At 67.8% G+C, this 57,671-nt stretch carries 47 protein-coding genes (2 of these 47 only partly in view); 14 read left to right on the forward strand and 33 right to left on the reverse strand.

Translation table 11 applies throughout. The features are described from left to right. From gcvP to HWW87_RS30090, 3 genes are all read left to right on the forward strand, one after another. Positions 1-2,208, forward strand: partial view of an aminomethyl-transferring glycine dehydrogenase gene (gene gcvP, locus HWW87_RS30080; protein WP_175823349.1) — the 3' portion only. It extends 720 nt beyond the left edge of the window; 2,208 of the gene's 2,928 nt are visible here — the last part of the coding sequence; its start codon lies off the left edge, out of view; it ends in the stop codon at positions 2,206-2,208. A 154-nt stretch (positions 2,209-2,362) separates the two neighbouring features. Continuing rightward, a complete protein-coding gene (locus HWW87_RS30085) occupies positions 2,363-3,499 on the forward strand; it encodes an alginate lyase family protein (RefSeq protein ID WP_175823350.1) in 1,137 nt (378 codons plus the stop codon). A gap of 30 nt (positions 3,500-3,529) precedes the next feature. Beyond that, on the forward strand, positions 3,530-4,918 hold the full coding sequence (locus tag HWW87_RS30090) for an L-serine ammonia-lyase (RefSeq protein WP_175823351.1): 1,389 nt from the start codon (positions 3,530-3,532) through the stop codon (positions 4,916-4,918). A gap of 67 nt (positions 4,919-4,985) precedes the next feature. Here the strand turns inward: HWW87_RS30090 and HWW87_RS30095 are convergent, their stop codons facing one another. The 4 genes from HWW87_RS30095 to HWW87_RS30110 all read right to left on the reverse strand — a co-directional run bounded on the left by HWW87_RS30095 (position 4,986) and on the right by HWW87_RS30110 (position 6,485). Further along, positions 4,986-5,387, reverse strand: a complete 402-nt coding sequence (locus HWW87_RS30095) for a type II toxin-antitoxin system VapC family toxin (protein WP_175823352.1) — start codon at positions 5,385-5,387, stop codon at positions 4,986-4,988. Next, positions 5,387-5,623, reverse strand: a complete 237-nt coding sequence (vapB, locus tag HWW87_RS30100; RefSeq protein WP_059638580.1) for a type II toxin-antitoxin system VapB family antitoxin — start codon at positions 5,621-5,623, stop codon at positions 5,387-5,389. Before vapB ends, HWW87_RS30095 begins: the two co-directional genes overlap by 1 nt. Before the next feature lie 119 nt (positions 5,624-5,742). Continuing rightward, positions 5,743-6,027, reverse strand: coding sequence for a type II toxin-antitoxin system RelE/ParE family toxin (locus HWW87_RS30105; protein ID WP_175823353.1), 285 nt, complete (start codon positions 6,025-6,027; stop codon positions 5,743-5,745). Further along, entirely contained in the window at positions 6,024-6,485 is a 462-nt protein-coding gene (locus HWW87_RS30110; RefSeq protein ID WP_175823354.1) for a hypothetical protein, read from the reverse strand. Before HWW87_RS30110 ends, HWW87_RS30105 begins: the two co-directional genes overlap by 4 nt. A 307-nt stretch (positions 6,486-6,792) precedes the next feature. Here HWW87_RS30110 and HWW87_RS30115 point away from each other — a divergent pair, with 307 nt between their 5' ends. Continuing rightward, the gene (locus tag HWW87_RS30115; RefSeq protein ID WP_175823355.1) at positions 6,793-8,496 is read left to right on the forward strand and encodes a thiamine pyrophosphate-binding protein; all 1,704 of its coding nucleotides are present in this window, start codon (positions 6,793-6,795) and stop codon (positions 8,494-8,496) included. Further along, positions 8,493-9,587: an ADP-heptose--LPS heptosyltransferase gene (locus HWW87_RS30120; protein ID WP_175823356.1), complete on the forward strand. Its 1,095-nt coding sequence runs from the start codon at positions 8,493-8,495 to the stop codon at positions 9,585-9,587. The genes HWW87_RS30115 and HWW87_RS30120 overlap by 4 nt, the downstream gene beginning before the upstream one ends. A gap of 233 nt (positions 9,588-9,820) precedes the next feature. Here HWW87_RS30120 and HWW87_RS30125 read toward each other — a convergent pair whose 3' ends face one another. The 3 genes from HWW87_RS30125 to HWW87_RS30135 form a co-directional block, all read right to left on the reverse strand. Then, positions 9,821-10,837 (reverse strand): helix-turn-helix domain-containing protein, encoded by a 1,017-nt coding sequence (locus HWW87_RS30125; RefSeq protein WP_175823357.1) that lies wholly within the window; start codon positions 10,835-10,837, stop codon positions 9,821-9,823. A 208-nt stretch (positions 10,838-11,045) separates the two neighbouring features. Continuing rightward, positions 11,046-11,594, reverse strand: a complete 549-nt coding sequence (locus HWW87_RS30130) for a hypothetical protein (protein ID WP_175823358.1) — start codon at positions 11,592-11,594, stop codon at positions 11,046-11,048. Between the two features lie 178 nt (positions 11,595-11,772). Beyond that, on the reverse strand, positions 11,773-13,299 hold the full coding sequence (locus HWW87_RS30135) for an aldehyde dehydrogenase family protein (RefSeq protein ID WP_175823359.1): 1,527 nt from the start codon (positions 13,297-13,299) through the stop codon (positions 11,773-11,775). Positions 13,300-13,488: 189 nt separating this feature from the next. On the opposite strand from HWW87_RS30135, the gene HWW87_RS30140 reads away from it, so the two are divergent. Further along, positions 13,489-14,049 (forward strand): pyridoxamine 5'-phosphate oxidase family protein, encoded by a 561-nt coding sequence (locus HWW87_RS30140; RefSeq protein WP_244107362.1) that lies wholly within the window; start codon positions 13,489-13,491, stop codon positions 14,047-14,049. 102 nt (positions 14,050-14,151) lie between these two features. Here the strand turns inward: HWW87_RS30140 and HWW87_RS30145 are convergent, their stop codons facing one another. After that, a complete protein-coding gene (locus HWW87_RS30145) occupies positions 14,152-15,765 on the reverse strand; it encodes an MFS transporter (RefSeq protein WP_175823361.1) in 1,614 nt (537 codons plus the stop codon). Positions 15,766-15,920: 155 nt separating this feature from the next. Between HWW87_RS30145 and HWW87_RS30150 the strand changes: the two genes are divergently transcribed. Next, a complete protein-coding gene (locus tag HWW87_RS30150) occupies positions 15,921-16,805 on the forward strand; it encodes a LysR family transcriptional regulator (RefSeq protein ID WP_175823362.1) in 885 nt (294 codons plus the stop codon). On the opposite strand, the gene eutC is transcribed toward HWW87_RS30150, so the two are convergent. The 4 genes from eutC to HWW87_RS30170 all read right to left on the reverse strand — a co-directional run bounded on the left by eutC (position 16,798) and on the right by HWW87_RS30170 (position 22,182). After that, positions 16,798-17,595: an ethanolamine ammonia-lyase subunit EutC gene (gene eutC / locus HWW87_RS30155; protein ID WP_175823363.1), complete on the reverse strand. Its 798-nt coding sequence runs from the start codon at positions 17,593-17,595 to the stop codon at positions 16,798-16,800. The two genes, HWW87_RS30150 and eutC, sit on opposite strands and share 8 nt — an antisense overlap. Further along, positions 17,592-18,989, reverse strand: a complete 1,398-nt coding sequence (locus HWW87_RS30160) for an ethanolamine ammonia-lyase subunit EutB (RefSeq protein WP_175823364.1) — start codon at positions 18,987-18,989, stop codon at positions 17,592-17,594. Before HWW87_RS30160 ends, eutC begins: the two co-directional genes overlap by 4 nt. A 106-nt stretch (positions 18,990-19,095) precedes the next feature. Then, positions 19,096-20,508, reverse strand: a complete 1,413-nt coding sequence (eat, locus tag HWW87_RS30165) for an ethanolamine permease (RefSeq protein WP_174432136.1) — start codon at positions 20,506-20,508, stop codon at positions 19,096-19,098. 210 nt (positions 20,509-20,718) lie between these two features. Further along, on the reverse strand, positions 20,719-22,182 hold the full coding sequence (locus tag HWW87_RS30170; protein ID WP_175823365.1) for a mechanosensitive ion channel: 1,464 nt from the start codon (positions 22,180-22,182) through the stop codon (positions 20,719-20,721). A gap of 274 nt (positions 22,183-22,456) precedes the next feature. Between HWW87_RS30170 and HWW87_RS30175 the strand changes: the two genes are divergently transcribed. Beyond that, complete coding sequence (locus tag HWW87_RS30175) at positions 22,457-23,338, forward strand: AraC family transcriptional regulator (RefSeq protein WP_175823366.1); 882 nt, start codon at positions 22,457-22,459, stop codon at positions 23,336-23,338. A gap of 159 nt (positions 23,339-23,497) precedes the next feature. Here HWW87_RS30175 and HWW87_RS30180 read toward each other — a convergent pair whose 3' ends face one another. Both HWW87_RS30180 and HWW87_RS30185 read right to left on the reverse strand, forming a co-directional pair. Further along, entirely contained in the window at positions 23,498-23,884 is a 387-nt protein-coding gene (locus HWW87_RS30180) for a zinc ribbon domain-containing protein (RefSeq protein ID WP_175823367.1), read from the reverse strand. 10 nt (positions 23,885-23,894) lie between these two features. After that, a complete protein-coding gene (locus tag HWW87_RS30185; protein WP_244107363.1) occupies positions 23,895-26,198 on the reverse strand; it encodes a heavy metal translocating P-type ATPase in 2,304 nt (767 codons plus the stop codon). Here HWW87_RS30185 and HWW87_RS37295 point away from each other — a divergent pair, their 5' ends adjacent. The 3 genes from HWW87_RS37295 (at position 26,199) to HWW87_RS30195 (ending at position 27,583) form a co-directional block, all read left to right on the forward strand. Continuing rightward, positions 26,199-26,357, forward strand: coding sequence for a hypothetical protein (locus tag HWW87_RS37295; protein ID WP_244107364.1), 159 nt, complete (start codon positions 26,199-26,201; stop codon positions 26,355-26,357). It abuts the gene before it with no gap. A 153-nt stretch (positions 26,358-26,510) separates the two neighbouring features. Beyond that, on the forward strand, positions 26,511-26,942 hold the full coding sequence (gene cadR / locus HWW87_RS30190; protein ID WP_175823369.1) for a Cd(II)/Pb(II)-responsive transcriptional regulator: 432 nt from the start codon (positions 26,511-26,513) through the stop codon (positions 26,940-26,942). Positions 26,943-27,010: 68 nt separating this feature from the next. After that, complete coding sequence (locus HWW87_RS30195) at positions 27,011-27,583, forward strand: PadR family transcriptional regulator (RefSeq protein WP_175823370.1); 573 nt, start codon at positions 27,011-27,013, stop codon at positions 27,581-27,583. 45 nt (positions 27,584-27,628) lie between these two features. On the opposite strand, the gene HWW87_RS30200 is transcribed toward HWW87_RS30195, so the two are convergent. The 4 genes from HWW87_RS30200 to HWW87_RS30215 form a co-directional block, all read right to left on the reverse strand. Next, positions 27,629-29,059 carry an FAD-binding oxidoreductase gene (locus HWW87_RS30200; protein WP_175823371.1) on the reverse strand — a complete coding sequence of 477 codons (1,431 nt, stop codon included), beginning with the start codon at positions 29,057-29,059 and terminating at the stop codon, positions 27,629-27,631. Between the two features lie 15 nt (positions 29,060-29,074). Further along, entirely contained in the window at positions 29,075-29,863 is a 789-nt protein-coding gene (locus HWW87_RS30205) for an ABC transporter substrate-binding protein (protein ID WP_034209634.1), read from the reverse strand. A 48-nt stretch (positions 29,864-29,911) separates the two neighbouring features. Next, positions 29,912-31,066 (reverse strand): pyridoxal phosphate-dependent aminotransferase, encoded by a 1,155-nt coding sequence (locus tag HWW87_RS30210; protein ID WP_175823372.1) that lies wholly within the window; start codon positions 31,064-31,066, stop codon positions 29,912-29,914. A 206-nt stretch (positions 31,067-31,272) separates the two neighbouring features. Beyond that, entirely contained in the window at positions 31,273-31,941 is a 669-nt protein-coding gene (locus HWW87_RS30215) for a TetR/AcrR family transcriptional regulator (RefSeq protein ID WP_175823373.1), read from the reverse strand. 119 nt (positions 31,942-32,060) lie between these two features. On the opposite strand from HWW87_RS30215, the gene HWW87_RS30220 reads away from it, so the two are divergent. After that, on the forward strand, positions 32,061-33,713 hold the full coding sequence (locus HWW87_RS30220; RefSeq protein WP_175823374.1) for an acyl-CoA dehydrogenase family protein: 1,653 nt from the start codon (positions 32,061-32,063) through the stop codon (positions 33,711-33,713). 52 nt (positions 33,714-33,765) lie between these two features. Further along, positions 33,766-35,274 carry an AMP-binding protein gene (locus HWW87_RS30225; RefSeq protein ID WP_175823375.1) on the forward strand — a complete coding sequence of 503 codons (1,509 nt, stop codon included), beginning with the start codon at positions 33,766-33,768 and terminating at the stop codon, positions 35,272-35,274. A 124-nt stretch (positions 35,275-35,398) separates the two neighbouring features. Here HWW87_RS30225 and HWW87_RS30230 read toward each other — a convergent pair whose 3' ends face one another. The 4 genes from HWW87_RS30230 to hemE form a co-directional block, all read right to left on the reverse strand. Continuing rightward, on the reverse strand, positions 35,399-36,538 hold the full coding sequence (locus HWW87_RS30230; protein WP_175823376.1) for a branched-chain amino acid ABC transporter substrate-binding protein: 1,140 nt from the start codon (positions 36,536-36,538) through the stop codon (positions 35,399-35,401). A gap of 84 nt (positions 36,539-36,622) precedes the next feature. Next, positions 36,623-40,555 carry a trifunctional transcriptional regulator/proline dehydrogenase/L-glutamate gamma-semialdehyde dehydrogenase gene (gene putA, locus HWW87_RS30235; protein ID WP_175823377.1) on the reverse strand — a complete coding sequence of 1,311 codons (3,933 nt, stop codon included), beginning with the start codon at positions 40,553-40,555 and terminating at the stop codon, positions 36,623-36,625. 484 nt (positions 40,556-41,039) lie between these two features. Further along, positions 41,040-43,301, reverse strand: coding sequence for a primosomal protein N' (locus HWW87_RS30240; RefSeq protein WP_175823378.1), 2,262 nt, complete (start codon positions 43,299-43,301; stop codon positions 41,040-41,042). 451 nt (positions 43,302-43,752) lie between these two features. Further along, positions 43,753-44,847: a uroporphyrinogen decarboxylase gene (gene hemE / locus HWW87_RS30245; protein ID WP_279608058.1), complete on the reverse strand. Its 1,095-nt coding sequence runs from the start codon at positions 44,845-44,847 to the stop codon at positions 43,753-43,755. Positions 44,848-44,996: 149 nt separating this feature from the next. Between hemE and HWW87_RS30250 the strand changes: the two genes are divergently transcribed. After that, positions 44,997-45,797 (forward strand): transporter substrate-binding domain-containing protein, encoded by an 801-nt coding sequence (locus HWW87_RS30250; protein ID WP_175823380.1) that lies wholly within the window; start codon positions 44,997-44,999, stop codon positions 45,795-45,797. 746 nt (positions 45,798-46,543) lie between these two features. On the opposite strand, the gene HWW87_RS30255 is transcribed toward HWW87_RS30250, so the two are convergent. From HWW87_RS30255 to HWW87_RS30305, 11 genes are all read right to left on the reverse strand, one after another. Continuing rightward, positions 46,544-48,271 carry an AMP-binding protein gene (locus tag HWW87_RS30255; RefSeq protein WP_175823381.1) on the reverse strand — a complete coding sequence of 576 codons (1,728 nt, stop codon included), beginning with the start codon at positions 48,269-48,271 and terminating at the stop codon, positions 46,544-46,546. A 257-nt stretch (positions 48,272-48,528) separates the two neighbouring features. Beyond that, positions 48,529-48,954, reverse strand: coding sequence for a F0F1 ATP synthase subunit epsilon (locus HWW87_RS30260; RefSeq protein ID WP_006477288.1), 426 nt, complete (start codon positions 48,952-48,954; stop codon positions 48,529-48,531). A gap of 113 nt (positions 48,955-49,067) precedes the next feature. Next, positions 49,068-50,462 (reverse strand): F0F1 ATP synthase subunit beta, encoded by a 1,395-nt coding sequence (atpD, locus tag HWW87_RS30265; RefSeq protein ID WP_006477287.1) that lies wholly within the window; start codon positions 50,460-50,462, stop codon positions 49,068-49,070. A gap of 66 nt (positions 50,463-50,528) precedes the next feature. Then, a complete protein-coding gene (gene atpG / locus HWW87_RS30270) occupies positions 50,529-51,404 on the reverse strand; it encodes a F0F1 ATP synthase subunit gamma (RefSeq protein WP_174432120.1) in 876 nt (291 codons plus the stop codon). Positions 51,405-51,515: 111 nt separating this feature from the next. Continuing rightward, on the reverse strand, positions 51,516-53,057 hold the full coding sequence (atpA, locus tag HWW87_RS30275; protein WP_174432119.1) for a F0F1 ATP synthase subunit alpha: 1,542 nt from the start codon (positions 53,055-53,057) through the stop codon (positions 51,516-51,518). Positions 53,058-53,101: 44 nt separating this feature from the next. Next, positions 53,102-53,641, reverse strand: coding sequence for a F0F1 ATP synthase subunit delta (locus tag HWW87_RS30280; protein WP_014895498.1), 540 nt, complete (start codon positions 53,639-53,641; stop codon positions 53,102-53,104). A gap of 2 nt (positions 53,642-53,643) precedes the next feature. Further along, entirely contained in the window at positions 53,644-54,114 is a 471-nt protein-coding gene (locus tag HWW87_RS30285; RefSeq protein WP_006751767.1) for a F0F1 ATP synthase subunit B, read from the reverse strand. Positions 54,115-54,243: 129 nt separating this feature from the next. Further along, positions 54,244-54,516 (reverse strand): F0F1 ATP synthase subunit C, encoded by a 273-nt coding sequence (gene atpE / locus HWW87_RS30290; RefSeq protein WP_021160442.1) that lies wholly within the window; start codon positions 54,514-54,516, stop codon positions 54,244-54,246. Positions 54,517-54,591: 75 nt separating this feature from the next. Further along, a complete protein-coding gene (atpB, locus tag HWW87_RS30295) occupies positions 54,592-55,443 on the reverse strand; it encodes a F0F1 ATP synthase subunit A (RefSeq protein ID WP_050015830.1) in 852 nt (283 codons plus the stop codon). Between the two features lie 110 nt (positions 55,444-55,553). Continuing rightward, positions 55,554-56,081 carry an ATP synthase subunit I gene (locus tag HWW87_RS30300; RefSeq protein WP_174432118.1) on the reverse strand — a complete coding sequence of 176 codons (528 nt, stop codon included), beginning with the start codon at positions 56,079-56,081 and terminating at the stop codon, positions 55,554-55,556. 567 nt (positions 56,082-56,648) lie between these two features. Continuing rightward, positions 56,649-57,671: the 3' portion of an SLC13 family permease gene (locus HWW87_RS30305; protein WP_175823382.1), read on the reverse strand. 108 nt of this gene lie beyond the right edge of the window; 1,023 of the gene's 1,131 nt are visible here — the last part of the coding sequence; its start codon lies beyond the right edge, outside the window — the gene reads right to left on this strand; its stop codon occupies positions 56,649-56,651.

The following is a 57,671-nucleotide window of genomic DNA, read 5'->3' on the forward strand; positions in this document are numbered from 1 at the left end:
GACTACCGCGCGCTCACCGAAGCGATCCACGCGGCCGGCGGCCACGTGGTCGTCGCGGCCGACCTGCTCGCGCTCACCGTGCTGACGCCGCCCGGCGAATGGGGTGCGGACGTCGCGATCGGCAACACGCAGCGCTTCGGCGTGCCGATGGGCTTCGGCGGCCCGCACGCCGCGTATCTCGCGGTGCGTGACGAATTCAAGCGCCAGATGCCGGGCCGCCTCGTCGGCGTGACGGTCGACGCGCAGGGCAAGCCCGCGCTGCGCCTCGCGCTGCAGACGCGCGAACAGCACATCCGCCGCGAGAAGGCGACGTCGAACGTGTGTACCGCGCAGGCGCTGCTCGCGATCATGGCCAGCATGTACGCGGTCTACCACGGCCCGCACGGCCTGAAGACGATCGCGCTACGCGTGAACCGCATCGCGGCGCTGTTGGCCGCCGGCGTGAAACAGCTCGGCTTCACGACCGTCAACGACACGTTCTTCGACACGCTGACGATCGACACCGGCGCGCGCACCGCGCAGGTCCACGCATTCGCGAAGGCGAAGCGCATCAACCTGCGCCGCGTGAGCGACACGCAAGTCGGCGTATCGGTCGACGAAACGACGACGCGCGACGACCTCGCCGATCTCCTCGACGTGTTCGCGCAGGCCGCGGGCGGCACCGCGCCGAGCGTCGACGCGCTGGACGCGGGCCTCGCAGGCGTCGCCGCGCTGCCGGCCGGCCTCGAGCGTACGAGCGCGTACCTGACGCACCACGTGTTCAACCGCCACCATTCCGAAACCGAAATGCTGCGCTACCTGCGCAGCCTGTCGGACAAGGATCTCGCGCTCGACCGCTCGATGATCCCGCTCGGCTCGTGCACGATGAAGCTGAACGCGACGTCGGAAATGCTGCCCGTCACGTGGCCCGAGTTCGGCGGCATCCACCCGTTCGCGCCGGCCGAGCAGACCGTCGGCTACCGCGAGATGATCGACCAGCTCGAGCAGATGCTCGTCGCGGCCACCGGCTACGCGGCCGTGTCGCTGCAGCCGAACGCGGGCTCGCAGGGTGAGTACGCGGGCCTGCTGATCATCCACGCGTACCACGCATCGCGCGGCGAAGCGCATCGCGACGTGTGCCTGATCCCGGCATCCGCGCACGGCACGAACCCGGCGTCCGCGCACATGGCCGGCATGAAGGTCGTGGTCGTCGCGTGCGACGCGCAGGGCAACGTCGACATCGCCGACCTGAAGGCGAAGGCCGAGCAGCATTCGGCGAACCTCGCGGCGATCATGATCACGTATCCGTCGACGCACGGCGTGTTCGAGCAGAACGTTCGCGAGATCTGCGAGATCGTCCACGCGCACGGCGGCCAGGTGTACGTCGACGGCGCGAACATGAACGCGATGGTCGGCCTGACCGCGCCGGGCCAGTTCGGCGGCGACGTGTCGCACCTGAACCTGCACAAGACCTTCTGCATCCCGCACGGCGGCGGCGGCCCGGGCGTCGGCCCGGTCGCGGTCGGCGCGCACCTCGCGAAGTTCCTGCCGAACCAGCGCTCGACCGGCTACGCCCGCGCGGAAGACGGCATCGGCGCGGTGTCGGCCGCGCCGTACGGCTCGGCGTCGATCCTGCCGATCTCGTGGATGTACATCGCGATGATGGGCGCGAAGAACCTGACCGCCGCCACCGAAACCGCGATCCTCAACGCGAACTACATCGCGAAGCGCCTCGCGCCGCACTATCCGGTGCTGTATTCGGGCCCGGGCGGGCTGGTCGCGCACGAGTGCATTCTCGACCTGCGTCCGATCAAGGAAACGAGCGGCATCAGCGTCGACGACGTCGCGAAGCGCCTGATGGACTACGGCTTCCACGCGCCGACGATGAGCTTCCCGGTGCCGGGCACGCTGATGGTCGAGCCGACCGAATCGGAATCGCAGGAAGAACTCGACCGCTTCATCGCCGCGATGATCGCGATCCGCGAGGAAATCCGCGCGGTCGAGGAAGGCCGCGCCGATCGCGAGGACAACCCGCTGCGTCACGCACCGCACACGGCGGCCGTCGTCACCGCGAACGAATGGCCGCATTCGTATTCGCGCGAGCAGGCCGCGTACCCGGTCGCGTCGCTCGGCACGAACAAGTACTGGCCGCCGGTCGGCCGTGCGGACAACGCTTACGGCGACCGCAACCTGTTCTGCTCGTGCGTGCCGATGTCGGACTACGCATAACGCCCGTCCCGCACCGGAGCGTCCGACCGTGACCACACCGCACGCAGCCACCGGTTGCGTGCGGTTTTTACGTTCGCCGCCCGGCCAACCGTTTCACGCTTGCCCGCCAATCCGGCTAACATCACACGCGATCCAGCCAATCAAGGAGTTCCGCATGGTGCGTCCGATGTTTCCGGGCCGTGGTGCAACGCAGATGCGGCTGCACACGCGCCGCTACGTGCCGATGCTCGTCGCATCGCTGTCGCTGGCCGCCGCCGGCCTCGGCGTGTCCGGCAGTGCGCGCGCGGCGATGAATTTCTGTGCGGCGCCGGCACTGCAGGCGAGCGAGACGACGCAGGCCGAGCCGGGCGTGCAGGCGCTGATCCGCAGCGTCGACGCGCGCATCGGCGAGCAGCCGAAGGCGATGCCGCGCGTGCACACCGAGGGCACGCTGCCGCACGAAGGCATCTACGACCAGAGTGCCGCCGCGCTCAAGGACATGGACCTGATGCGCGATGCGGCGCTCGCGTGGCGCGTGACGAACGCGCCGCGCTACCTGCAGCTCGTCGACCGCTTCCTGTCCGCGTGGGTCTCGACCTACCAGCCGAGCTTCAACCCGATCGACGAGACGCGCTTCGAGAGCCTGATCATCGCGTACGACATGACCGCGAGCGCGCTGCCGGTGAAAACGCGCAACGCGACGGCCGCGTTCATCGCGAAGCTCGGCGCCGGCTATGTCGCGCAGGTCGACGCGCAGAAGCGCCCGCTCACCGGGACCTGGCGCAACAACTGGCAGAGCCACCGGATCAAGCTGATCGCGCTGTCCGCGTTCACGCTCGGCGACCGCAAGATGATGAACGCCGCGCAGCGGCTGTTCGTCGAGCATCTCGCCGACAACATCGGCCCGGACGGCAAGACCTGGGATTTCGAGGAACGCGATGCGCTGCATTACGCGGTCTACGATTTGCAGCCGCTGGTGACGGCCGCGCTCGCCGCGCGCCGCTTCAACCGCAACTGGCTGCGCGAGCGCGGCGCGAACGGCGCGACGCTCGCGGCCGCGCTCGACTGGCTCGTGCCGTACGCGCTCGGCGAGAAAACGCACGAGGAATTCGTGAATTCGCCGGTGCCGTTCGACGCGAAGCGCCGCGAGGCCGGCCTGCCGGGCTACACGGGGCAGTGGGACCCGAAAAACGCCACCGAACTCTTTCATCTGGCCGCGCGGCTCGACGGGCGCTATGCCCGCGTCGCGCAGCAGCTTTCCCCAACGCCGCCCGCATGGCTCGCCGCGTGCCTGCCATTGCAGGCGCGCTAGCACTACTCTCATAGCAAGGCAGGTATCGAAATGGCAGTCAGCGTGTTTGACCTCTTCAAGATCGGCATCGGTCCGTCCAGTTCGCACACGGTCGGACCGATGCGCGCGGCGCTGATGTTCGTCCAGGGCCTCGAGCGCGACGGGCTGCTCGATGCGACGGCCCACGTGAAGGTCGAACTCTATGGCTCGCTCGGCGCCACCGGCAAGGGCCACGGCACCGACCGCGGCGTGATGCTCGGCCTGCTCGGCGACGCGCCCGACACCGTCGATCCCGAAACCATCGACGCGCGGCTGGAAGACGTCCGCCAGTCGAAGCAGCTCGCGCTGCTCGGCACGCATCCGGTGCCGTTCGTGCTGAAGGAGAACATCGCGTTCTACCGCCAGGCGCTGCCCGAACATCCGAACGGGATGAAGCTGCGCGCGAGCGACGCGAACGGCGCGGTGCTGGTCGAGCGCACCTATCTGTCGGTCGGCGGCGGCTTCGTCGTGACGGCCGGCGCGCCGAACACCAAGGTGCTGAGCGCGGCCGAACAGATGACACACCCGTTCCGCACCGGCGCGGAGTTGCTCGCGCTGACCGCGTCGACCGGCAAGTCGATCGCGCAGCTGATGTGGGACAACGAGCGCGCGTGGCACACCGAGGAAGAAACGCGAGACGGGCTGCTGAAGATCTGGGCCGTGATGCAGTCGTGCGTGTCGCGCGGCTGCGGAATCGGCAATCCCGACGCCGACGGCAACCTGCCCGGCCCGTTCCAGGTCAAGCGCCGCGCGCCGCAGCTGTACCGCACGCTGACCGGCAGCCCGGAGCGCGCGCTGCAGGACCCGCTGTCGATGATCGACTGGATCAACCTGTACGCGATCGCGGTCAACGAGGAAAACGCGGCCGGCGGCCGCGTCGTCACCGCGCCGACCAACGGCGCGGCCGGCATCATCCCGGCCGTGCTGCACTACTACACGCGCTTCACGCCCGGCGCGAACGAACAGGGCGTGATCGACTTCCTGCTGACGGCTGCCGCGATCGGCATCCTTTACAAGCTCAACGCGTCGATCTCGGGCGCGGAAGTCGGCTGCCAGGGCGAAGTCGGCGTCGCGTGCTCGATGGCGGCCGGCGCGCTCGCGGCCGTGCTCGGCGGCACGCCGCAGCAGGTCGAGAACGCGGCCGAGATCGGGATGGAACACAACCTCGGCCTGACCTGCGACCCGGTGGGCGGGATGGTGCAGATCCCGTGCATCGAGCGCAACGCGATGGCGTCGGTGAAGGCCGTCAACGCGGCGCGCATGGCGCTGCGCGGCGACGGCTCGCATTACGTGTCGCTCGACTCGGTGATCAAGACGATGCGCGAGACCGGCGCCGACATGAAGACGAAGTACAAGGAAACGTCGCGCGGCGGGCTGGCGGTGAATATCGTCGAGTGCTGATACCGGATCCGGCGGTGGCGCGGGGTGGATCGATACCCTGCATTGCCGCCGGGCATGGCACCCGACGCTAGTCGTTCAGCCAGTTCTCCAGTCGCAACCCCGGATAGCTGACGAAATCCCGCTCGTTGTTGGTCACCAGGACGACATCGAGCGACACCGCATGAGCGGCGATCAATTTGTCGAGGTGATCCTTCCTCCGCTCGCGGGTTGCGTCGCGGACCGGACCATACGCTTGCGCGGCCGCAGCGTCGAAAGGCGCGACGGGAATATCCTCGATCAATGCGGCGAGATTGCGGCGCTCCCGGGCCGGGCTCGCGCATGCGGTCACGCCGTACTCGAGCTCCGCATAGGTGATCGCCGACATGACGACGTCGCCCGTGTAGCACTGCGCAAACCGTCTCGCGACCTGCTCCGGCTGATTCTTCATCAGATAGATGCACATGTTGGTGTCGAGCATGAAGCGCGGCATCACAAGCCCTCGCGCTCGGCCTGCTCGTGGTCGCCGCGCCCTTCGGTCATGAAGTCCGGCCCGAATTTCGCGAATTTCTCCAGTACGTGGGTCAAAGGCCGCCGCATCGGCCGAATGCGGATTTCGTCACCGACGCGCTCGATTTCCAGTTCGATATCGCTGCGTTCATAGGCCAGGTCCGCAGGAATTCGCACGGCCTGCGAGTTGCCGTTCCGGAATACCCTCGTGGTATGCATGTCGATCTCCGCTCGGATGTACGCCGTATGTACATTAGTCGATGCGGGTCGAGATGTAAATCCATGTGTGTACATAACAGGTCTTCCCTTGGCTGACGAGCCGGCAGTGAATACGCGCATCACGGCCATTGCCGTCGCGCATGCAGCACGCAGAGAATCTCCCCGATGCGCTCGGCCGGCCGGATGCGATACACGAGCACGTAGTTCGGCGCGATCACCAGTTCGCGCGTGCCGGCCACCCGCCCTTGCCGATACAGCTCGGCACGGGCCGGTAACGCCGCCGCCCTTTCTTCCAGCAGTTCGTCGAGTTCGAGCGCGGCGAGAGGGTCGTCCTCGGCGATGGTGTCCATGATCGCGGCGCGATCCTCGAGCGCCTTCGGATTCCAGTGCAGCGCGAGGGTCAAGAAGCATCCCCGCCCCTGCCCGCGAGCCGCTCACGCAGCGCCGCACGACGCGACGCGAAGTCGGCGCTGACTTCGGCGTCCGGAATCGACGCACGCGGGTCGTCCAGCGCCTGCTGCACCTCCTCGCGAAACCAGCGATCGTGGGCCGCTGCCTCGTGGGCCGCCTTCAATGCCGCCGCGCGATCGGGCCGGGCGGCCCGGCCGGCCGCATCCGGATCGAACGCCGACGCGTCCACATCGAACCGGCTGATGCCGATATCGCGCAGAAAGCCGACCAGCGTTTCAAAACGGCGAAACACCCGCACGTCGCCACGCTTGGCCGACAGGAAACGTTCGTGCGCGCCGCAACGGGCGCAGAGCGCCCAGCCGTTCCCGCAACCGACCACGCGGGCCGCGCGCACCGCGCCGGCTTCGACCAGCTCCGTCAGCGTCTTTTGATCGATCGTTTCGGTCGTCATGGCGATTCTCACTCCCTTCGTCCATCCATTCGCTGAAATTTTACTATTGAATGGCATCCCATTTTATTGTTATTTGGGAAGCCCGCTTTCCGGCTCGAAACAAGCGTCCGGGTCGCCCATCCGTAGCGTTTACTTTTCACCGTCGCGCAAGCGGGCACAAGCTGGCCATTCGGCCAGCCAAAGCCGACACGCGAAACACGCACGTCCCGCTTCACCCCGCGTTCCGACACTTTTCAGCGGCCGGCGTACCGGCGCCCGGCCAACCGGCGTAAGCTGTACGTCCCGCTACCCAGGGAGACGGCAGCCCATGTCGCATTCCAAGGATCTCGAGCCGCGCGCCACCACCGGTGCGCGACTGCTCGTCGATGCGTTGCTCGCCAATCACGTCGAACGCGTGTTCTGCGTGCCGGGCGAGAGCTTCCTCGCCGTGCTCGACGCGCTGGCGGACGACACCGCCCGCATCCAGACGGTCGTCTGCCGCCACGAGGCGGCCGCCGCGAACATGGCCGAAGCGGTCGGCAAGCTGACCGGCCGCCCCGGCATCGCGTTCGTCACGCGCGGGCCCGGCGCGACCCATGCGTCGATCGGCGTGCACACCGCGTTCCAGGATTCGACGCCGATGATCCTGTTCGTCGGCCAGTGCGCACGCGAGCACCTCGACCGCGAAGCCTTCCAGGAAATCGACTACCGCCGCATGTTCGGCCAGATGGCGAAATGGGTCGCGCAGATCGACGATCCGCGCCGCATTCCCGAATACCTGAGCCATGCGTTCCACGTCGCGACGTCCGGCCGGCCCGGCCCGGTCGTGCTCGCGCTGCCGGAGGACGTGCTGTCCGACGCGTGCGCGCCGCAGCCCGTCGTGCCGGCCGCGAAACGCATCGCGGCCGCGCCGTCGGCCGCGCAGATCGACGAGCTGCGCGAGCGGCTCGCGCGCGCGGAGCGGCCGTTCGCGATCGTCGGCGGCAGCGGCTGGACGCCGGACGCCTGCGCGAACCTGCGCACCTTCGTCGAACGCTGGCAATTGCCGGTCGCGTGCGCGTTCCGCTTCCAGGACACGATCGACAACGCACACCCGAACTACGCGGGCGACGTCGGGCTCGGGATCAACCCCGCGCTCGCGAAACGCATCCGCGACGCCGACCTGCTGCTCGTGATCGGGCCGCGCCTCGGCGAAGCGACGACCGGCGGCTACACGCTGCTCGACATCCCGAAAACGCGGCAGACGCTGATCCACGTGCATCAGGGCGCGGACGAACTCGGCCGCGTGTACGCCGCCGACCTGCCGATCGTGTCGGGCATGCCCGAGATCGCCGCGCCGCTGGCCGCGCTCGAACCGCCCGAGCGGCCTGCATGGGCCGGCGCGGCCGTCGACGCGCACCGCGCGTACCGCGAATGGCATGCGCCGCTGCCGATGCCCGGCGACGTGCAGCTCGGCGACGTGATGGTGCAGTTGCGCGAGCGCCTGCCGCACGACGCGATCCTGACCAATGGCGCGGGCAACTATGCGATCTGGCTGCATCGCCACTTCGCGTACCGGCACTTCCGTTCGCAGCTCGCGCCGACGAGCGGCGCGATGGGCTACGGGGTGCCGGCCGCGCTCGCCGCGAAGTCGCTGTATCCGCAGCGCGCCGTCGTCGCGCTCGCCGGCGACGGCTGCTTCATGATGGCCGGCAACGAGCTCGCGACCGCGATGCAATACGGGCTGAACATCGTCGCGATCGTCGTCAACAACGGCCATTTCGGCACGATCCGCATGCATCAGGAGCGCAACTACCCGGGCCGCGTGCACGGCACGGGGCTCACGAACCCGGATTTCGCCGCGTATGCGCGTGCGTTCGGCGCCCATGGCGAGACGGTCGAGCGCACCGCCGATTTCGCGCCCGCGCTCGAACGCGCGCTGACCTGCGGGCTGCCCGCGGTGATCGAGATCCGCATCCCGCAGGACGCCAGCACGCCGGCCGCGACGCTCGAGCAGATCCGCGAGCAGGGTCGCCGCGCGCGCGGCGCATGACGGTGGACATCCACACCGCGCCGCCCACCGCCGCGCTGTCGCACGACGACGCGCTGGCCTGCCCCGGCACGCTGCTCGCGCCCGACGGCTCGCTCGTCGCGCCGTACGATCTCGAGCATGACGACGAGCGCGCCGAAGGCTACGTGCCGGCCGCGCCGGCGCTCGGCCTGCTGCACGCCGCGCACCGGCCGTTCCGGCTCGATTACGGCGCTACGCGGCACGTGCACGTGATCAACGGGATGGGCGTCACGCTCGGCGATTCGGTGATCGGGCTGACGGCTCTCGCCGCACTGCGTGCGGCCCATGCGGACCTGCGCTTCACGCTGTACCGGCCGGCGCGCGCACCCCGCTATGTCGATGCGCTGTATGCACTCGCGGCCGACGTCGTCGCGCCGTCACGCGCGCTGCCGTGCCCCGCCGAAGCGCTGCCCGCCGACGCGTGCTGCATCGACGTCGGCAATCACCTGTACTGGCCCGCGTTCGCGCGGCTGCCGATGATCGATTTCTTCCTCGACGCGCTCGGCGTCGATCCGGCCGCCGTGCCGGCCGCCGCGAAGCGCAACCGCTGGCTCGCGCGGCTGCCGCTGCCCGCGCTGCCGGCCGATTGGCAGCGGCCGTACGTGCTGTTCTGCCCGAATGCGAGCACGGCGGTGCGCAGCGTGCCGCCCGCGCTGCACGTCGCGTTCGTGGAACGGCTCGCGCAGCGTTACGGGTTACCGGTGGTCGGCTTCGGTCCGCTCGCGCATCCCGCTTATGTGGACGTGAGCCGCGACGCGACCGACACAGCACGCTTCATCGCGTGGATCAAGGGGGCGAGCCTGCTGTTCGCGCCGGACACGGCGGCCGTGCATCTCGCCGACGGTTTCGACGTGCCGACGCTCGCGTGCTTCACGACGATCGGGCCGGCGCTGCGCGTGCGCGACTATCCGCATTGCGTACCGGTCACACTCGACGTGCCGGTCGAATTGCACGGGCTGCATCGCAGCGAGCGGCCGGACGATCTCGCGGCGGTCGAAGTCGCTTACCGCGCAGTCGATTGGGACACGCTGGCGTGGCCCGCACCGCGCAACGTGGCGGCAACGGCCATCTGAGCGAAGCCGGCGCGGCAAGCGGAACGATCGAACCGGTAGCGGCCCGCGTCCAGCGCCAGCACCACCGCAAGCGGCGCTCTGGCTGCCCGGCTTACCCGGCCAAGCTCGCACCAGCCTCCTGAGCGAAGCCGGCGCGGCGGCGAGCGGAACGATCCACCCGGCAGTAGCGCGCCCCCGGCGCCAACCCCGCCGCGAGCGCCGCTTCGGCCACCCGGCTCACCGTGTCGAGCGCCTCACGCCCGATCGCGCAGCGTCTCCGACGGCCGCTTGCCGAACAGGCGCCGGTAATCGGTCGCGAACTGGCTCAGATGCCAGAAGCCCCACGCCTCCGCGACGTCCTGCACCGAGCCGGCCGCGCGCCCGCACAGGTCACGCCGCGCGCCGTTCAGCCGCAGCGTGCGCAGGTAGGTCGCGGGCGCCATCCCGAGCACGTCCTGGAAGCAGTACTGCAGCGTGCGCCGGCTCACGTGCAACTGCTCGCAAAGCTCGGGCACGCCGACCGGGCGCGTGCGGTGCGCGAGCACGTAATCGCGCGCCTGGTCGACGAGCCAGCGGCGCGTCGACGGCGCACCGCCGCTGCCGTCGTCGGCCGGTTGCGCGCACGCGTCGAACAGCGCGGCCAGCACTTCGGCCTGCAGGTCGTCGCGCTGCGCATCGGGCAGCGGGCCGGCCATCGCCACCGCGCCGTCGAGCCGGCGGCCGAGCAGCGCGCACAGGCGCGCGAGCCGCGCCTCGCCGACCTGCATCACGCGCTGCGTGAACAGCCGCTCGTCGAGCGCGCGGCGCTCGACTTCCTCCGCATAGCGGCGCAGCACGTCACCGCGCACGACGACGCCATAGATCGAGAACTGCGCGGGCGTCACGAGTTCGAATTCGACGTTGCCGGGCCGGAACGCGAGCGCGCCGGGGCCGATGCGGCACGCATCGACGCGCGCCGAGCCGTCGCACACGAGCGGGATGCCGAACCAGTACGCATCGCCGCGCACTTCGCACGCCTGGCGCAGCAGGTGGCTGGTCGATTCGCGAAACAGCTTCATCGTGTCGAGCGGCAGCTCGGTCAACGTGCCGACGAAGCGGCCGGCCGCGAGCTGGTCGTAGGTCTGCCGCCAGCCGATCAGGTTGCGCGCCTGCTCGTCCGCATCGTGCGCGACGCTGACGACGGCCTGCCCGGCGAACGCGTCGTCGCCCTGCGCGCTGCGCCGCGTGTCTTCGGCGGTCGGCTCCTCCGTACCCGCCACATGTTGATTCATCGTGTCCTCCCTCACCTGCGCGGAACCGTGCGTTGCGTATCACGCAAGTCCCGTGCCGAACCGCACGGCCCGGCGAGCCACCCGCCATTCCACGCTGTCCGGCCGATGCGCGCCATGCGGGCGCACCCGAAGGCGGCATGCCGCGCACGCCGCCGGTGCGATCCGCGCGGCGACCGCGCATGCGCGCCGCCCCCCGCATGGACGCCGGCTACCGGGCCGGCTTCAGCCGCACGACCCGCGTGCCGCAATTGCCGTATGCCTGCGCGATCGCCAGTTCGACGATCGCGCTGCCCGCCGCCCACGGCGCCGCGTCCGCTTCCGGCAGATCGGCGCGCAGCGTGGCGCGGCCGTTGATCCGGTAGCGCAGGCCGCGCACGAAATCGACGAACAGCAATCCGACCCCGCTGCCGTCGCAGGCGGCCGCGTCGATCCGGCCGCCGTCGCCGTCCTGGGCGGCGGGCAACGCGAACCGCAGCGTCTTCGTATCGATCACGCGCACCACCGGCAGCAGATCGCCGTTCGCGTCGCGCCGGCTCTGCACGATGTCGCAGGTCATCGACGCACCCGCGCCACATGCCATGCCGACGAACATGAACGGTTGCGATTCGACGAACTGCCGTACGCCGACGCTCAGCCGCGTGGTCACGGCGTCGCTCATCCGCTCGGCTTCGTCGGCGACGCCGAAGCGGTGTTGCGCGTCGAGTTCGCCCGGATGGAATACCGGGTGACGCGGAAAGGATCGGGGCAGTTCTGCCATGCTGGGGGTCGTCACACGCATCGGCGCGCCGTGCCGTCGCGCATGCTCGACGGCCGGCAGCGTTGTCAGCGCCGGCTGCGCAAGAAAGCGCAACCGGCGTCGACTGTCGAATAGGGAAATCGAACCGGGCGACGTGCCGGGCCCGACCGGCCCCGACACGTCGCCCCGGCTGCGGCGATCAGAAGAACCCGAGCGCCTCGGCCTGGTAGCTGACCAGCAGGCACTTCGTCTGCTGATAGTTCGACAGCGCCATCTTGTGCGTCTCGCGGCCGATCCCCGACTGCTTGTAGCCGCCGAACGCCGCATGCGCGGGGTACAGGTGGTAGCAGTTGGTCCACACGCGGCCGGCCTCGACCTCGCGGCCCATCCGGTACGCACGCGTGCCGTTGCGGGTCCACACGCCCGCGCCGAGCCCGTAGAACGTGTCGTTCGCGAGTTCGATCGCTTCCTGCTCGTCCTTGAACGTCATCACCGACGCGACCGGCCCGAAGATCTCTTCCTGGAACACGCGCATCTTGTTGTTGCCGAGCAGCATCGTCGGCTTCACGTAGTAGCCCGTGCCCAGCTCGGCGGCCGGCGCCGCGCGCTCACCGCCCGTCAGGCATTGCGCACCTTCGCCGCGGCCGATGTCGATGTACGACAGGATCTTGTCGAGCTGCTGCTGCGACGCCTGCGCGCCGATCATCGTCTGCAGGTCGAGCGGGTGGCCGGACTTGATGCGCTCGACGCGCGCGACGGCCTTCTCGATGAAGCGTTCGTAGATCGATTCCTGGATCAGGATCCGCGACGGGCACGTGCACACTTCGCCCTGGTTCAGCGCGAACATCGCGAGCCCTTCGAGCGCCTTGTCGAGGAACGCGTCGTCCTGGTCGAGCACGTCGGCGAAGAATATGTTCGGGCTCTTGCCGCCCAGTTCGACCGTCGACGGGATCAGGCTGTCGGCCGCCGCGCGCAGGATGTGCTTGCCCACCGGGGTCGATCCCGTGAACGCGATCTTCGCGATCCGCTTGCTGGTCGCGAGCGCTTCGCCCGCTTCCTTGCCGAACCCGTTCACGATGTTGATCGTGCCGGCCGGGAACAGGTCGCCGATCAGCTCCATCAGCACGAGCACCGACGCGGGCGTCTGCTCGGCCGGCTTCATCACCACGCAGCAGCCGGCCGCGAGCGCCGGCGCGAGCTTCCATGCGGCCATCAGCAGCGGGAAGTTCCACGGGATGATCTGGCCGACCACGCCGAGCGGCTCGTGGAAGTGGTACGCGACGGTGTTGTCGTCGATTTCGGAGATGCCGCCTTCCTGCGCGCGGATGCAGCCCGCGAAGTAGCGGAAGTGGTCGACGGCGAGCGGCAGGTCGGCCGCCATCGTCTCGCGCAACGGCTTGCCGTTGTCGATCGTCTCGGCCACGGCCAGCAGCTTCAGGTTCTTTTCCATCCGGTCGGCGGCGGCGAGCAGCAGATTCGCGCGCTCGGCGACCGACGTCTTGCCCCACTTGCGGCGCGCGGCATGCGCGGCGTCGAGCGCCAGCTCGATGTCGTCGGCCCCCGAGCGCGGGATGCGGCAAAACGGCTGGCCGTTGATCGGCGACACGTTCTCGAAATATTCGCCCTTCACCGGAGGAACCCACTTGCCGCCGATGTAGTTGTCGTACTGCTGACGGTACGGGTATTCGACGTCGAGGCCCAGTTGTTTCAGGTCAAACGGGTTCATACATGTCTCCTGTTCATCGTGCTTGTGTGAGTACAGCGCCGGTTGGAATGCGCTGGTCCCGTTTACGCAACATGCGTGCCAAACGGAACGGCCGCACGTCGAGCGCGGCCGGCGCGGGCTCGCACCGTGCGGTGTTCACGCACGCAACACGGCGGGTGTACCGATTCTGAACATCGCGATTGCGCAGCGATGGGGCCGGTGTTCGGAATTTCCACAGTGCGCGGCGGTGCGCGGCCCACGGACGCGCGCCGTGCCGCGTGGCATGTCGCTTGCGTGCGCATCGCGGATCCACACGCCACGGCGCCCGCGCCGACCGACACCATGAACGATCGCGGCCCCCTGACCGACGACGCCATCGCATTCATCCGCGAGCAGGCTTTCCTGATCGTCGCGACCGCCGACGCAGCCGGCAACAGCGACTGTTCGTATCGCGGCCGCCAGCCGCGCGCCGACGGTTCGTTCGCGCCGCTCGTCGATATCCCGGACCGCCGCACGCTGGTGCTGCCCGACTTCGCGGGCAACAACCTGCTCAATACGATCGGCAACCTGCTCGTGAATCCGGCGATCGCGCTGCTGTTCGTCGATTTCGTGCGTCAGACGACCTGGCTCGTGCAGGGCCGCGCGACCCTCGACGAGGATGCGCAACGGCACGCGCATCTGTGGCCGGATGCGTTGCGCTATCTGGTGATCGATGTGGAATGCGCGCAGGCGCGCGCGGATGCGGCCCTGCCGCCGCTCGTGCTGGCGTGACGCGCGGCGGGTGACGCGCTGACCAAAGGACTATCCGGGCACGGCGGCTGCGTTGTCGGAAAAGCCGAAATGCCTAAGCGCCGATGCGCCGCGATGCAACGCTCACCGCCCGTGCGTCTGCGCACAGGCCGGTTCGATCCGGCTGCGCGCCGACGCATCGGCGTGCGCGTGGCCGTCCGCCTCGTCGCCCGTTTCGTCGGCGACCGGCCGCCCGCCGAGAAACCCGAACACCACCACCGCGCACAGCACCGTGACGACGGCCAACCCGGTCAGCAGCCGGTCGAACGCGTGCGTGTAGCTCGCGATCAATGCCGCACGACCGACGCCCGGCAACGTGGCAGCCGCGCCCGCGAGATCGCCGGTCGCGAGCCGCGCGGCGGCCCGCAGCGTCGCGTCCGGCGTGCCGGCGGCCCCCGCCGCGTGCGCGAGCCCCGTTTGGGCGAGCGCGGCCAGCACCGCGCCGACGATCGCGAGCGCAATCCCCTCGCCGGCCACGCGCGTCGTGCTGAAAATGCCCGTCGCCATCCCCGCGCGCTCCTTCGGCACGACGCTCACCGACAGCCCGTCCATCAGCCCCCACGGCATGCCGGCGCCGACGCCGATCGCGAGCATCGGCGCGATCGCCGCCGGCCCCGCGCCGCCGCGCAGCGCGATGCCGAGCCACACGAGCCCGGCCGCCGCGACCAGCAGCCCGAGCCCGGAAATCACGCCGGCCGACAGCCAGCGCGTGAGCGTCGCCGCGACGAACGGCACGACCAGCATCGGCGCGGAGATCGCGAGCATCAGCCAGCCGGCGTCGATCTCGCTGAAGCCGTCGATGCCGATGAAGCGCAGCGGCAGCACGACGAGCAGCACGATGTAGCAGCAGCAGGTCGACACCGGCAGCACCTGCACGCCGACGAAGCGTGTGATGCGGAACAGCGACAGGTCGAGCATCGGCCGCGCGACGCGCGTCTCGATCGTCACGAACGCGCACGCGCCGAGCGCCGCGCCGGCCAGCAGCGCGATCACGAGCGGGCTCGACCAGCCGCATGCGGGCGCCTCGATCACGCCGAACGTGAACAGCGTCAGCGCGGCCGTGAACGCGGCCGTGCCGGGCCAGTCGAGCCCCGTCGCGTGCGGATCGCGCGACTCGTGCATGCGCGGCAGCCCGAACGCGAGCGACAGCACGCCGGCCACCGCGCTCGTCACGAAGATCGCGCGCCAGCCGTAATGCCCGATCAGCCCGCCGGCGAGCACGGGCCCGAATGCGAGCCCGATCCCGAACGTCGTGCCGAGCAGGCTGAATGCACGCGTGCGCGCCGCGCCGTCGAATTCCTGCGCGAGCGCGGCCGTGCCGCCGGCCAGCGCCGCGGCCGCCGCCAGCCCTTGCGCGGCGCGCAGCAGATCGACCGCGAGCATCGACGGCGCGAACGCGAGTGCGACCGACATCAGCGTGAAACCGCCAACACCGATCGCGAACAGGCGTTTGCGGCCGAACTGGTCGGCCAGCGCGCCCGACGCCATCAGGAAGCTGCCGAACGCGAGCATGAACGCGTTGGTGATCCAGTTCATCGCGACCGGGCTGCCGTGCAGGTCGCGGCCGATCGCCGGGGTCGCGACCGCGCCGCCCGAAAACGACAGCGGCAGCGCGACGGCGGCCATGCAGACGGCGGCCAGCACCCACGCGCGCCGGCGCGCCGCGTGGGCCGAAACGGCTGAAACAGGGTGATCCATCATCGCTCCTCGAAAAGCCGGCGCGGATGCGCCATCAGAGCGACAGAAGATAAATCCGATTCAATCCGCGAAAAACCACGCGAAGCTCCGCATATAACGGACTAAAATTCCGCAATTGCCCCACCAGCGTGCATCGCCGCACACCGTTCGATTCGATGGAAAACCTCACCGGCATCGTCGCGTTCGTCCGCACCGCCGAAGCGCTGAGCTTCGTCGCGGCCGGCCGCGCGCTCGGCATCTCGGCGTCGGCGGTCGGCAAGACGATCGCGAAACTGGAGCAGTCGCTCGGCGTGCGCCTGTTCAACCGCACGACGCGGCGCGTGACGCTCACCGACGAAGGGCGGCATTTCTACGAACGCTGCCAGCGGATCCTCGAAGATTTCCGCGACGCGGAGGCGACCGTGACGGCGTCCGCGCAGCGCCCGCGCGGCAAGCTGCGCGTGAGCCTGCCGGTGATCGGCTACCGCTTCCTGCTGCCGGTGCTGCCCGAATTCCGGCAGCGCTATCCGGACGTCGAGCTCGATCTCGATTTCAACGACCGGATGGTCGACGTCGTCGAAGGCGGTTTCGACGCAGTGATCCGCAGCGGCCCGCTGTCCGATTCGAGCCTGATGTCGCGGCGGCTCGGCCCGTTTGCGTTCGTGCTGTGCGCGACGCCCGCGTATCTCGCGCAGGCCGGCACGCCGCGCACGCCGCGCGAGCTCGAAGCGCACGATTGCGTGCGCTACTGCTTCCCGACCACCGGCAAGCTGCAGGACTGGGCGCTCGCGGCCGACGACGGCACGCCGCTCACGCTGCGCACCACGATGACCTGCAACAACATGGAAGCGCTGCGCGGCACCGTGCTCGCGGGGCTCGGCATCGGCTACATGCCCGACTTCCTCGCGCGCGACGCGCTCGAACAGCGCGCGCTCGTCACCGTGCTCGACGATTACCGGATCGCGCCGGGGCAGTTCTCGATCGTGTGGCCGTCGAGCCGGCAGTTATCGCCGAAGCTGCGCGTGTTCGTCGATTTCCTGTGCGAGCGGCTGTTCAGGTAGTCGCCCCGATCCGCTCGGCTTCGGCCGGCGGCAGCAGCGCGTCGCTGTCGTCCTTCAGCCCGACGCCCGTCAGCCCGAGCCGGCGCGCGTGGGTCATCAGGTAATGCAGCTTGTGCGCGGCGGCCGCGTGCGGCAGCCCTTCCGGCCGCACGTTCGAGATGCAGTTGCGCAGCGCGTCGTGACAGCCGACCTTCGGCGCCCACGTCAGGTACACGCCGAGGCTGTCCGGCGAGCTGAGCCCGGGCCGTTCGCCGATCAGCATCGCGACCACCTTCGCGCGCAGCAGCTCGCCGATTTCGTCGCCGAGCGCGACGCGCGCCTGCGTCGCGACCACCACCGGGCCGATCCGCCAGCCGTCCGCGTCGAGCCGCGGCCGCACGGCCTGCAACAGCGGCAGCGCCTGCTTCGCGGCCGCGAACGCCGACAGCCCGTCGCCAACCACGAACACGACATCGGGCGCCTCGTCGAGCGCCGCCCCGTAGCCGGCCAGCAGCCCGCGGCTGTCGTCCGACAGCTTGCGGCCGAGATCGGGCCGGCGCAGGTAATGGTCGCGATCCGGCGCGGCGCTCTGCACGCCGAGCGTCGGCAGCAGGCCGGCCGCCTCGATCTCGCGCCGCAGCGCATCCGCATCGAGCGGCTGGTGCACCGCGTCGCGCGCCTGCGCATGCGACAGGTTGAAGGCCAGCAGCGGCGCGGTCGGCAGGCTGTTGCCCGCGCGGCCGAGCGCGATCCGCGCGTTCGTGAACGACTTCAGCTGCGCCCACGGATTCTTCTCGATGGCGTCGCTCATGCGGATACCCCCAGCCAGTCGTTCGCGCCCGCGAGCAGCGGCACGCGTGCCGTCGCCGTGCGCAGCGCGCCGTGCGCGTCGGCGATCTCCATCGTCTCCAGCCACTCCTCGAACTCGGGCGCGCGGCGCAGGCCGAGCACCTCGCGCACGTAGAGCTGATCGTGGAACGACGTGCTCTGGTAGTTCAGCATCACGTCGTCCGCGCCCGGAATCCCCATGATGAAGTTGATGCCGGCCGCTCCCAGCAGCGTCAGCAGCGTGTCCATGTCGTCCTGGTCGGCTTCCGCGTGGTTCGTGTAGCAGATGTCGCAGCCCATCGGCACGCCGAGCAGCTTGCCGCAGAAGTGATCCTCGAGCCCCGCGCGGATGATCTGCTTGCCGTCGTACAGGTATTCGGGCCCGATGAAGCCGACCACCGTGTTCACGAGGAACGGCTCGAACTTGCGCGCGACCGCATACGCGCGCACTTCGCAGGTCTGCTGGTCGACGCCGAAATGCGCGTTCGCCGACAGCGCGCTGCCCTGGCCCGTCTCGAAGTACATCAGGTTGTTGCCGACCGTGCCGCGCTTCAGCGACAGCGCGGCCTCGCGCGCCTCAGCGAGCAGCGCGAGCGAGATCCCGAAGCTCGCGTTCGCCTTCTCGGTGCCCGCGATCGACTGGAACACGAGATCGACCGGCGCGCCCTTCTCGATCGCCGCGATCGTGTTGGTCACGTGCGTGAGCACGCATGACTGGGTCGGCACGCCGTAGCGTTCGCGGAAGCCGTCGATCATCGCGAGCAGCTTCACGATCGCCGCGAGGCTGTCGGTGGCCGGGTTGATGCCGATCATCGCGTCCCCGCAGCCGTACATCAGCCCGTCGAGCATCGATGCGGCGATGCCCTTCACGTCGTCGGTCGGGTGGTTCGGCTGCAGCCGCACCGACATCCGGCCGGCCAGCCCGACCGTATTCCGAAAGCGCGTGACCACGCGGCGCTTGCGCGCGGCCGCGATCAGGTCCTGGTTGCGCATCAGCTTCGACACGGCCGCGACCATCTCGGGCGTGAGGCCCGGCGCAATCCGTTCGAGCGCGGCGCCGTCGGCCGCGGGCGACAGCAGCCAGTTGCGGAAATCGCCGACGGTGAGGTGCGAGATGTCCGCGAACGCCTGCGCGTCGTGATCGTCGATGATGAGGCGCGTGACCTCGTCGTCTTCATACGGGATCACCGCTTCGTTCAGGAACGCCTTCAGCGGCACGCCCGCGAGCGCGATCTTCGCGGCGACGCGCTCCTCCTCGCTCGCCGCCGCGACGCCGGCGAGCTGGTCGCCGGAACGCAGCGGGCTCGCCTTCGCGAGCAGCGTCTTCAGGTCCGCGAAGCGGTACGTGCGCGGACCGATCGTCTCCGTATAGGACATCGTTCGAATCTCCTTGCCAAAAGCCGACGGCGCGCCCGTTCGACGGGGCGCGCCGGATGCCGTCAGGAACGGCCTTTCACGTTCACCTGCACCGTCGTCACCGCGCTCACTCCTCCAGCAGCGCGTCGCCGGGGGCGCTCGCGCGCTGCGCGCGGGTCGCGAGGAAGTACGCGTAGCCGATCGCGAGGAAGCCGACGAACACCATCGCCACCAGCCCGTTGAAATACACCATCGTGCCGAGGCAGACCAGCGCCGCCAGGATCGCGAATGCCGGGAAGATCGGGTACAGCGGCGCGCGGAACGGCCGCGCCATGTTCGGCTGCGAACGGCGCAGCTTGAACAGCGACGCCATGCTGACGATATACATCACGATCGCACCGAACACCGACATCGTCACGATATTCGCGGTGAGCGTCTGCCCGCCGAACTGGATCAGCTCGTCGCTGTAGATCGCGGCAATCCCGACCACGCCGCCCGCGAGGATCGCGCGATGCGGGGTCTTGAAGCGCGGATGCACCTTCCCGAGCCACTCCGGCAGGTAGCCTTCGCGGGCCAGCGCGAAGATCTGGCGCGAATAGCCGAGGATGATCCCGTGGAACGACGCGACGAGCCCGAACAGCCCGAGCCACACGAGCATGTGCATCCAGCCGCTGTTCGCGCCGACGATGTATTTCATCGCCTGCGGCAGCGGGTCGTTGATGTTCGCGAGCTTGGTCCAGTCGCCCGCGCCGCCGGCGAACACCATCACGCCGATCGCGAGCGCCACGAGGGTCAGGATCCCGGCCACGTACGCGATCGGAATCGAGCGCTTCGGGTTCTTCGCTTCCTCGGCGGCCATCGCGACGCCTTCGATCGCGAGGAAGAACCAGATCGCGAACGGAATCGCCGCGAACATCCCGTGGAACGCGCCCACGCTGAAGTGATCGGCGCCCGACCAGCCGCCCTTCGTGAAATTGCTCCACGAGAAGCCCGGCGACACGACGCCCATGAACACCAGCAGCTCGAAGATCGCGAGCAGCGTGACGACCAGCTCGAAGGTCGCCGCGATCTGTACGCCGACGATGTTCAGCGCCATGAACACGAGATACGCGCCCATCGCCGCATGCTTTGGTTCGAGCCCCGGAAACTGCACGTGCAGGTACGCGCCGATCGCGAGCGCAATCGCGGGCGGCGCGAACACGAACTCGACCAGCGTCGCCGCGCCGGCCAGGTAGCCGCCGGTCGGGCCGAACGCGCGGCGCGCATACGCGAACGGGCCGCCCGCGTGCGGGATCGACGTGGTCAGCTCGGTGAAACTGAAGATGAAGGTGGTGTACATCGCCGCGACGAACAGCGCGGTGATCACGAAACCCAGCGTGCCCGCGCTCGCCCAGCCGTAGCTCCAGCCGAAGTACTCGCCGGAAATCACGAGGCCGACCGCGATGCCCCACAGTTGCCAGGTCCCGAGCGTCTGCTGCAGCGCGGGCTGGCCGGACGACTTGGCGCCGGCGGCGGGCCGGCCATTCGACTCTGCTTTCATCGGATTCTCCTCAAGGGCGCCGGGCCTGCGGGCCCGCGCGACTGAGAATCGATGCTAGAGAGTCATTAAACGACGTGTTATCGAAATTCGGCAAAGATCGCGGCTGACATTTCGCTTGCAGAAATGCTTACGGAAACGCTCGCGGTAACGCCGGCCGCGCAGATTGCGGCGGCGATCCGGCCTGCGCGATGCGGGCCGGATCGCCCGTGCTTACTGGCCGCCGCCGCGCTGGTTGAACCAGCGGTCGAGCAGCTTGCCGGCCGCTTCCCGGCCGCCCAGGCCGAACGACAGCGCAACGGCCACCGCGATCGCGCCGAGCACGAGGCCGAACGCGAGCTGGACGATTTCGTTCGCGATGCCCATCGCGCGCAGCCCCATCGCGAATACGAGGCCGAGGATCGCGAATTGCGCGATGCGCGCGAACAGCACGCTGTGCTCGCGGTCGGCCTGCTCGATCACGCGGCGCGCGAGGCCCGCGAGCCACACGCCGATCACGAGGATCACACCGCCCATCAGCACATGGCCGCCGAATTCGATGAACAGCGTGACGACGTCGCGCACCTGCGAGAAGCCGAGCCGGTTCGCGGCCTCGACCGACGCGAACAGCATCGCGAAGAACACGATCAGCCGCGCGACCAGCACCGACGGCTGCAGGATGCCCGAGAACACGCGCTCGACCCCGAGCACGGCCGGCAGCCCGTCGACGCCGGCGGCTTCCAGCAGCTTCTGCGCGAGCGACGCGACGAAGCGCGCGAAGTAGAACGTGACGAGCACGATCACGATCGCCGCGACGATGTCCGGCACCGCGCCGAGGAACTGGTTCAGCATGTTGGTCGCGGGAATCGAGATCGCGTCGATCTTCAGCGCGTCGAGCGCGGAGATCAGCGTCGGCACGAACACGAACACGTAGACGATCGTGCCGACCAGGCTCGACACGCGCACCGGCGTCGGGCTGTCGATCCCTTGCGTGAGGCGGTCGGCGCCGGCGGCGACCAGCAGGTTCGTCACGAGGCCGCGCAGCACGCGTGCGACGACCCAGCCGACGAAGCCGATCACCGCGGCCGCGAAGAGGTTCGGCACGATCGCGAGCAGCTTGTCGACCATCCCCTGCACCGGCGACAGCAGGCCCGACAGCGCGAACGACCCAAGGATCGCCGGCAGGAACATCAGGATCACGAGCCAGAACAGCACGTCGCCGAGATAGCCGCTCATCGGCTGCATGCCGGCGCTTTCGGACAGCTTGTCATCGACCTTGCTCGCTTTCAGCGCGCGGTTCGCGAGGCTGCGCAGCAGCGACGCGATCAGCCACGCGATCAGCGTCAGCGCCGCGCCGCCGATCAGGTTCGGCAGGTAGTTGACGATGTGCGTGACGAGCAGCGAGAACGGATTGGAGACCGCGTACAGGTTGAGCACGTTGAAGATGCCCACCGCGGTGACGAGCAGGATGAGCCAGAACAGCCCGCCGGCGATGATGCGTTCGACGCACGCGCCCTGGCCGGTGCTGTCGGTGATCCGCTGATCGACCTTCAGTGCGTTGAGCAGGCGCAGCGCGCCGGCCCGCACCACCACGGCGATCAGCCAGCCGATTACCAGGATGCCGATCGCGCCGGCGATCTTGGGCAGGTATCCGCCTAGCGTGGTCTGCAGCGACGTGATGAAGCTGGAAGCATCCATTTCTTCTTCTCCCGAAAACGTGGTGTGGCGATTGAACATCGACGAACGACCTGCGTAATTCGAAAAGCGTGCTGCCCCGTCCGAGCAACTTACCCGAGAAAAATGACGCGTTCACCCGATTTCACCGTCTTTAACTTTAGTTCTAGATCGCAGCGGGACAAGACCCTATTTCGCTGGAATAAAAAGGGGCAGATTTCGGACGGCTACGCATTTCCGCAAGATTTGTCCATTCGGGCCGTGCTACCGTGGCGTCGGTTCCAGCCCGGACACGCCGATGACCCCAGCCGAAACGAAAACCGACCCGCCCGCGTGGGTGCGCTACGCGGCGAGCGTGGCGCGCGTCCATGCGTACATCAGCGCGCATCTGGACGGCCCGCTCGACCTGAACCGGCTCGCGGAAGTCGCGTGCCTGTCGCCGTATCACTGGCAGCGCGTCTACCGCGCGCTATACGGCGAGTCGATCGTGCTGACGGTGCGGCGGATGCGGATCGTGCGGGCGTCCGAGGATCTGGTCTGCACCGCGCGACCGCTCGACGAGATCGCGCGGCGCGCGGGCTACGGTTCGACGCACGCGTTCGCGCGGGCGTTTCGCGATGCATACGGCGTGCTCCCCGCACAGCACCGGCGCACGGGCACTCACCGGCCGATTTATCCATTACTGAGAGGAGAGGAAGACATGTTCAAGCATGAGGTCGAGATCCGGCGCCTGCCGGAACTGCGCGGCTACGCGGTGGCGCACACCGGCGCGTACATGAAGGTCGGCGACGCGTTCGGGCGGATCGGCGCGTGGGTCGGGCAGCACGGACTGATCGGCCCGGGCGCGAAGATGATCGGGATTTTCTACGACGATCCGGACACGACGCCCGAAGCGCAGTTGCGCGCGAAAGCGTGCTTCATGCCGGCCGACGGCGCGCCGGACGTCGCGCCCGTGCCGCCGGTCGAGCGTGTGACGATCGCAGGCGGCGAATACGCGGTGCTGTTGCATACGGGGCCGTATGCGGACCTGAAGACGGCCTACCAGTGGCTGTACGGTGACTGGCTGCGTCACTCGGGCCGCGAAGCCGCCGACGCGCCGCCGTTCGAGCTGTACCTCAATACGCCGATGGATACGGCGCCGGCCGACCTGCGCACCGAAATTCACCTGCCGCTGCGCTGAGCGGCGGGTGCGTCGTGGAGCCGTGTATCGGGACGGACCGCGACGATATTGCTGGTGCGGGCATGCGCGGGACGACATCGGGCATGCCGGTGCGCCGGCGGTCGAACGAAGCGTGCCGGCCTGTGCTTATGCGCGGCTGGCACGAACGCGCGAACCTCTTCAAGCCGCCTGCGTCCCGCAGCCGGGACAGAACCGCGCGTCGGCCGCCAGCGCCGCATGGCAGCGGCTGCAGGCCTTGCCGCGTTGCGCCGCGCCGCACTGCGTGCAGAAGCGTGCATCGCCAGCATTGAGTGCGCCGCAGCCCGCGCAGGCGAGGTGGTTCAGCGCCAGACCGCCGCCCTGCCCACCGTTGCCCGCATCGGCCGGCGCCTGCCAGCCCCAGCCGTGGCGATCACGGCCGCGCGCATCGTGGCCGCCATGCCCGCCCTGGCGCTGTCCGCCGTGATGCCCGCTACCGTGGCTACCGTAGCTTCCGTTTCCGCTATTGCCGTGCCCGCTGCCATGGCCACCGCCGTGGCCGCCGAGAATCCGTTTCAGAAAGCTCATCGCCCGCTCCTCAACGCTTGGCCTGGGCGCCGCCGAACGCCCCTGAGGACGACAGCAGCCGCAAGCCGTTGGCCACGACGATCAGGCTCGCGCCCGCGTCGGCGAAGACCGCCATCCACATCGTGCCGAGCCCCGCGACCGTGAGGCCGAGGAACACGACCTTCACGCCGAGCGCGAAGCCGATGTTCTGCACCAGCACGCGGTGCGTCGCGCGCGACAGTCGCACGAACGCGGGAATCTTGCGCAGGTCGTCGTCCATCAGCGCCACGTCGGCCGTCTCGATCGCCGTGTCGGTGCCCATCGCGCCCATCGCGAAGCCGATGTCGGCGCGCGCGAGCGCCGGTGCATCGTTGATCCCGTCGCCGACCATCCCGACCGCGCCCGCGCCGCCCGCCGACAGTTCCTCGACCGCCGCGAGCTTGTCTTCCGGCAACTGGTTGCCGCGCGCGTCGTCGATGCCGGCCTGCTGCGCGATCGCCTGCGCGGTATGCGGGTTGTCGCCCGTCAGCATCGCGGTGCGGATGCCGAGCGCATGCAGATCGGCGATCGCGTCGCGGCTCGTGTCCTTGATCGTGTCGGCCACCGCGAAGATGCCGAGCACGCGCGTTGCGTCGACCAGCACGACGACGCTCTTGCCTTGCCGCTCCAGCGCGTCGAGCTTCGCCTCGAGCGCCGTCGAGCAGCGCTCGAGTTCCTCGACGAGCCGGTGATTGCCGAGCCAGTAGCGCGTGCCGTCGATCGTGCCGCGCACGCCGCGCCCGACGATCGCTTCGAAGTCCTGCACGTCGGCGAATGCCGTCGTGCCGGCGTCGCGGGCCGCGGCGGCAATCGCCTGCGACACCGGGTGATCGGAGCGCGCCGCGAGGCTCGCGCCGAGGTGCCGCACGCGCGCCGCATCGGCGTCGTCCGCATGCACGTCGAAGTCGGTCTGCACCGGCTTGCCGTGCGTGATCGTGCCGGTCTTGTCGAGGGCGAGCCATGCGAGCTTGCGCCCTTCTTCCAGATAGACGCCGCCCTTCACGAGAATCCCGCGCCGCGCGGCCGCCGCGAGGCCCGACACGATCGTCACCGGCGTCGAGATCACCAGCGCGCACGGGCACGCGATCACGAGCAGCACGAGCGCGCGGTAGATCCAGTCGTGCCACGCGCCGCCCATCACGAGCGGCGGCGCCACCGCGACCAGCAGCGCGACCGCGAACACGATCGGCGTGTAGACGCGGGCGAACTGGTCGACGAAGCGCTGCGTCGGCGCCTTCGCGCCTTGGGCTTCCTCGACCGCGTGGATGATCCGCGCGAGCGTCGAGTTGGCCGCGACGGCCGTTACGCGGTAGTCGAACGAACCCGATTCGTTGATCGTGCCCGCGTACACGGCGTCGCCGGCCGCCTTGTCGACGGGCAGGCTCTCGCCGGTGATCGGCGCCTGGTTGACCGTCGAGCGGCCCGCGACGACTTCGCCGTCCAGCCCGATCCGCTCGCCCGGCTTCACGCGCACGACGGCACCGAGCGCGACCTGCGCGGCCTCGATCGTGCGCCACGAACCGTCGGCCTGCTGCACGGTCGCGGTATCCGGCGCGAGCTGCATCAGCCCCTGGATCGCATTGCGCGCGCGGTCGAGCGACTTCGCCTCGATCAGCTCGGCGATCGTGAACAGCACCATCACCATCGCGGCTTCCGGCCACTGGCCGATCGCCATCGCGCCCGTCACCGCGATGCTCATCAGCGCGTTGATGTTCAGGTTGCCGTTGCGGATCGCGATCCAGCCCTTCTTGTACGTGGTGAGCCCGCACGCGAGCACCGCGGCGAGCGCGAGCGCCGCCGACAGCCACACCGGCAGCCCGGCCCAGGTCGCGCCTTCGGACGCGATCGCGGCGACGCCGGCGAGCGCCAGCGGCCACCACGGCTTCGCGGGCGCGTCGGCGACGCGCGCCGCCGGGGCGCCGGCCGTGGCGGCCTCCGGCGTCATCCCGAGCGTGCGGATCGCGCCTTCGATCGCCGGCTGCGCGCCGGGCACGTGCTCGACGGTCAGCATCCGCTGCATCAGGTTGAATTCGAGCGCCGACACTTCGCGCATCCCGCCGAGCTTCTTGCGGATCAGCGTTTCCTCGGTCGGGCAGTCCATCTGCATGATCCGGAACGCGGAGCGCACATGGCCCGACGCGGTCGCCTGCGCGACCGGCAGCGGCGCGAGCGTCAGCGCGGCAGGCGCGCAGCAGTCGCCGGCCGCGTGGTCGTGGTCGTGGTCGTGGTCGTGGTCGTGGTCGTGGCCGGCATGGTCATGCGCGGCGTGGTCGTGCGAGCACGTGGCACCGTGCACATGCTTGTCGTCGCCAGCATGGTCGTGATCGTGGTCATGGTCATGACCCGCACCGCCATGCGCGGCGTGGTCGTGCCCGTGATCGTGGGCATGGCCGTGCGCGCGCTCGCCGGCCGCCGGCGCCGCGTCGGCAACGGTCGCCGTCTGCGTGTCGCATGAATCGGCGCAGCACGCATCGGCGCCGTCGGCATGACGGTGTCGTGGGTCGTGGGGACGCTGGGCGTCGGTCATGACAACCTCCTTTGTGGCTTGACGGTGTAGAGTTAACACCCTGAAGCCACTACAAGGTCAACCCTTACACGGGAGAAAGGCATGAAGATTGGCGAACTGGCCAAAGCGGCCCGCTGCACGCCCGAGACGATCCGTTTCTACGAGAAAGGGGGGCTGATGCCGGACGCGGAGCGCACCGATTCGAACTACCGCAACTACACCGACGTGCACGTCGAACGGCTGCGCTTCATCCGCAACTGCCGCGCGCTCGACATGGCGCACGACGAAATTCGCGCGCTGCTGCAGCTCACCGACACGCCGGCCGATCGCTGCGATTCGATCAATTCGCTGCTCGACGATCACATCGGACACGTCGATGCGCGCCTCGCGGAACTCACGCATCTGCGCGACCAGCTCACCGAATTGCGCCGCAAGTGCGTCGGCGAGCATTCGGTCGAGGATTGCGGCATCGTGCACGGCCTCACCACGATGGAAACCGTCGCGCCGGCCGCGAAACGCTCACACCTCGGCTGAAACCCTTGTCAAACAAGATAGTCTGATCGAGAATAGTTATATTCTTACTAGAAATACTCTAACTATTCATGTCTGCAAGTCGCCCGTCCCCGCTCGCGCTGGCCGTCCTCGCGACGCTCACCGAAACGCCGATGCATCCGTACGGGATGCTGCAGCAACTGAAGGCCCGCGGCTACGACGAAGTCGTCAACGTACGGCAGCGCACGAGCCTCTACCAGACGATCGACCGGCTGCTGCGCGACGGGCTGATCGCCGTACACGACACCGAGCGCGACGGCGCGTTTCCGGAGCGCACGCTGTATGCGCTGACCGAAGCCGGTCACACGGCGGGGCAGGCCTGGCTGCATACGCTGCTCGCGGAGCCCGCGCGTGAATTTCCGGCGTTCGGCGCCGGCCTCGCGTTCCTGCCGCTGCTCGATGCGGAAGATGCGCGCCACCAGCTCGAGCTGCGAATCGCACGGCTCGACGCCGAGCGCGAGCGGCTGGAAGCGCTGCGCGCCACCGCGCAGGCCGACCAGGTGCCGCGCCTGTTCCTGCTGCAGAACGAACATGCGCTCGTGCTGCTCAACGCGGAGCTCGACTGGGCGCGCAGCGTCGTCGAACACCTGAAGATCGGTGCGCTGCGCTGGGTGGACGGCTGACGTGTCATGCAGACCGATTCCCGTCGGCAACGGGAATCGCCCCCGTCAAAGCACCTTGCCGGGATTCAGGATGCCGCGCGGGTCCAGCGCGGCCTTCAGGCGCCGCATCAGCCCGATTTCCGCATCGCTGCGCGTGTGCGCGAGATAAGGGCGCTTGAGCACGCCGATCCCGTGCTCGGCCGATACCGAGCCGCCCATGTCGCGCACCACCGCATACACGCAGTGATCGAGCGCATCGGCGTCCGCGTCGGTCATCCCGGCCAACGACACGCCGATATGCACGTTGCCGTCGCCGACATGGCCGAAGAACAGGCACGTGAGCGCCGGCCAGCGCGCCCGCAACGCCGCCTCGCAGCGTTCGGCGAATGCGCCGAGTTCGCCCGTCGGCAGACTCACGTCGAAGTTGACGAGATCGGGCAGCGCATCGATCGCGAGGCCTTCGCGCAGCGTCCACAAATCGCGCGCCTGCCGCTCGGAAGTCGCGAGCACCGCATCGTCGACAAGGCCTGCATCGAACCCCGCGGCCAGCCCCGTTTCGAGCGCATGGTGCGCATCGCCGCCCGGCGCGCTCGTCGCGCATTCGATCAACACCACGAAACCGCCATCGCCGATGAACGGCGCCGACACACCGGGCGTATGGCGCGCGACATAGTCGTAGAACGCCGGCCACATCGCCTCGAAGCTGACGACCTCCGGCAGCGTGCGCACGCGGTTCCACAGCGCGACCACCGCGTCGTAGTCGCGCACGCGACAGAGTGCGGTGGCCGGCGCCGCGAGCAACGGATGCAGCCGCAGCACCGCGCGCGTGACGACGCCGAGCGTCCCTTCGCTGCCGATGAACAGCTGCTTCAGGTCGTAGCCCGCGTTGTTCTTCAGCATCCGGTTCATCGACGACACGACCGTGCCGTCCGCGAGCACGGCTTCCAGCCCGAGCACCTGCTCGCGCATCATTCCGTAGCGGATCGCGCGCGTGCCGCCCGCATTGGTCGCGAGCATGCCGCCGATCTGGCACGAGCCGCGCGCGCCGAGATCGACGCCGAACGTGAAGCCCGCCGCTTCCGCGGCTTCCTGCACCGTCTGCAGCGGCGTGCCTGCGCGCACGGTGATCGTGCCGGCCGCCGCGTCGAGCGCCTCGATGCCCGCGAAGCGCTCCATCGACAGCACGACCTCGCCGCCCAGCGCGATCGCGCCGCGCGCGAGCCCCGTCAGCCCGCCTTGCGGCACGACCGGCTGGCCGAGCCGCATGCACAGCGCGAGCGTGCGCGATACCTCGTCGACGCTGCGTGGACGCACCAGCGCACGCGGCCGCACGCCGGCCGGCTCGTTGTACGCGGTGAAGTAACGCGGGTCGATATCGGCCGCGCGCGTGACGAGCGCGTCGCCCAGTTCGGCGGCGAGCACGGCAGCGACGGCATCGTCCGGCAGCGGCATGCCGTCCGGTTCGCTGCCCGCGGCGGTCGGGTTCGGGGTCGGCATCGTGCGCGGCCCCGCTTACTTCGTCGAGATGTCGATATCGCCGAAATACTTCAGGCCGAGCGACTTCACCGTGCCGTCCGCCTTCAGCTTGTCGATCGCCGCGTCGAGCTTCGCCTTCAGCGCGTCGTCGCCCTTGCGCAGGCCGAACGCGATGCCGCTGCCGAGGATCTTGTCGTCGTGCACCGGCTGGCCGACGAACGAGAAGCCCTTGCCGTCCGGGCGCGACAGGAAGCCGCGCTGGCCGGACGGCGCGAGCACGAGCGTCGCGTCGAGGCGGCCCGCGACCAGATCCGCATACGCCTGGTTCTGGTCCTGGTACGCGACGACCGCGACGCCGGCCGGCTCCCAGTGCGCCTTCGCGAAGGTTTCCTGGATCGACGCCTGCAGCACGCCCACGCGCTTGCCCTTCAGCGATTCCGGCGTCGGCAGCAGGCCGCTGCCGGTGCGCGCGATCAACTGGGTCGGCACGCGATAGATGATCGTCGTGAAGTCGATCGCCTGGCGCCGTTGCTCGGTGGCGTTCATCGCCGAGTTGATCGCGTCGAACTTGCGGCCCTTCAGCGCCGGGATCAGCCCGTCGAACGAGGTCTCGACCCATTTGCACGACAGCTTCGCCGTCTGGCAGACGGCATTGCCGACGTCGATGTCGAAGCCCTGCAGGTCGCCGTTCGGCGCCTTCGATTCGAACGGCGGGTATTGCGCTTCGAGGCCGAAACGCAGCGTCGGCGCATCGGCGAGCGCCGCGCCGGAGCCGATGGCGCACGCGAGTGCGAACGCGAGTTTCAGGGTGGTCGTGTGCTTCATCAGGATCTCCTGTGTCTGGTCGATGCGACGTGCCCGTCGCCGGTTTTTCTACAGCGAACGCAGCCGCCGCGCGCCTTCGACCAGCGTCGCGTCGTCCTTCGAAAAACTGAGCCGGATCACGCCGGCGTCGGTGCCGTCGGTATAGAACGCCGACAGCGGAATCGTCGCGACCCGCGCGTCGCGGATCAGGCGCAGCACGAAATCGCTGTCGCTTTCGTCCGAGAAGTGGCGAAAGCGCGCGAGCATGAAGAACGAGCCTTCGCTCGGCAGCAGCTCGAAACGCGAATCGGCCAGCTCGCGCGCGAGCAGGTCGCGCTTGGCCTGGTAGAACGCCGACAGGCCGAGATAGCTGTCCGGCCGCGCGAGGATCTCCGCGAACGCGACCTGCATCGGCGTGTCGGCCGAGAACACCATGAACTGGTGCACCTTGCGGATCTCGTCCATCAGTTCGGCCGGCGCGAGGCAATGGCCGACCCGCCAGCCGGTCACGTGGAACGACTTGCCGAACGACGACACGATCACGCTGCGCTCGGCCAGCTCGCCGTGGCGCGCGACGCTCTGGTGCCGCGCGCCGTCGAACACGACGTGCTCGTAGACTTCGTCGGACAGCACCACGATGCCCGTGTCGCGCGTGAGCTGCGCGAGCCGCTCGAGATCGTCGGCGGAGAACACCGTCGCGGTCGGGTTGTGCGGCGTGTTGACGATGATCATCCGCGTGCGCGGCGTGATGGCCGCGGCCACTTCGTCCCAGTTCACGCGGAAATGCTCGGGCGACAGCTTGATCGCGACCGGCGTCGCGCCCTGCAGCCGCACGATCGGCGCATAGCTGTCGAACGACGGCTCGAAATAGATCACCTCGTCGCCGGGATGCACGAGCGCGCTGATCGCCGCATAAAGCCCTTCGCTCGCGCTCGCGATCACCGTGATCTCGGTCGCCGGGTCGTAGCGCGCGCCGTACAGCGCCTCGGTCTTCTCGGCGAGCCGCTCGCGCAGCGCGATCACGCCGGCCATCGGCGCGTACTGGTTGTGACCGTCGCGCATCGCGCGCGCGACGCCTTCGACGAGCGCCGGATCTGGCGCGAAATTCGGTGCGCCCTGTGACAGGTTCAACGCGTCGTGTTGAGCAGCCAGTTGGCCGATCACCGTGAAGATCGTCGTCCCGACGTCGGGCAGTTTCGAACGGGGCGCGGTGGCGCTTCGCATGACTCCTCCTGATGTCCTTCGGGCGGGCCGCGCCATGCGCAGCCCTGCATCTGCCGCATGATTTAGCCCCAGCCAATATCGGCGGACAATCGAAAGTTCGTCATGGCGGCCATGCATTTTTCTCATGGCTCGTGGTGAGAAGCGCCGATCGGCAAGGCCGGCCTGAGCGCCCGATATGCGAATCAGGCATTTCCCCTACGGAAAGACTAGGCGTGGGCCGCTGCGAGGTACGCGAGCAGCACGGCCCGCAGTTCGCGGCGTTGCGCGGCGAAATCGAGCGCCGGTCCGAGCGTCAGCAACGCCTGCGACAGCCCACCGTAGCAGATCGTGTGGGCCATCCGCGCAAGCCCGTCGAGCCGTGCGGCCGGCGGCGGATCGGCCGCGTGGGCCAGCGCGTCGCGCCACAGCGCGACATAGGCGTCGTAATGTCGGCGATAGGCGGCCAGCGGCGACACCTGCCGCTCCAGCGCGAACAGCGCGCCCCACAGCGCCGCGTCGGCGGCGATCGTATCGACCTGGAGATCGACCAGCGCGGCGGCGAGTTCGGCCCGCGGCGCGCCGCGCAGCCGCTGCACCGTTTCGCGCAACTGGTCGGCCAGCGCCAGCACGCGGCGGTGGATGCAGAGCGCCGCAAGGCTCTGCTTGTCGCCGAAATACTCGTAGAAGGTGCCGATGCTGACGCCCGCGACGGCCGCGATCTCGCGGATCGTCGCCTTCGCGTAGCCGCGTTCGAGCAAAAGCTGAACGAACGCCTGTTGCAGCGCGTCGGAACTCGCCTGCGCACGCGACTGGCGCGGCCGGCGGCGCAACGCGGGCGCGGGTTGCGCCGCCGGCGAGCCGGGCGGCGCCGGAACCTGAACATGTCGCGGCGGCATATTTGCTACTCTGAATTCAGCAGGGAATACGTTTACCGGAAGCCGGCACCCGCGCCGAAGCGCCCTTCGTGCGGCACGACGCCGGCTGACCGCGCAGCATGAGACCGGAGACAACCGCGATGACCGACTCGACTCACGCCGTCACGAACCAGTTCGACGAACTCGTCGACTATAACCTCTTCGCGACGGACCTCGCGCTGCGCGACGCGCTCGCCCGCGCGGGCGCCGACTGGGCCGTGCCGCGGCTCGACGCATACGGTGCGCGGCTCGGCAGCGCCGACACCGCGCAACTCGCCGACGAAGCGAACCGCCACCCCCCCGAACTCAATGCGTTCGACCGGCGCGGCCGGCGCATCGACCGCGTCGACTTCCATCCGGCCTGGCACACGCTGCTCGGGATGTACCGCAACGAAGGCTTCGTGTCGCTCGCGTTCCGCGACGCGCGCCGCGGCCGCTGGGCCGCGACGGCCGCCGGCTTCTACCTGCACGGCCAGATCGAGGCCGGCACGCTGTGCCCCGCGACGATGACGCAGGCCGCGATTCCCGTGCTGCAGAAGGAGCCCGCGCTGTGGGACCTGCTGCGCGACAAGCTCTACAGCGACGACTACGATCCGCGCGACGTGCCGGTCGCCGACAAGCGCGCGATCTGGTTCGGCATGGGCATGACCGAGAAACAGGGCGGCTCCGACGTGCGTGCGAACACGACGCTCGCCACGCCGGTCGGCGCCGGCGGGCGCGGCGGCGAATACCGGCTGCGCGGCCACAAGTGGTTCTTCTCCGCGCCGATGTGCGACGCGCACCTCGTCGTCGCGCACACCGAAGGCGGCAGCCCGTCGTGCTTCTACGTGCCGCGCTGGCGGCCGGACGGCACGAAGAATGCGGTCGAGATCCAGCGGCTGAAGAACAAGGTCGGCAACCGCAGCAACTCGAGCAGCGAGATCGAGCTGAACGACGCGTGGGGCATCATGCTCGGCGACGAACGCCGCGGCATTCCGACCATCATCGAGATGGCCACCTACACGCGGCTGAACTGCGTGCTCGGCAGCGCGGCGATGCTGCGCCAGGGCGTCGTGCAGGCGATCGCGTACACGCGCCAGCGCCATGCGTTCGGCCGCGCGCTCGCCGAGCAGCCGCTGATGCGCACCGTGCTCGCCGATCTCGCGCTCGAAAGCGAGGCGGCCCTGTCGCTCGCGATGCGGCTCGCCGACGCGTTCGAGCGCGACGACTCGCCGCGCGAACGCGCATGGAAGCGGATCGTCACGCCCGCCGCGAAATTCTGGGTCTGCAAGCGCGCGGTCGAGCTGACCGGCGAGGTGATGGAAGTGTTCGGCGGCAACGGCTACGTCGACGACGGCCCGATCGCGCGCCTCTTCCGCGAGGCGCCCGTCAACTCGATCTGGGAAGGTTCGGGCAACGTGATGTGCCTCGACGTGCTGCGCGCGGTGTCGCGCGAGCCCGATGCGGCCGCCGCGCTGTTCGACGAACTGGCCGACCTCGGCGCGGGCGAACCGCGCATCCGCGCGGCGCTCGACGCACTGCGCGCGATGCTCGCCGCGCCAGCCGACACGCTCGAAGCGTCGGGCCGCGTGTTCGCGCAGCGGCTCGCGCTCGTCGCGCAGGCGTGCCTGCTGCGCCGCGATGCGCCGGCGGCGGTCGCCGACGCGTTCGTCGCGACACGGCTCGCCGCGCCCGACTGGGGCCGCATCGCGGGCGGCTTCGATCCGCATGCGATCGACGTCGCCGCGCTGTTGCAGCGCGCATACCCGGCCTGACGCCGGCCCGTTCACCCGAATTCGCGTTCGTTCGCCCCGCCCCGGAGCCTCGATGAACCTCGTCGCCGCCCTCGACCGCGCCGCCCGTGCGACGCCCGACAAGCCGTTCCTCGTCAGCGAATCCGCGACGATCACCTATGCGGCCGCGCGCGAGCGTTCGCACCGCGCGGCGGCCGTGCTGAGCGCGCTCGGCGTCGCGGCCGGCGACCGCGTCGCCGCGATGTGCTTCAACACGCCGGCCTTCGTCGACCTGATGTTCGGTGCATGGCGGCTCGGCGCGGCGTTCGTGCCGATCAACCACAAGCTGCAGGCGCCGGAAGTCGACTACGTGCTCGAACACAGCGGCAGCACCGCGCTGCTGTTCGACGTGGCGCTCGCGCCGGTGGTCGAGCGGATCGTCCATCCCGCGCGGCGGCTCGTGACCGAGGGCGAACTCGACGGCGTGCCGAGCTTCGACACGATGTGCGCGACGATGGACGGCCTCGCGGGCATCGAGCCCGCCGACGACGACATCGCGCAGATCCTCTACACGTCCGGCACGACCGGCCGCCCGAAGGGTTGCGTGCACAGTCATCGCACGGTGACGCTCGCCGCGATGCAGGCGGCGCTCGCGACCGGGATCGGCCGCCACGAGCGCACGCTGATGGCGATGCCGATCTGGCATTCGTCGCCGCTGAACAACTGGTTCGGCGGCACGCTGTATGCGGGCGGCACCGTCGTGCTGCTGCGCGAATACCATCCGCTGCGCTTCCTGCAGACCGTCGAGCGCGAACGCGTGACGCTGTATTTCGGCGCGCCGGTGTCGTATACGCTGCCGCTCGACACGATCGACGGCTTCGCAGCATTCGACCTGTCGAGCGTGCGCGCGTGGCTGTACGGCGGCGGCCCGATCGGCGCCGCGCAGGCCGAACGGCTCGCCCATGCGTATCGCAGCCACGCGTTCTTCCACGTGTACGGGATGACGGAAACCGGGCCGGCCGGCACGACACTGTATCCGGACGAGCAGATCGCGAAGGCCGGCTCGATCGGCCGCCACGGCGGCCCGGGCGTCGACCTGCGGGTCGTGCGGATGGACGGCGTCGATGCGCAGCCGGGCGAGACCGGCGAGATCTGGCTGAAGACCGGCTGCATGATGCTCGGCTATCTCGACGACGCGGCCGCGACGCGCGCCGCGTTCGCGCCGGACGGCTGGTATCGCACCGGCGACATCGCGCGGATCGATCAGGATGGCTATCTATTCATCGTCGACCGGCTGAAGGACATGATCGTCACCGGCGGCGAGAACGTCTATTCGAAGGAAGTGGAGGACGTGCTCGGCGCGCACCCGGACATCGCCGAGGCAGCCGTCGTCGGCGTCCCGCATCCGGACTGGGGCGAAACGGTCGTCGCGCACGTCGTGATGCGGGCGAACGCGGCGCCCGATGCGGATGCGCTGCGCACGTTCTGCGGCGAGCGGCTCGCCGCGTACAAGGTCCCGCGCGAATTCACGTTCGTGCAGGCGCTGCCGCGCACGCCGACCGGCAAGCTGCAGAAGTTCCTGCTGCGCGTGCGCGGCGAGTAGCCCCCCGCTCACGCCGATAAAAAAGCCACCGGGTCCCAACGGCCCGATGGCTTTTTTACATGCACGATCAGCCGGGCAGCGACCTTCGCCGCCGCCCGCGCTTCAGAACATCACGACAGGCTGCTCACTTCCCGCCGATGCTCTTCAGCGGCTTCCACTCGCCCTTCTCGACCTTGTACATCGTGATGCCGCCGTTCTTCAGGTCGCCCTTCGCGTCGTACGCGACGTGCGTCGACGTGACGCCGGCCATGTCGGTCTTCGCGAGCACCGGCAGGTACTTCGCCGGATCGGTCGAATCGGCCTTCTTCATCGCGTTCAGCATCGCCATCGCGCCGTCGTACGCGTACGGCGAGTACGTCTGCACGTCTTCGCTGAAGCGCTTCTTGTACTTGTCGGCGTAAGCCTTGCCGCCCGGCATTTCTTCCAGCGGGAGGCCGGCCAGCGATGCGATCGTGCCTTCCGATGCATTGCCCGCAATCTTCAGGAACGTCGGCGTCTTCACCATTTCGCCGCTCATCAGCGGTGCGGTGATGCCGAGCGTCTTCATCTGCTTGACCATCGGCGCTGCCTGCGAATCCGCGCCGCCGTAGTAGACGAGATCCGGCTTCACGGCCTTCAGCTTGGTCAGGATCGCCTTGAAGTCGACGGCCTTGTCGTTCGTGAATTCGCGGTCGACGATCGTCGCGCCGCCGGCCTTCGCGGCCTTCTCGAACTGGTCGGCAAGACCCTGGCCGTAGGCCGTGCGGTCGTCGACGATCGCGATCTTCTTCATGCCGAGATCCTTCGACGCGAACGTGCCGGCCACCGCGCCCTGCTGCGTGTCGGACGTCATCATGCGGAAGGTCGTCTTGTAACCCTGCTGCGTGTATTCCGGCGCCGTCGCCATCGCGATTTCCGGAATGCCCGCGTTCGCGTAGATGCGCGAGGCGGGAATCGTCGTGCCCGAGTTGAAGTGGCCGAGCATGCCCTTGATGCCGTCGTCGACGAGCTTCTGCGCCACCGTCGTGCCCGTGCGCGGGTCGGCCTGGTCGTCCTGCGTGTTGAGCACGAACTTCACCGGCTTGCCGCCGATCTTCGGGTTGGTCGCGTTGAAGTCTTCCAGCGCGAGCACGATCCCGTTCTGCATATCCTTGCCGTAGTGCGCCTGCGCGCCCGTCATCGGCCCTGCGTAACCGATCTTCACGTCATCCGCATGGGCCGTCCCCGCCAGCGACATGACCGCGACGAACGTCGCGCCTGCCACCTTTTTCATCGTGTGTTGCATAGCATCTCCTTGGTACCAGGGTAAATGGAGCGGCTTAGGGATCGCCTGGCCGCTTCCTTTGTTTGATCCGAACGGCAAGGATGATCAGCCGATCGTCATCAAATTCGCATTGCCGCCCGCCGCGGCCGTATTCACGCTCACCGAGCGCTCCGTCAAGAGCCGCTCGAGCGCATAGTCTTCCGCGTCGCCGTTCTCGAACGCGCCCACCGACACGCCCTGCACCGACACGATCGGGCCCGGCCGCTGCGCGACGTCCTTCACGAGCGTCTGCAGCTCGTCGCTGTCGCCTTCGAACAGCACCGCGTCGAATGGCGCGTCGGCCTGCTTGCGCACGGCCGCGTGCGCCTTCAGCGACGCCGGCAGCGCAGCGACCAGCGCCTCGCCCGCCGCGCCGGCAAACAACGCGCGGTTGCCCGTCGCCAGCACCGCCGCGAACTGCGCACGCGCGCCGCCCGGCGTGGCCGCGACACACAGCACCGTGCCGCGCGGGCCGAGTGTATACGTGTTTCGCTCGCCCGTCGGGCCGGTCAGCACGGCGGTCGCGCCGGCCGGCACCTGCGCGAGATAGCCGTCGCAACGCGCGGCCAGCGCCGGCTCGCGCTGCTCGATCAGCCAGTCGCGCAGCGTCGTGAGCGCTGCCGCCGGGTTGCCGCGCGCATCGCTTTCGGTCGCGCCGTCGGCGATCAGCGACTGCGCGAGCGAGCGCGGCAGGCCCGACGGACGCGTCGCGAGCAGACGCTGCAGGTACAGCGCGCCGCCGGCCTTCGGGCCCGTGCCCGACAGCCCTTCGCCGCCGAACGGCTGCACGCCGACCACCGCGCCGATCACGTTGCGGTTCACGTAGATGTTGCCCACGTGCGCATTCGAGATCACGTGCGCGATCGTCTCGTCGATCCGCGTGTGGATGCCGAGCGTCAGGCCGTAGCCCGTCGCGCGGATCTGCTCGAGCAGCTTGTCGAGCTGGTTGCGGCGGTAGCGCACCACGTGCAGCACGGGGCCGAACACTTCACGCTTGAGCTCGTCGATGCTGCCGATCTCGATCAGCGTCGGCGGCACGAACGTGCCGTGCGCGCACGCCTCCGGCGACGGCAGTTGCGTGACCGTGTGGCCCTTGTCCTTCATCGTCGCGACGTGCGTGTCGATCGTCTGCTTCGCTTCGGCGTCGATCACCGGGCCGACGTCGGTCGACAGGCGGTCGGGGTTGCCGAGCGCCAGCTCGTGCATCGCGCCCTTGAGCATCGTCAGCGTGCGATCCGCGACGTCGTCCTGCAGACACAGAACGCGCAGCGCCGAACACCGTTGACCGGCCGAATCGAACGACGACTGCATCACGTCCGCGACGACCTGCTCCGCGAGCGCCGACGAGTCGACGATCATCGCGTTCTGACCGCCCGTTTCGGCGATCAGCGGAATCGGCTTGCCGTCCGGGTCGAGGCGCGCGGACAGCGTCTTGTTGATCAGGCGCGCGACTTCGGTCGAGCCCGTGAACATCACCGCACGCGTGCGCGGATCGGCGACCAGCGCCGCGCCGACGGTTTCGCCCGTGCCCGGCAGCAGCTGCACCGCGCCGGCCGGCACGCCGGCCTCGCGCAGCAGCCGCACGGCCTGCGCGGCGATCAGCGGCGTCTGTTCGGCCGGCTTCGCGAGCACCGTGTTGCCGGCCGCGAGCGCCGCGGCCACCTGGCCCATGAAGATCGCAAGCGGGAAGTTCCACGGGCTGATGCAGACCACGGGGCCGAGCGGACGATGCGTGTCGTTCGAGAATTCGCCGCGGATCTGCGCCGCGTAGTAGCGCAGGAAGTCGACCGCTTCGCGGATTTCGGCGATCGCGTTCTGCAGCGACTTGCCGGCTTCGCGCACGATCAGGCCCATCAGCGTGTGCATCTGCGCTTCGAGCAGATCGGCCGCGCGCACCAGGCAATCGGCGCGCGCATCGACCGGCGTCGCCTGCCAGATCGGCGCGGCGGCCACCGCGTGCGCGAGCGCCGCGCTCACGTGTTCGGCCGTCGCTTCGCTGACCGTGCCGACCACGTCTCGCTGGTCGGCCGGGTTGCGTACGTCGCGTGCCGGGGCGTCGGCGAGCGCGTCGTCGGCCAGCATCGGCGCCGCGCGCCACGGATGGTGCGCGCTCGCGAGCAGCGCGGACGACAGCGACGCGAGACGGTGTTCGTTCGACAGGTCGAGGCCCATCGAATTGGGACGCTCGTCGCCGTACAGGTTGCGCGGCAGCGGGATCTTCGCGTGCGGCGCGCCGAGCGGCACGACCTTCATCGCTTCATCCGCCGGATCGGCAACCAGCTCCTTCACCGACACGGTCTTGTCGGCGATGCGGTTCACGAACGACGTGTTCGCGCCGTTCTCCAGCAACCGGCGCACGAGGTACGCGAGCAGCGTCTCGTGCGTGCCGACCGGCGCATACACGCGGCACGGACGATTCAGCTTGTCGCGACCCGTGACTTCCTCGTACAGCGGCTCGCCCATCCCGTGCAGGCACTGGAATTCGTACTGGCCCGGGTAGTAGTTCTGGCCCGCGAGCTGGTAGATCGCGGCCAGCGTGTATGCGTTGTGCGTCGCGAACTGCGGGTACACGGCGTCCGGCGCCGCGAGCAGCTTCTTCGCGCATGCGAGGTACGACACGTCCGTGTAGATCTTGCGTGTATAGACCGGATAACCTTCGAGGCCGTCGACCTGTGCACGCTTGATCTCGGAGTCCCAGTACGCGCCCTTCACCAGACGGATCATCAGGCGGTGACGGCTGCGGCGCGCGAGATCGATCAGGTAGTCGATCACGAACGGACAGCGCTTCTGGTAACCCTGCACGACGAAGCCAATGCCGTTCCAGCCCGCGAGATCCGGATCGAAGCACAGCGCCTCGAGCAGGTCGAGCGACAGTTCGAGACGATCGGCTTCCTCCGCGTCGATGTTCAGGCCGATATCGTAGCGGCGCGCGAGCAGCGCGAGCGCACGCACGCGCGGCAGCAGCTCGCTCATCGTGCGGTCCTGCTGCGAGCGCGAGTAGCGCGCATGCAGCGCCGACAGCTTGATCGAGATGCCCGGGCCTTCGTAGATGCCGCGGCCGCCGGCCGCCTTGCCGATCGCGTGGATCGCCTGTTCGTACGATGCGTAGTAGCGCTGCGCGTCCTCTTCGGTCGTCGCCGCTTCGCCGAGCATGTCGTACGAGTAGCGGAAGCCGCGCGCTTCGTACTTGCGGCTGTTCGCGAGCGCTTCGGAAATCGTTTCGCCGGTGACGAACTGCTCGCCCATCAGGCGCATCGCCATGTCGACGCCCTTGCGGATCAGCGGCTCGCCGCCGCGGCCGATCAGGCGCGTGAGCGCCGACGACAGGCCGGCTTCGCTGTTGGTCGTCACGAGCTTGCCGGTGATCATCAGCCCCCAGGTCGCCGCGTTCACGAACAGCGACGGCGCGTGGCCGACGTGCGAACGCCAGTCGCCCTTGCTGATCTTGTCGCGGATCAGCGCATCGCGCGTCGCGCGATCGGGAATGCGCAGCAGCGCTTCGGCGAGACACATCAGCGCGACGCCTTCCTGGCTCGACAGCGAGAACTCGTGGATCAGCCCCTCGACGCCGCCGCCCGAGCTCTTCTCGCGCAGCGCCTCGACCAGCTTCGTCGCGAGCGCCTGCGCGTCCGCCTGCAGGTTCGCGGGCAGGCGCGCCTGGCCGAGCAGGAACGGCACGCACTCCGGTTCGGGGCGGCGGTACGCGGCCGTGATCGCCGCGCGCAGCACCGATTGCGGCTGCACGTTCTGCGCGAACTCGAGGAACGGATGCGGCGAGTTGTCGTCGTCGCTGTCCGCGGCTTGACCGTCGGCGAGCTCCGTCACGCCGCTGTGGCCCGACAGCTCGGGCGGCAGCTGGCCGTGCTCGATCCGCTCGAGATACGCGAAGATCGCCTGCTTGATCAGCCAGTGAGGAGTGCGCTCGAGACGCGCGGCAGCGTCCTTGAGGCGCGAGCGGAGAAGGTCGTCGACTTTGACGCCGAGAGTCGTGCTTGCCATGGTGGGTTCGTGCGCCGGTGCGAGCCCGGCAATGTGGTGTGAGAGGATGCGCGAAATCCTACGGCACGCAATAAAAAGGTGCAACCAAATTGAGAGGCAGGTTGCACCCATGAGTTAGCCAATATAATCAGACACTTATGCAGTTGCAACCTAGGGGTTGCCCGTGGTCGAAGGCTCGGTGTTTTCCCTGATCGGGTCGGTTCGACGCGCGTGGGCAACCTGCGGTGTATAGAGCCGCGGGGGAAAACGGGTTGCACTGGATGGGTGGGTGGGGGCGCAGCAGGGGTGGAATGGGCCTCCGGCAGCGGGATCGCGGATCGCGGATCGTGCCGGGCGTGGGGCGTGGGGCGTGGGGCGTGGGGCGTGGGGCGTGGGGCGTGGGGCGCTGGGCCTCGGGCCTCGGGCCTCGGGCGGCAGGCGGCAGGCGGCAGGCGGCAGGCGGCAGGCGGCAGGCAATGTCCCATACCGGTCGCCGCCGCGCCGCTCAGATATCCAGCGGATCGACCTCGACGCTCCACCGCAGCACGCCCTTCAGCGCGCGCAGCTCAGGCTGCCATGCGCGCAGCGCATGCTGCAGCGCCGCCCGCGACGCGCTTTCGAGCAGCAACTGCGCGCGATGGACGTTCGCGACCTTCACGATCGTCATCGGCACCGCGTCGTACACGGTCACGCGATCGGCGCCCGGCAGCCCCGGCAACGCGGCCGCGGCCTGCTGCAGGAACGCGAGCGCCGCGTCGAGCGTGCGCCCTTCGGCGCGCAGCAGCGCCTGGTAGACGAACGGCGGCAGGTGCGCGTCGCGACGCTCGCCGAGCGTCGAATTCGCGAAGCCCACGTAGTCCTGCCGCCCGAGCGCGTGGTACAGCGCGTGACGCGGGTAGCGCGTCTGCACCATCACCTCGCCCGGCAGCCCGGCGCGCCCCGCGCGGCCGCTCACCTGCATCAGCTGCGCGAACAGCCGCTCGCTCGCGCGGAAGTCGTGCGAGAACAGCGCGGTATCGGCATTGAGCACGCCGACGAGCGACACGCGCTGGAAGTCGTGCCCCTTCGCGATCATCTGCGTGCCGACCAGGATGTCGACCTCGCCCGCATGCACATCCGAGAACAGCGCCTGCGCGCTGCCCTTGCGGCGTGTGCTGTCCGCGTCGATCCGCAGAATCCGCGCGCCCGGCACGGCCTCGGCAAGCGCCTCCTCGATGCGCTGCGTGCCGCGCCCGAGCGGCGCGATGTCGACGTTCCCGCACTCGGGGCACGAGCGCGGAATGCGCGCTTCCCAGCCGCAGTGATGGCAGCGCAGCGCATGCTCGGGCTTGTGCAGCACGACATACGCGCTGCAGCGCGGGCAGCCGGCCACCCAGCCGCATGCGTCGCACGCGAGCTGCGGCGCGTAACCGCGCCGGTTCAGGAATACGAGGCTCTGTTCGCCGCGCTCGAGCCGCGCCTTCAGCGCCGCGACGAGCGGCCCCGACAGCCCGCCCATCGACGCGCGCCCGCGCCGCCGCTCTTCTTCGAGATCGATCAGCCGCACGGTCGGCAGCGTCGCGTCGGCCACCGCGCGGCGCGACAGCGTGAGCCGCGTGTAGCGCCCCTGCTCGGCCTGCCACCAGCTTTCGAGCGACGGCGTGGCCGAGCCGAGCACGATGGTGATGCCGAGCTGCTTCGCGCGCCACACGGCCAGGTCGCGCGCCGAATAGCGCAGCCCTTCCTGCTGCTTGTACGCGGGCTCGTGCTCTTCGTCGACGACGATCAGCGCGAGCGTCGGCATCGACGCGAGCACCGCGAGGCGCGTGCCGAGCACGATCCGCGCGCGGCCCGTGTGCGCGGCGAGCCAGTTGCGCGCCCGCTCGCCTTCGGCGAGCCCGCTGTGCAGCGTGACGATCGCGTCGTCGGCGAGCGCGCCCGCGAAGCGCGCGCGAAACGCGGCCTCGAACTGCGGCGTCAGGTTGATTTCAGGCACGAGCACGAGCGCCTGCGCGTCCGGCCGCGCGTCGAGCAGCGATGCGAGCGCATGCAAGTAGACCTCGGTCTTGCCGCTGCCCGTCACGCCGTGCAGCAGGAACGGCGCGAAGCCCTGCGCGGCGCGGATCGCGTCGAGCGCCTCGGCCTGCTGGTCCGTCAACGCCGGCGGCACAGCGCGTCCACCGCTTGTCGACAGGTTATCCACAGGTTTGGCCACAGGCGCATCGGCCCAACCGATTTCCTCGACGTCGACCCAGCCGCGCGCCGCCCAGTCGTCGAGCGTCGCGGCCGCCTTCGGATGCAGCGCACGCGCGTCGGGCAGCGTCAGCGAGCCGGTGTCGACCAGCGCCTGCGCGAGCCGGCGCAGCGCCGCGCCGCGCGCAGGCAACGCATCGGGCAGCGCCGCGCGGCCGGCTTCGGTCGGCCGGTAGCGCACTTCCGGCGCGAGCAGCCGCCCCCAACGCCCGGCGTCGCGCAGCGCCTGCGGCAGCGCCGGCAACGCGACCTCGCCGCGCCCGCGCTGATAGTAGTCGGCGGCAAACGACACGAGCGCGAGCCAGTCCGTCGACAGCGGCGGCAGGTCGGCACAGATCGCGTCGACCGCGCGCAGCCGCGACGGCGGCACATCGGTGTGAGTGGTGACTTCGCAGACGAGCCCGACGGCCTGCCGCTTGCCGAACGGCACCTGCACGAGCGTGCCGGGCACGGGCGCTGGCTGCACGTCGCAGCGGTAGTCGAACAGGGTCGCGAGCGGATGGTCGAGCGCCACGCGCAGGTAGGTGCCGCTCATCGAGACGCTCCGGCAACGGCGGCACGCAAGGGACGGACGGCTTGCATCCGCGCCCGCATCGCGACGGCGAACTTAAAGTAAAACTTCAGATTCGGCGCTAAGTTTTGGATTCGCATTAGGAATCGCCGTATACCCTGCCCAGCCTGTGGATAACTTTGTTGAGAACTCGCCGCTCAACGGCCGCAACGCGCGCGGGGCCGTGCTTTCCGCTGTTTTTCGCCGCTTGCCGCGGTGCCCCGCGAAGCCTTATTCCATAAGGCTGCTATTCAAATTACCCAACCATAGCGAGACAAATTGACCGATACGGGGCTCTACCGCGCTGCAACGTGGAAAATGTGTATAAGTCAAGTCTTGACAAGCACCGAATCGGCAACGGGAGCGGGGTCGCGTCGTGTTTAGTTTCAATAACGAAACGTCGTCATTCCGCAGCGCAGCATGACGGCGCTTGCGTTCAGCCCGCCGCTCCGCTAAGGATCGCGCGGCTGTGGGTATGCACTTCGTCGACGAGTTCGGCGACGTGATCGGGTGACGTGAATTGCGAAATACCGTGCCCGAGGTTGAACACGTGGCCCGGATGGTTGCCGTAGCTGTCGAGCACCGCGCGCGCCTGTTCGCGCACTGCGGCCGGCGGCGCAAACAGGATCGTCGGGTCGAGGTTGCCCTGCAGCGCCACGCGCCCCGCGACGCGCTCGCGCGCGGCGCCGAGGTTGACCGTCCAGTCGAGCCCGACCGCATCGACGCCGGTCGCCGCGATCTCCTCGAGCCACAGGCCGCCGCCCTTCGTGAACGTGATTACCGGCACGCGCTCGCCGTCGTGCTCGCGCTTGAGCTGCGACACCACGCGGCGGATGTAATCGAGCGAGAAACGCTGGTACGCGCCGTCGGCCAGCGCGCCGCCCCACGTATCGAAGATCATCACGGCCTGCGCGCCCGCTTCGATCTGCGCGTTCAGGTATGCGGCCACCGCCTGCGCGTTCACGTCGAGGATCCGGTGCATCAGGTCGGGGCGCGAATACGCCATCGACTTCACCGTGCGGAAATCGTCCGAGCCACCGCCTTCGACCATGTAGCACGCGAGCGTCCACGGGCTGCCCGAGAAGCCGATCAGCGGCACGCGCTGACGGCCCTGGCCGTCGGTGAGCGCGCGGCGGATCTCGCGCACGGCGCCCGTCACGTAGCCGAGCGTCTCCTCGATGTCCGGCACCGCGAGCTTCGCGACGTCGGCCTCGGTGCGCACCGGATGCGCGAACTTCGGCCCTTCGCCGACCTGGAAGTCGAGGCCGAGCCCCATCGCGTCGGGAATCGTCAGGATGTCCGAGAACAGGATCGCGGCGTCGAGCGGGAAGCGCTCGAGCGGCTGCAGCGTCACTTCGGTCGCGTAGTCGGGATTCTTGGCGAGGCCGAGGAAGCTGCCGGCGCGCGCGCGCGTCGCGTTGTATTCGGGCAGGTAGCGGCCGGCCTGGCGCATCAGCCAGATCGGCGTGTAGTCGGTCGGCTCGCGCAGAAGCGCACGCAGGAAGGTGTCGTTGAGCAGGTTATGGGCCACGGTAGGAGCGACGATGCGAAGGCAAAGCGGCATTTTACCGGAGCGCGGCCGCGCGGCTGCGTATGCCGATGCGATGGCGGCCATATGACGCGCGCGATGGCTCCGTTATGATCGGACGCTGATATCGAACCGAACGAAGGAGGAGACCGATGAAGACATTCGCCACGCTCGCCGCAGCCGCATTGCTGTGCTGCACTGCCGCGCACGCGCAGACCGCGGCCGGCACCGCCACGACCGCGCCGGCCGCCGGCTCGCGGCTCGACGACGTGCTCGCGCGCGGCGCGCTGCGCGTGTGCACGACGGGCGACTACAAGCCGTATTCGTACTACCGCGCGGACGGCCGCTTCGAGGGCATCGACATCGACATGGCCGAATCGCTCGCGAAATCGCTCGGCGTGAAGACCGATTACGTGAAGACAAGCTGGTCGAACCTCACCAACGACTTCGTCGCGAAGTGCGACATCGCGGTGGGCGGCATATCGACGACGCTCGAGCGCCAGAAGCGCGTGTTCTTCACGCAGCCGTACGTGGTCGACGGCAAGACGCCGATCGTGCGCTGCGCGGATGCCGACAAGTACCAGAGCGTCGCGCAGATCGACCGGCCCGAGACGCGCGTGATCGTGAATCCGGGCGGCACCAACGAGCGGTTCGCGAAGCAGTTCTTCACGCACGCGAACCTGACCGTCTATCCGGACAACGTGACGATCTTCAAGCAGATCCTCGCCGGCAAGGCCGACGTGATGGTGACGGATGCGTCCGAGACGCAGCTGCAGCAAAAGCTGAATCCGGGCCTGTGCTCGGTGCATCCGGACAAGCCGTTCCAGTTCGGCGAGAAGGCGTACATGGTGCCGCGCGGCGACGTCGTGTTCCAGCAGTACGTCGACCAGTGGCTGCATCTCGCGCTGTCCACCGGTGAATATCAGGCGATTTCGGACAAGTGGTTGAAGTAATCGGACGCGCGTCTCGGCGGCCGATAACGGGCACCGACCCCGCAGTCGCCGGGTGCCGACATCTCGTCTGAGGCGGCGACCGGCATGCCGCCGTTACACCTTCCCTTGGCGCCGCCCCACCCGTCACCGGCGCAAAACCCGCCGGATTGGCCGATCGGCCGACTTTCGCGCGTTCCGATCACGTTTCAAAATCTTTCCGACGAATGAATCGTCATGTGCGGTATCGATCACGCCGTGCACTTTCTCGCGTGAAAATCGGCAATTCATCGCGCCCGATACGCGTGAAAAACGCATCGTGCGCATGCCTTGAAAACGCATCGGAAAAGATGGGTAAATATGACCTTTTTCAGGACCCCGAAAACAGCAAAAAATCCCGGAAAGCCTTATCTGGCGGGCGTTACAACCTGAAACACTTTGTTACCGCCACGGGTCATTAATTCGCCCACAATGGGCCTCAACGGTTTCAACACGGATGCGGTCTCGTGTGCCAAGTGTGAGCGGACGCGAAGCGCTGCGAGCCAGTCGGTCACGTACCGAAGCCCTTCCGAGGGGCATCCCTGTTGGAGTCGTTTCCGGCTCCCCGCCGGATCCGGTTTCATCTTTGGTCTCCTCGCGCTAACCCCGTAGCGTGTGGTTTTTAGCGGGCTAATAAGCCCGCTTTTTTTCGTCCATCGAAAACGTAGCGACCTGCATAGGGCGGCCCGCAGGCCGCCACGTTCTCCCGCATTTTCCCGCACCGTCCCGCTTCAAGCAGTCTTCTGCACGGCGAGCTTCAGTTCCTCGATCATCCGGTCGCGCATCACGAACTTCTGCACCTTGCCCGTCACCGTCATCGGTAGCTCGTCGACGAAGCGGATATAGCGCGGAATCTTGTAGTGCGCGATCTGCCCGTTGCAGAACGCGCGCACGTCGTCCTCGGTCATCTGCTCGTCCGCGCGCAGCACGATCCACGCGCACAGCTCCTCGCCGTACTTCGCATCGGGCACGCCGAATACCTGCGCGCTCTGGATCTTCGGATGGCGGAACAGGAATTCCTCGATCTCGCGCGGATAAACGTTCTCGCCGCCGCGAATCACCATGTCCTTCAGGCGGCCGACGATGTTGCAGTAGCCGTCCTCGTCGAGCGTCGCGAGGTCGCCCGTATGCATCCAGCCGTCGACCAGCACCTCGCGCGTCTTCGCGTCGTCGTCCCAGTAGCCGAGCATCACCGAATAGCCCTTCGTGCACAGCTCGCCCGTCGCGCCGACCGGCACGATGTCGCCGGCCGGATCGACGATCTTCACTTCGAGATGCGGCTGGATGCGGCCGACCGTCGTCGTGCGCTTTTCCAGCGGATCGTCGGTCGAGCTCTGGAACGACACGGGGCTCGTCTCCGTCATCCCGTACGCGATCGTGATTTCAGAAAGATGCATCTGCGACACGACGCGCTTCATCGTCTCGATCGGGCACGGCGAGCCGGCCATGATCCCGGTGCGCAGCGTCGACAGGTCGAATTTCGAGAATGCCGGATGGTCGAGCTCCGCGATGAACATCGTCGGCACGCCGTGCAGCGCGGTGCAGCGTTCTTCGGCCACCGCCGCGAGCGTCGCGACCGGGTCGAACGCTTCGCCGGGAAACACCATCGCGGCGCCCTTCGACACGCAGGCGAGCACGGCCAGCACCATCCCGAAGCAGTGATAGAGCGGCACCGGGATGCAGAGCGAATCCTGTTCGGTGAAACGCATCGCCATCGCGATCGAGCGCGCGTTGTTGACGACGTTGCGGTGCGTGAGCGTCGCGCCCTTCGGGCTGCCGGTCGTGCCGCTCGTGAACTGGATATTGATCGGATCGTTGGCCGTGAGCGTCGCGCCGATCGCATCGAGCAGCGCGGAATCGACGGCCTGGCGGCCGCGCGCCATCACGTCCGCGAAGCGGAACATGCCGGCGGGCGCCACCTCGCCCATCGACACGATCGTGCGCAGGCTCGGCACGCGCGCCGCGTGCAGATCACCCGGCGTCGCAGTCGCGAGCTCCGGCGCGATGGTCTGCAGCATCTCGACGTACGCGGACGTCTTGAAGCGCTCGGCCGCGATCACGGCCTTGCAGCCGACCTTGTTCAGCGCGTATTCGAGTTCCGATAGCCGGTAGGCCGGATTGATGTTGACGAGCACGGCGCCGATCCGCGCAGTCGCGAACTGCGTGAGCAGCCATTCGCTGCGGTTCGGCGACCAGATGCCGACGCAGTCGCCCTTCACGATCCCGAGTGCGGCGAGCCCTGCCGCCAGCACGTCGACCTCGTTCGCGAACGCGCGCCAGGTCCAGCGCACCTGCTGCTCGCGGAACACGACGGCCGGACGGTCGGGAAAACGGCCGGCCGTATCGAGCAGGAACCGGCTGATCGTCGCTTCGGATAGCGGCACGTCGGTCGCGCCGCGCACGTACGACAGTCCGTTTTCGGGCGCGATCAGCGCCCCCTTGCCAAGGTCTGCTGCCATCGATGTCTCCGTCCGTTTTTGTCTGATCGGCCCGGCACGCGGCTGATGCGCGCGCCTGCCCCGCCGCGAGCGCGGCGGACAGTCTCTGTGCGGATGATGCCGCGCTCCGCTGACGACACTCTGACATCGAATCGCGACGGACGGGTGAAATAGCATGACCGGACGATATGATCCGGCCCGCAAACCGCAGACAAAAACGGCAGGCGAAAAAAAAGCAGCCCGAAGGCTGCTTTCTTTCGCGGGATACGCGGCGCGGCTCAGTGCCGGCTGCGGATCTTCGCCAGACGCTGGATCGCTTCGAGCTGCGCCATCGCGGTCGCGAGCTCGGATTGCGCCTTTGCGAGGTCGAGGTCCGACTTCGCGTTCTGCAGCGTTTCCTCGGCACGCTTGCGCGCTTCCTCGGCTTTCGCCGCGTCGAGGTCCTTGCCGCGGATCGCGGTATCGGCGAGCACCGTCACGGCGCCCGGCTGCACTTCGAGAATGCCGCCCGCGACGAACACGAATTCGTCGTTGCCGCCCTCGACTTCGATGCGCACCGCACCCGGACGAATCCGCGTGATCAGCGGCGTGTGACCCGGCAGAATACCCAGCTCACCCGTTTCGCCCGGCAGCGCGACGAATTTCGCCTCGCCCGAGAAGATCTGCTCTTCCGCGCTGACGACGTCTACTTTGATGGTTGCCATATCGACTCCTGGTTGAGCGTGTTGCGGTCGGCGCGACCCGCCGTGAAGCAAATCGACAACAGTGATTCACTACACCGTGGCCGGATCGCGCCAGCGTGCTACCACTCAGACCCTTACTGGATCTTCTTGGCCTTTTCGAAGGCTTCGTCGATCGTGCCGACCATGTAGAACGCCTGTTCCGGCAGGTGGTCGCACTCGCCGTCGACGATCATCTTGAAGCCACGGATCGTTTCCTTCAGCGGCACGTACTTGCCCGGCGAGCCCGTGAACACTTCAGCGACGTGGAACGGCTGCGACAGGAAACGCTGGATCTTACGCGCACGTGCGACCGACAGCTTGTCTTCCGGCGACAGTTCGTCCATGCCCAGAATCGCGATGATGTCGCGCAGTTCCTTGTAGCGCTGCAGCGTCTGCTGAACGCGACGGGTGATCGAGTAGTGCTCTTCACCGATCACGTTCGGGTCGATCTGGCGCGACGTCGAGTCGAGCGGGTCGACCGCCGGGTAGATACCCAGCGAAGCGATGTCACGCGACAGAACGACGGTTGCGTCCAAGTGGCCGAAGGTGGTTGCCGGCGACGGGTCGGTCAAGTCGTCCGCAGGGACGTACACGGCCTGAACCGACGTAATCGAGCCCTTCTTGGTCGACGTGATGCGCTCTTGCAGCTTGCCCATTTCTTCAGCCAGCGTCGGCTGATAGCCCACTGCCGACGGCATACGGCCGAGCAGTGCCGACACTTCGGTACCGGCCAGCGTGAAACGGTAGATGTTGTCGACGAAGAACAGCACGTCGAGGCCTTCGTCACGGAAGTGCTCAGCCATCGTCAGGCCGGTCAGCGCGACGCGCAGACGGTTGCCCGGCGGCTCGTTCATCTGGCCGTACACCAGCGCGACCTTGTCGAGAACGTTCGAGTCCTTCATTTCGTGGTAGAAGTCATTCCCTTCACGGGTACGCTCGCCCACGCCCGCGAACACGGAGTAACCGCCGTGCTCCTTCGCGATGTTGTTGATGAGCTCCATCATGTTGACGGTCTTGCCCACGCCTGCACCACCGAACAGGCCAACCTTGCCGCCCTTTGCGAACGGGCAGATCAGGTCGATGACCTTGATACCCGTTTCGAGCAGTTCGGTCGACGGCGACAGTTCGTCGAACGCCGGTGCCTTCTGGTGGATCGAACGCGTCACGTCGCTCTCGATCGGGCCGGCTTCGTCGATCGGACGGCCGAGCACGTCCATGATACGACCGAGGGTCGGCTTGCCGACCGGCACCGAGATCGGCTTGGCCGTGTTCTTCACGGTCAGGCCGCGGCGCAGGCCGTCGGATGCACCCAGACAAATGGTACGGACCACGCCGTCGCCCAGCTGCTGCTGGACTTCGAGCGTCAGTTCCGAGCCATCGAGAATAAGCGCGTCGTAGATCTTCGGCATGCTGTCGCGCGGGAATTCCACGTCGATAACGGCGCCGATGCACTGTACGATCTTGCCTTCTACCAAAGCAGCAGTACTCATCGCTTTTCCTTTAAATACCTGATTCTTTACTCGCGCAAAGGCGCAGTTGTCGTCCCGGGCGCGCGCTTAAACAGCGGCTGCGCCGCCGACGATCTCCGACAGTTCTTTCGTAATCGCGGCCTGGCGGCTCTTGTTGTACACGAGCTGCAGTTCGCTGATCACCGTCTTCGCGTTGTCGGACGCGGCCTTCATCGCGACCATGCGCGCCGATTGCTCGGACGCCATGTTCTCCGCGACGGCCTGGTACACCAGCGCCTCGACGTAACGCACGAGCAGTTCGTCGACGACTGCCTGCGCGTCCGGCTCGTAGATGTAATCCCACGACGTCGACGGCGTGCCGTCATCCGCATCGAAGTGGTCCGACGACAGCGGCAGCAGTTGCTCGATCACGGCTTCCTGCTTCATCGTGTTGACGAAGCGCGTGTACGCGATATAAACCGCCGACAGCTTGCCTTCCGAGTACAGATCGAGCTGCGTCTTCACGGCGCCGATCAACTTGTCCAGGTGCGGGGTGTCGCCGAGGTGCACGACCTGCGACATCACCTTCGCGCCGAAGCGGTTCAGGAACCCGAGGCCCTTGCTACCGATCGCGGTGGCTTCGACCTTCTGGCCCTTCTCTTCCAGCTCCTTGAACTTCTGCACCGTCGCACGCAGCACGTTGGTGTTCAGACCGCCGCACAGACCCTTGTCCGTCGTGACGAGGATGATGCCGGCCGTGTTCACGCCTTCGTTCGCCACCATGAACGGGTGGCGGTACTCCGGGTTTGCGCGGCTCATGTGCGCGGCGATGGCACGGACCTTGTCTGCATACGGACGAGCGGCGCGCATGCGTTCCTGCGCGCGACGCATCTTCGATGCAGCCACCATCTCCATCGCCTTCGTGATCTTGCGCGTGTTCTGCACGCTCTTGATCTTGCCGCGAATTTCCTTCATTCCAGCCATAGCTTGCTCCTTTGCGCCCCGAGTTAGTGCTTTACTCGGGGCTCATGCATCGCTCACCGAAGCGGCGCGGGCGCATCAGCCCCCGCGCGGCCTCAGTGTGTCACTCGCGGATCAATAGGCACCGGACTTCTTGAAGGATTCGATCGCCGCGCGCAGCGCGCCTTCGTCGTCCTTCGAGAGATCCTTGGTGTCTTCGATGCGCTTGATGAGGTCAGCGTGGCTGGTCTTCAGGTTGTCGCGCAGGCCCTTCTCGAACGGCAGCACTTGCTTGACGTCGAGATCGTCGAGGTAGCCGTTGTTCGCGGCGTACAGCGACACGGCCAGTTCCCAGACCTGCAGCGGCTGGTACTGCGGCTGCTTCAGCAGTTCCGTCACGCGGCGGCCGCGCTCGAGCTGCTTGCGGGTCGCTTCGTCGAGGTCCGATGCGAACTGCGCGAATGCGGCCAGTTCACGGTACTGCGCGAGGTCGGTACGGATACCGCCCGACAGCTTCTTCACGACCTTCGTCTGAGCGGCGCCACCGACGCGCGACACCGACACGCCGGCGTTGATTGCCGGGCGGATGCCTGCGTTGAACAGGTCGGTTTCCAGGAAGATCTGACCGTCGGTAATCGAGATCACGTTCGTCGGAACGAACGCGGTCACGTCGCCAGCCTGCGTTTCGATGACCGGCAGTGCCGTCAGCGAGCCGCTCTTGCCCTTCACTTCGCCGTTCGTGAACTTCTCGACGTACTCTTCCGACACGCGAGCCGCACGCTCGAGCAGACGCGAGTGCAGATAGAACACGTCGCCCGGGTACGCTTCACGGCCCGGCGGGCGGCGCAGCAGCAGCGAGATCTGACGGTATGCCCAAGCCTGCTTGGTCAAGTCGTCATAGATGATCAGCGCGTCTTGGCCGCGGTCGCGGAAGTATTCGCCCATCGTGCAGCCGGCGTACGGTGCCAGGTACTGCATCGCGGCGGAATCCGATGCCGAAGCGGCGACGACGATCGTGTATTCCATCGCGCCCGTTTCTTCGAGCTTGCGAACCACGTTCATGATCGACGAAGCCTTCTGGCCGATCGCGACGTAGATACAGATCAGGTCCTTGCCCTTCTGGTTGATGATCGCGTCGAGCGCCACCGCGGTCTTGCCGCACTGACGGTCGCCGATGATCAGCTCACGCTGGCCACGGCCGATCGGCACCATCGCGTCGATCGACTTGATACCCGTCTGCACCGGCTGCGACACCGACTTACGCCAGATCACGCCCGGGGCGATCTTTTCGATCGCGTCGGTCAGCTTCGCGTTGACCGGGCCCTTGCCGTCGATCGGGTTGCCGAGCGCGTCGACCACGCGGCCGACGAGTTCCGGGCCAACCGGGACTTCCAGAATGCGGCCCGTCGTCTTGACGACGTCGCCTTCCGAGATGTGTTCGTATTCGCCGAGAATCACCGCGCCGACCGAGTCGCGCTCGAGGTTCAGCGCGAGGCCGAACGTGTTGCCCGGAAACTCGAGCATTTCGCCCTGCATCACGTCCGACAGGCCGTGGATACGCACGATACCGTCGGTCACGGAGATCACGGTGCCCTGGTTGCGAACGTCTGCGCTCGCTTCAAGGCCCTGGATCCGGCTCTTGATCAGCTCGCTGATCTCAGAGGGATTGAGTTGCATTATTCGCTCCTGATAGTCAATTCTGTTGCGTGCCGGCGTGGCGCTCAGGCGGTCAAGGCAGCCTGCATCGATGCGAGGCGCGCGCGAACCGAGGTGTCGAGCACTTCGTCGCCGACCGTCACGCGTACGCCGCCGATCAGCGACGAATCGACTTCGACCGTCGGTTTCAGCTTGCGCTTGAACTTGCGTTCGAGGCCCGAGACGAGACTCTCGAGATCCGCGCCGTTCAGCGGGAACGCGCTCACGATCTCGGCGTCGGCTGCGCCTTCACGTTCGTTCTTGAGCGCCTCGAATTGCTCGGCAATTTCCGGCAGCAGCGCGATGCGATGATTGTCGACCAGCATCTGCACGAAGTTCTTCGCTTCGGCGCCGGCCGCGACCGGCGACTTCACCGCAGCAAGCAGCAGCTCGGCCACTTGCGTGCGCGTCACCTTCGGGCTCGACGCGACCGACAGTACTTCCGGCAGACGCGCAACCTGGGCCAGCTCTTGCACGAGCGTGGACCAGGCGGCGATGTCACCTCCCTCGGCCACGCGGAACAGCGCTTCTGCGTAAGGGCGGGCGATGGTTGCAAGTTCGGCCATGATCAGAGCTCGGCTTTCAGTTGATTCAGCAGTTGGGCGTGGGCCGTTTGATCGACTTCGCGCTTCAGGATCTGCTCGGCGCCCTTCACGGCCAGCGAGGCGACTTCGCCACGCAGCGCTTCACGCGCCTTCACGATTTGCTGTTCTGCTTCCGCCTTCGCCTGGGCGACGATGCGGGCGGCTTCAGCCTGGGCGTTGGCCTTGATTTCCTCGGCGACCGCCTGCGCACGCTTTTCAGCGTCGGCGATGCGCTGCTGGCCGTCGTTGCGGGCCTGCGCGAGTTCCTGGTCCACGCGCTTGTGCGCTGCGTCGAGTTCCGCCTTGCCCTTCTCGGCGGCGGCGAGGCCGTCGGCGATCTTCTTCGAACGTTCGTCGAGGGCGTTGATCAACGGCGGCCACACGAATTTCATCGTGAACCACGCGAGGACCAGGAACACGACCATTTGCGCAAACAGAGTTGCGTTGAGATTCACGGTGTTTCCTTATCTGCTATTCCGGAAAAATGAAACGGTAAGGCGCTCATCGAGTTGCATTCGATCAGCGCCCCAAGTCTCCGTTCCGCCCTGCGCCGGCTCACGCCGGACGCATATTTCCGAGGAACCTTAGCCTGCGACGAGCTTCGACAGGAGCGGGTTCGCGAACGCGAACAGCATTGCGACACCCACGCCGATCAGGAATGCAGCGTCGATCAGACCAGCCAGCAGGAACATCTTCGTTTGCAGCGGGTTGATGAGTTCCGGCTGACGTGCGCAGGCTTCAATGTACTTGCCACCCATCAGCGCGATACCGATACAGGCGCCGATTGCACCCAGGCCGATGATGATGCCGATACCGATGGCGGTCAGACCCTGGATGTTGGCGATGTAAGCTTGCATGATCACTCCTTTGTGAAAAGACTTGGAACTGAGATTTAAAAAACTAAAACGAAGACTCTTTCTTGCACGCCACGCTTAGTGCGTGTCGTGCGCCTGGCCGAGATACACCAGCGTCAGCATCATGAAAATGAATGCCTGCAACAGAACAATCAGAATGTGGAAGATTGCCCAGACGCTACCCGCGATCACATGACCAACGAAGCCGAGGAACGTTGCGTCGCCACCGAAGCTCCACATGCTGCCGAGCAGGGCGATCAACAGGAACAACAGCTCACCCGCGTACATGTTGCCGAACAGCCGCATACCGAGGGAGACGGTCTTTGCGAGATATTCGACGATGTTGAGCGCGAGGTTCGGGATCCACAGCAGCGGGTGGGCGCCGAACGGGGCCGACAGCAGCTCATGCACAAAGCCGCCCGCGCCCTTGATCTTGATGCTGTAGTAGATCATCAGGACGAACACGCCGAGCGCGATGCCGAGCGTGCCGTTCAGGTCGGCCGTCGGGACGATGCGATGGTGGGAAATCACGTCCGACAGACCGAGCAGGCCGATCACGCGGCCCGGCAGGTCGACCGGGAGGAAGTCGAGGGAGTTCATCAGCGCGACCCACACGAACACCGTGAGGGCGAGCGGCGCGATGAAGGTGCGATTGCCGTGGACGATGGCCTTCGACTGGTCTTCGACCATTTCGACGAGCATCTCGATCGCGCACTGGAAACGGCCCGGCACGCCCGACGTCGCCTTGCGAGCGGCCAGACGCAGCAGGAGGATCGTCACGATGCCGCAGACGATCGACCAGAACAGCGTGTCGATATTCCAGACGTGGATGTCGAAAATCGACGTCTGATGCGAGGTGGAGAAATTCTGCAAGTGGTGCGCAATGTACTCGGACGGATCCGGACCACGCGTGCCTTCGCTAGCTGCCATATCGTTAATGCCACCCAAATTGTCGAAAATCGTTTTGCCCCGTTCCGCAACACGCTATTGCGGGAACGGGCCGGTGCGGTTCGTTGTCGAAACCGCACGCTGCTTGTTCCTTACCGCCAGGCCAGCGCGATCCAGTACGTCTTCAGCACGACGAGGTACGTGACGAGGAACGGCACCCAGTGCACGCCGGCCCAGCCGAACGCCACTGCGGTGAACATCCCGACCGTCAGAGCCAGTTTCAGGGCTTCGCCCATCACCCAGCTCATCACGGTGGCCGAGCCACCTGCCTTCAGTCGTGCCACGAATACCGCACTGGGCACCCAGCCGATCGCTCCGCCCAGAAACGCGGATTGCGCAGCGGCGCCCGGCGACTTCGAAAACAGCCACCACGCCAGCGTTGCAACCAGGGACAGGACCACTTGCGCGAACACCACCTTGTAGGGGGTCACGCGCGAGGGCTTGCTCACGTTCGGACCGAACAGCCTTTCGGCCTCGGTCCGCGTAAGCGGAACGATGTTGTTATCTTCTTGCTGCTCGACATCCCAGTCATCGTCGGATTCACGCCGCTCGCCGGCCGCCGAAGCGGTGCGTTGCGTGCGCTGATCATCGTGCCTGTCGTTCGGCGCCTGACCCGCCATCGCAATCTTCCGCAGAATCCTTGAACCCGACCCCAAGCTTTCTGAAAGCTTTCAGGGGTGCCTAGCTAACAAATCCGGGCGATTGTAAGCGATAGTTGCAAGTGATTCAAGGCTTTAGACGCGACAAAAACCTGCATAAAACGACGCCTCATGATGTGAAAAAACGCCCGATTCGACGACGTACGATGACAGTTGTAAGGTCGGTTTTTCGCACCGGCATTTCTTGCGCGAAAAAGTCCGGTGATGGGGGAAATGCGGGGAAACGATGGCCGCTGCGGGCCAGGAGGAAGCGGCGCGATCGCCGCCGGGAATTCGCTGCAATTCAGCGATCGGGAATGACTCGGCGCGACACCCCGGAACAAGCAAAACGCCGCGACCGAATCACCGGGCACGGCGCGCGAAATTCGCCCGGATGCTCGCGCATCGATTCATCCAATCAGTTGTCACGCCGCCACAGATGTTCGACTGTGGATTGCAGCGCTTATCAACGGCCCTCGATCACCGCGAACGCTGTGCGCCCTGCCCGCCACCCGAACGGCGCGCCTGTGCCGCATACGCCGGCCTCGCTCAACCGTGCATGAGCAACCACGCGCCGAACACCGCGCTCACCAGCGCGAACGGAATCGAAACGAGGTGGAACGGCAGCCACATGCGCGGCTCCTTCGCAAGACGCACCGCGATCAGGTTCGCGAGCGAGCCGATCGCGAAACCGAAGCCGCCGACCGATACGCCGAAGGCAAGCGCGCGCCAGTCGTGCGTGAACTCCGACAGCAGGATCGCGGCCGGCACGTTGCTGATCACCTGCGACAGCACGGCACCGGCGGCATAGACGCGTAGCGGCGAATCGAGTTGCGCGTGCGCAATCGCGTCGTGCACCACGGGCAGCGCAGCCGCGCTGCGCAACACGACGAACATCAGCACGAAGATTAGCAGCAGCAGCCAGTCGATCTTCAGGACTGCGTCACGTTTGACGGCGAGCAGCACGATCGCGACACCGACGAGGCCCGGCAGCGGATGGTGCGCATCGGCGAGCAGCACGAACGCGGCGAACAGCACCGCCGCGATCAGCGCGTGCATGCGTTGGACGGGAAAAGCGGCAGCGTCGCCGGACAGGTCGAGCGGCTTCGCGCGAAACATCAAGGCGGTCAGCACGAGCAGCAGCGCCATCAGCGCGAGGGCGAGCGGCCCGAGCGTGACCACGAAGCGGCCGAACGACACGCCGCTCAATTGCCACAGGAAAAGATTCTGCGGATTGCCGAGCGGTGTCGCGACGGACCCCGCATTGACGGCCAGCGCGACGACGATCACGAGCCGCCGGAACGGCAGCGGTGTCAGCGCGCGCAGCGACACCATCAACGGCACGACGACGAACAGCGCGACGTCGTTGGTGAGCCACATCGACAACACCGCGGCGAAGCCGACCAGCAGCATCGCGAGCCCGCGCTCGGAATGCACGTGATGCACGATGCGATGCGCGAGCCACATCAGGCAGCCGGACAGCTCGAGCGCCTTGGTCAACATCAACAGGCCCGCGAGCGTCGCGACCGTCTGCCAGTCGACGCGATCGGCGAGTATCGAAAATGGTTGCGG

The sequence above is a fragment of the Burkholderia sp. BCC0419 genome, from assembly GCF_902830285.1.
Classification (GTDB): Bacteria; Pseudomonadota; Gammaproteobacteria; order Burkholderiales; family Burkholderiaceae; genus Burkholderia.

Bases quoted from the DNA above. Each gene is read 5' to 3' on its own strand.
- HWW87_RS30085 (WP_175823350.1), top strand. From the start codon at position 2,363: ATGGTGCGTCCGATGTTTCCGGGCCGTGGTGCAACGCAGATGCGGCTG.
- HWW87_RS30090 (WP_175823351.1), top strand. From the start codon at position 3,530: ATGGCAGTCAGCGTGTTTGACCTCTTCAAGATCGGCATCGGTCCGTCC.
- HWW87_RS30095 (WP_175823352.1), bottom strand. From the start codon at position 5,387: ATGCCGCGCTTCATGCTCGACACCAACATGTGCATCTATCTGATGAAG.
- vapB (WP_059638580.1), bottom strand. From the start codon at position 5,623: ATGCATACCACGAGGGTATTCCGGAACGGCAACTCGCAGGCCGTGCGA.
- HWW87_RS30110 (WP_175823354.1), bottom strand. From the start codon at position 6,485: ATGACGACCGAAACGATCGATCAAAAGACGCTGACGGAGCTGGTCGAA.
- HWW87_RS30115 (WP_175823355.1), top strand. From the start codon at position 6,793: ATGTCGCATTCCAAGGATCTCGAGCCGCGCGCCACCACCGGTGCGCGA.
- HWW87_RS30120 (WP_175823356.1), top strand. From the start codon at position 8,493: ATGACGGTGGACATCCACACCGCGCCGCCCACCGCCGCGCTGTCGCAC.
- HWW87_RS30125 (WP_175823357.1), bottom strand. From the start codon at position 10,837: ATGAATCAACATGTGGCGGGTACGGAGGAGCCGACCGCCGAAGACACG.
- HWW87_RS30130 (WP_175823358.1), bottom strand. From the start codon at position 11,594: ATGGCAGAACTGCCCCGATCCTTTCCGCGTCACCCGGTATTCCATCCG.
- HWW87_RS30135 (WP_175823359.1), bottom strand. From the start codon at position 13,299: ATGAACCCGTTTGACCTGAAACAACTGGGCCTCGACGTCGAATACCCG.
- HWW87_RS30140 (WP_244107362.1), top strand. From the start codon at position 13,489: ATGGGGCCGGTGTTCGGAATTTCCACAGTGCGCGGCGGTGCGCGGCCC.
- HWW87_RS30145 (WP_175823361.1), bottom strand. From the start codon at position 15,765: ATGGATCACCCTGTTTCAGCCGTTTCGGCCCACGCGGCGCGCCGGCGC.
- HWW87_RS30150 (WP_175823362.1), top strand. From the start codon at position 15,921: ATGGAAAACCTCACCGGCATCGTCGCGTTCGTCCGCACCGCCGAAGCG.
- eutC (WP_175823363.1), bottom strand. From the start codon at position 17,595: ATGAGCGACGCCATCGAGAAGAATCCGTGGGCGCAGCTGAAGTCGTTC.
- HWW87_RS30160 (WP_175823364.1), bottom strand. From the start codon at position 18,989: ATGTCCTATACGGAGACGATCGGTCCGCGCACGTACCGCTTCGCGGAC.
- eat (WP_174432136.1), bottom strand. From the start codon at position 20,508: ATGAAAGCAGAGTCGAATGGCCGGCCCGCCGCCGGCGCCAAGTCGTCC.
- HWW87_RS30170 (WP_175823365.1), bottom strand. From the start codon at position 22,182: ATGGATGCTTCCAGCTTCATCACGTCGCTGCAGACCACGCTAGGCGGA.
- HWW87_RS30175 (WP_175823366.1), top strand. From the start codon at position 22,457: ATGACCCCAGCCGAAACGAAAACCGACCCGCCCGCGTGGGTGCGCTAC.
- HWW87_RS30180 (WP_175823367.1), bottom strand. From the start codon at position 23,884: ATGAGCTTTCTGAAACGGATTCTCGGCGGCCACGGCGGTGGCCATGGC.
- HWW87_RS37295 (WP_244107364.1), top strand. From the start codon at position 26,199: ATGCTTGTCGTCGCCAGCATGGTCGTGATCGTGGTCATGGTCATGACC.
- cadR (WP_175823369.1), top strand. From the start codon at position 26,511: ATGAAGATTGGCGAACTGGCCAAAGCGGCCCGCTGCACGCCCGAGACG.
- HWW87_RS30195 (WP_175823370.1), top strand. From the start codon at position 27,011: ATGTCTGCAAGTCGCCCGTCCCCGCTCGCGCTGGCCGTCCTCGCGACG.
- HWW87_RS30200 (WP_175823371.1), bottom strand. From the start codon at position 29,059: ATGCCGACCCCGAACCCGACCGCCGCGGGCAGCGAACCGGACGGCATG.
- HWW87_RS30205 (WP_034209634.1), bottom strand. From the start codon at position 29,863: ATGAAGCACACGACCACCCTGAAACTCGCGTTCGCACTCGCGTGCGCC.
- HWW87_RS30210 (WP_175823372.1), bottom strand. From the start codon at position 31,066: ATGCGAAGCGCCACCGCGCCCCGTTCGAAACTGCCCGACGTCGGGACG.
- HWW87_RS30215 (WP_175823373.1), bottom strand. From the start codon at position 31,941: ATGCCGCCGCGACATGTTCAGGTTCCGGCGCCGCCCGGCTCGCCGGCG.
- HWW87_RS30220 (WP_175823374.1), top strand. From the start codon at position 32,061: ATGACCGACTCGACTCACGCCGTCACGAACCAGTTCGACGAACTCGTC.
- HWW87_RS30225 (WP_175823375.1), top strand. From the start codon at position 33,766: ATGAACCTCGTCGCCGCCCTCGACCGCGCCGCCCGTGCGACGCCCGAC.
- HWW87_RS30230 (WP_175823376.1), bottom strand. From the start codon at position 36,538: ATGCAACACACGATGAAAAAGGTGGCAGGCGCGACGTTCGTCGCGGTC.
- putA (WP_175823377.1), bottom strand. From the start codon at position 40,555: ATGGCAAGCACGACTCTCGGCGTCAAAGTCGACGACCTTCTCCGCTCG.
- HWW87_RS30240 (WP_175823378.1), bottom strand. From the start codon at position 43,301: ATGAGCGGCACCTACCTGCGCGTGGCGCTCGACCATCCGCTCGCGACC.
- HWW87_RS30250 (WP_175823380.1), top strand. From the start codon at position 44,997: ATGAAGACATTCGCCACGCTCGCCGCAGCCGCATTGCTGTGCTGCACT.
- HWW87_RS30255 (WP_175823381.1), bottom strand. From the start codon at position 48,271: ATGGCAGCAGACCTTGGCAAGGGGGCGCTGATCGCGCCCGAAAACGGA.
- HWW87_RS30260 (WP_006477288.1), bottom strand. From the start codon at position 48,954: ATGGCAACCATCAAAGTAGACGTCGTCAGCGCGGAAGAGCAGATCTTC.
- atpD (WP_006477287.1), bottom strand. From the start codon at position 50,462: ATGAGTACTGCTGCTTTGGTAGAAGGCAAGATCGTACAGTGCATCGGC.
- atpG (WP_174432120.1), bottom strand. From the start codon at position 51,404: ATGGCTGGAATGAAGGAAATTCGCGGCAAGATCAAGAGCGTGCAGAAC.
- atpA (WP_174432119.1), bottom strand. From the start codon at position 53,057: ATGCAACTCAATCCCTCTGAGATCAGCGAGCTGATCAAGAGCCGGATC.
- HWW87_RS30280 (WP_014895498.1), bottom strand. From the start codon at position 53,641: ATGGCCGAACTTGCAACCATCGCCCGCCCTTACGCAGAAGCGCTGTTC.
- atpE (WP_021160442.1), bottom strand. From the start codon at position 54,516: ATGCAAGCTTACATCGCCAACATCCAGGGTCTGACCGCCATCGGTATC.
- atpB (WP_050015830.1), bottom strand. From the start codon at position 55,443: ATGGCAGCTAGCGAAGGCACGCGTGGTCCGGATCCGTCCGAGTACATT.
- HWW87_RS30300 (WP_174432118.1), bottom strand. From the start codon at position 56,081: ATGGCGGGTCAGGCGCCGAACGACAGGCACGATGATCAGCGCACGCAA.